This is a genomic window from Skermania sp. ID1734 (genome assembly GCF_007489285.1).
Lineage (GTDB): Bacteria > Actinomycetota > Actinomycetes > Mycobacteriales > Mycobacteriaceae > ID1734.
The window spans coordinates 172,464-227,707 of the sequence record NZ_VLIY01000007.1; the positions used below are offsets into that span (position 1 = coordinate 172,464).

At 64.5% G+C, this 55,244-nt stretch carries 57 protein-coding genes, 2 tRNA genes and 1 pseudogene (1 of these 60 only partly in view); 33 read left to right on the top strand and 27 right to left on the bottom strand.

The features are described from left to right. The first annotated feature begins 187 nt into the window (after positions 1–187). The 6 genes from egtA to FOS14_RS10990 all read left to right on the top strand — a co-directional run bounded on the left by egtA (position 188) and on the right by FOS14_RS10990 (position 7,269). The gene (egtA, locus tag FOS14_RS10965; protein ID WP_143770389.1) at positions 188–1,417 is read left to right on the top strand and encodes an ergothioneine biosynthesis glutamate--cysteine ligase EgtA; all 1,230 of its coding nucleotides are present in this window, start codon (positions 188–190) and stop codon (positions 1,415–1,417) included. Beyond that, complete coding sequence (gene egtB / locus FOS14_RS10970) at positions 1,414–2,724, top strand: ergothioneine biosynthesis protein EgtB (protein WP_143770391.1); 1,311 nt, start codon at positions 1,414–1,416, stop codon at positions 2,722–2,724. The genes egtA and egtB overlap by 4 nt, the downstream gene beginning before the upstream one ends. A 2-nt stretch (positions 2,725–2,726) precedes the next feature. After that, positions 2,727–3,476 (top strand): ergothioneine biosynthesis protein EgtC, encoded by a 750-nt coding sequence (egtC, locus tag FOS14_RS10975; RefSeq protein WP_143770393.1) that lies wholly within the window; start codon positions 2,727–2,729, stop codon positions 3,474–3,476. Between the two features lie 48 nt (positions 3,477–3,524). After that, positions 3,525–4,454 carry an L-histidine N(alpha)-methyltransferase gene (egtD, locus tag FOS14_RS10980; protein WP_143770551.1) on the top strand — a complete coding sequence of 310 codons (930 nt, stop codon included), beginning with the start codon at positions 3,525–3,527 and terminating at the stop codon, positions 4,452–4,454. 115 nt (positions 4,455–4,569) lie between these two features. Continuing rightward, complete coding sequence (locus tag FOS14_RS10985; protein WP_143770394.1) at positions 4,570–6,153, top strand: NAD(P)/FAD-dependent oxidoreductase; 1,584 nt, start codon at positions 4,570–4,572, stop codon at positions 6,151–6,153. Positions 6,154–6,273: 120 nt separating this feature from the next. Next, complete coding sequence (locus FOS14_RS10990) at positions 6,274–7,269, top strand: zinc-binding alcohol dehydrogenase family protein (protein WP_185981730.1); 996 nt, start codon at positions 6,274–6,276, stop codon at positions 7,267–7,269. A 15-nt stretch (positions 7,270–7,284) separates the two neighbouring features. Here FOS14_RS10990 and FOS14_RS10995 read toward each other — a convergent pair whose 3' ends face one another. The 4 genes from FOS14_RS10995 to FOS14_RS24725 are packed head-to-tail and all read right to left on the bottom strand — an operon-like array spanning position 7,285 to position 9,028. Further along, complete coding sequence (locus FOS14_RS10995; protein WP_143770398.1) at positions 7,285–7,713, bottom strand: nuclear transport factor 2 family protein; 429 nt, start codon at positions 7,711–7,713, stop codon at positions 7,285–7,287. A 54-nt stretch (positions 7,714–7,767) separates the two neighbouring features. Continuing rightward, the gene (locus tag FOS14_RS24970) at positions 7,768–7,956 is read right to left on the bottom strand and encodes a response regulator transcription factor (RefSeq protein ID WP_221936694.1); all 189 of its coding nucleotides are present in this window, start codon (positions 7,954–7,956) and stop codon (positions 7,768–7,770) included. Positions 7,957–7,967: 11 nt separating this feature from the next. Continuing rightward, on the bottom strand, positions 7,968–8,870 hold the full coding sequence (locus FOS14_RS11000; protein WP_255450245.1) for an HD-GYP domain-containing protein: 903 nt from the start codon (positions 8,868–8,870) through the stop codon (positions 7,968–7,970). Then, a complete protein-coding gene (locus FOS14_RS24725) occupies positions 8,867–9,028 on the bottom strand; it encodes a hypothetical protein (RefSeq protein WP_185981731.1) in 162 nt (53 codons plus the stop codon). The genes FOS14_RS11000 and FOS14_RS24725 overlap by 4 nt, the downstream gene beginning before the upstream one ends. A 153-nt stretch (positions 9,029–9,181) precedes the next feature. On the opposite strand from FOS14_RS24725, the gene FOS14_RS11005 reads away from it, so the two are divergent. Continuing rightward, positions 9,182–9,499 (top strand): hypothetical protein, encoded by a 318-nt coding sequence (locus FOS14_RS11005; RefSeq protein WP_143770400.1) that lies wholly within the window; start codon positions 9,182–9,184, stop codon positions 9,497–9,499. On the opposite strand, the gene FOS14_RS11010 is transcribed toward FOS14_RS11005, so the two are convergent. From FOS14_RS11010 to FOS14_RS11025, 4 genes are all read right to left on the bottom strand, one after another. Then, positions 9,496–10,131, bottom strand: a complete 636-nt coding sequence (locus tag FOS14_RS11010) for a DUF2461 domain-containing protein (RefSeq protein WP_143770402.1) — start codon at positions 10,129–10,131, stop codon at positions 9,496–9,498. The genes FOS14_RS11005 and FOS14_RS11010 overlap by 4 nt on opposite strands. Further along, the gene (locus FOS14_RS11015) at positions 10,132–11,112 is read right to left on the bottom strand and encodes a ribose-phosphate diphosphokinase (RefSeq protein ID WP_143770403.1); all 981 of its coding nucleotides are present in this window, start codon (positions 11,110–11,112) and stop codon (positions 10,132–10,134) included. After that, entirely contained in the window at positions 11,109–12,602 is a 1,494-nt protein-coding gene (gene glmU / locus FOS14_RS11020) for a bifunctional UDP-N-acetylglucosamine diphosphorylase/glucosamine-1-phosphate N-acetyltransferase GlmU (RefSeq protein WP_143770405.1), read from the bottom strand. The genes FOS14_RS11015 and glmU overlap by 4 nt, the downstream gene beginning before the upstream one ends. A gap of 35 nt (positions 12,603–12,637) precedes the next feature. Further along, a tRNA-Gln gene (locus tag FOS14_RS11025) sits at positions 12,638–12,708 on the bottom strand. 141 nt (positions 12,709–12,849) lie between these two features. Here FOS14_RS11025 and FOS14_RS11030 point away from each other — a divergent pair. The 12 genes from FOS14_RS11030 to FOS14_RS11085 all read left to right on the top strand — a co-directional run bounded on the left by FOS14_RS11030 (position 12,850) and on the right by FOS14_RS11085 (position 25,673). Next, the gene (locus tag FOS14_RS11030; RefSeq protein ID WP_143770553.1) at positions 12,850–13,443 is read left to right on the top strand and encodes a TetR/AcrR family transcriptional regulator; all 594 of its coding nucleotides are present in this window, start codon (positions 12,850–12,852) and stop codon (positions 13,441–13,443) included. A 61-nt stretch (positions 13,444–13,504) separates the two neighbouring features. Further along, entirely contained in the window at positions 13,505–14,149 is a 645-nt protein-coding gene (locus FOS14_RS11035) for a TetR/AcrR family transcriptional regulator (protein ID WP_143770406.1), read from the top strand. An 85-nt stretch (positions 14,150–14,234) separates the two neighbouring features. Then, positions 14,235–17,777, top strand: coding sequence for a transcription-repair coupling factor (gene mfd, locus FOS14_RS11040; protein ID WP_143770555.1), 3,543 nt, complete (start codon positions 14,235–14,237; stop codon positions 17,775–17,777). Continuing rightward, a complete protein-coding gene (locus FOS14_RS11045; RefSeq protein ID WP_143770408.1) occupies positions 17,774–18,655 on the top strand; it encodes a MazG family protein in 882 nt (293 codons plus the stop codon). Before mfd ends, FOS14_RS11045 begins: the two co-directional genes overlap by 4 nt. Beyond that, entirely contained in the window at positions 18,656–19,843 is a 1,188-nt protein-coding gene (lhgO, locus tag FOS14_RS11050; RefSeq protein WP_143770410.1) for an L-2-hydroxyglutarate oxidase, read from the top strand. A 112-nt stretch (positions 19,844–19,955) separates the two neighbouring features. Further along, the gene (locus FOS14_RS11055) at positions 19,956–20,651 is read left to right on the top strand and encodes a lytic transglycosylase domain-containing protein (RefSeq protein WP_143770412.1); all 696 of its coding nucleotides are present in this window, start codon (positions 19,956–19,958) and stop codon (positions 20,649–20,651) included. A 56-nt stretch (positions 20,652–20,707) separates the two neighbouring features. Beyond that, positions 20,708–22,003, top strand: coding sequence for a phosphopyruvate hydratase (gene eno, locus FOS14_RS11060; protein ID WP_143770414.1), 1,296 nt, complete (start codon positions 20,708–20,710; stop codon positions 22,001–22,003). Between the two features lie 21 nt (positions 22,004–22,024). After that, complete coding sequence (locus FOS14_RS11065) at positions 22,025–22,663, top strand: septum formation initiator family protein (RefSeq protein WP_143770416.1); 639 nt, start codon at positions 22,025–22,027, stop codon at positions 22,661–22,663. Continuing rightward, positions 22,660–23,178, top strand: a complete 519-nt coding sequence (locus tag FOS14_RS11070) for a DUF501 domain-containing protein (protein ID WP_255450246.1) — start codon at positions 22,660–22,662, stop codon at positions 23,176–23,178. Before FOS14_RS11065 ends, FOS14_RS11070 begins: the two co-directional genes overlap by 4 nt. Next, entirely contained in the window at positions 23,175–24,119 is a 945-nt protein-coding gene (locus FOS14_RS11075) for a Ppx/GppA phosphatase family protein (RefSeq protein ID WP_143770418.1), read from the top strand. Before FOS14_RS11070 ends, FOS14_RS11075 begins: the two co-directional genes overlap by 4 nt. Before the next feature lie 96 nt (positions 24,120–24,215). Continuing rightward, a complete protein-coding gene (locus FOS14_RS11080) occupies positions 24,216–25,556 on the top strand; it encodes an NAD(P)/FAD-dependent oxidoreductase (protein ID WP_143770420.1) in 1,341 nt (446 codons plus the stop codon). A 43-nt stretch (positions 25,557–25,599) separates the two neighbouring features. Beyond that, positions 25,600–25,673, top strand: a tRNA-Leu gene (locus FOS14_RS11085). Between the two features lie 49 nt (positions 25,674–25,722). Here FOS14_RS11085 and FOS14_RS25490 read toward each other — a convergent pair. From FOS14_RS25490 to FOS14_RS11100, 3 genes are read right to left on the bottom strand one after another with little or no spacing between them, the layout of a single operon-like run. Beyond that, complete coding sequence (locus tag FOS14_RS25490) at positions 25,723–26,067, bottom strand: gamma-glutamylcyclotransferase (RefSeq protein ID WP_370512209.1); 345 nt, start codon at positions 26,065–26,067, stop codon at positions 25,723–25,725. Between the two features lie 14 nt (positions 26,068–26,081). Then, the gene (locus FOS14_RS11095; protein WP_143770425.1) at positions 26,082–26,633 is read right to left on the bottom strand and encodes a hypothetical protein; all 552 of its coding nucleotides are present in this window, start codon (positions 26,631–26,633) and stop codon (positions 26,082–26,084) included. Positions 26,634–26,645: 12 nt separating this feature from the next. Beyond that, positions 26,646–27,449, bottom strand: coding sequence for a hypothetical protein (locus FOS14_RS11100; RefSeq protein ID WP_143770427.1), 804 nt, complete (start codon positions 27,447–27,449; stop codon positions 26,646–26,648). A gap of 549 nt (positions 27,450–27,998) precedes the next feature. On the opposite strand from FOS14_RS11100, the gene FOS14_RS11105 reads away from it, so the two are divergent. The 4 genes from FOS14_RS11105 (at position 27,999) to FOS14_RS11130 (ending at position 31,256) form a co-directional block, all read left to right on the top strand. Then, positions 27,999–28,496, top strand: a complete 498-nt coding sequence (locus FOS14_RS11105) for a hypothetical protein (RefSeq protein WP_143770428.1) — start codon at positions 27,999–28,001, stop codon at positions 28,494–28,496. 1,064 nt (positions 28,497–29,560) lie between these two features. Next, the gene (locus tag FOS14_RS11120) at positions 29,561–29,986 is read left to right on the top strand and encodes a helix-turn-helix transcriptional regulator (RefSeq protein ID WP_143770559.1); all 426 of its coding nucleotides are present in this window, start codon (positions 29,561–29,563) and stop codon (positions 29,984–29,986) included. A 38-nt stretch (positions 29,987–30,024) separates the two neighbouring features. Further along, positions 30,025–30,441: a VOC family protein gene (locus tag FOS14_RS11125; RefSeq protein WP_143770430.1), complete on the top strand. Its 417-nt coding sequence runs from the start codon at positions 30,025–30,027 to the stop codon at positions 30,439–30,441. 89 nt (positions 30,442–30,530) lie between these two features. Further along, on the top strand, positions 30,531–31,256 hold the full coding sequence (locus FOS14_RS11130) for a DUF998 domain-containing protein (RefSeq protein ID WP_143770432.1): 726 nt from the start codon (positions 30,531–30,533) through the stop codon (positions 31,254–31,256). 212 nt (positions 31,257–31,468) lie between these two features. Here the strand turns inward: FOS14_RS11130 and FOS14_RS11135 are convergent, their stop codons facing one another. Next, positions 31,469–31,879 (bottom strand): hypothetical protein, encoded by a 411-nt coding sequence (locus FOS14_RS11135; protein WP_143770433.1) that lies wholly within the window; start codon positions 31,877–31,879, stop codon positions 31,469–31,471. Positions 31,880–32,092: 213 nt separating this feature from the next. On the opposite strand from FOS14_RS11135, the pseudogene FOS14_RS11140 reads away from it, so the two are divergent. After that, positions 32,093–32,655: pseudogene (locus FOS14_RS11140) on the top strand (hemerythrin domain-containing protein). Positions 32,656–32,724: 69 nt separating this feature from the next. Here the strand turns inward: FOS14_RS11140 and FOS14_RS11145 are convergent. Continuing rightward, on the bottom strand, positions 32,725–33,531 hold the full coding sequence (locus tag FOS14_RS11145; RefSeq protein WP_143770435.1) for an MBL fold metallo-hydrolase: 807 nt from the start codon (positions 33,529–33,531) through the stop codon (positions 32,725–32,727). Between the two features lie 138 nt (positions 33,532–33,669). Here FOS14_RS11145 and FOS14_RS11150 point away from each other — a divergent pair, with 138 nt between their 5' ends. Together FOS14_RS11150 and FOS14_RS11155 are read left to right on the top strand one after the other, a co-directional pair. Further along, positions 33,670–34,071, top strand: a complete 402-nt coding sequence (locus FOS14_RS11150; RefSeq protein ID WP_143770437.1) for a hypothetical protein — start codon at positions 33,670–33,672, stop codon at positions 34,069–34,071. A gap of 16 nt (positions 34,072–34,087) precedes the next feature. Continuing rightward, positions 34,088–34,672 (top strand): hemerythrin domain-containing protein, encoded by a 585-nt coding sequence (locus FOS14_RS11155; RefSeq protein WP_143770561.1) that lies wholly within the window; start codon positions 34,088–34,090, stop codon positions 34,670–34,672. A gap of 1 nt (position 34,673) precedes the next feature. Here the strand turns inward: FOS14_RS11155 and FOS14_RS11160 are convergent, their stop codons facing one another. Next, positions 34,674–35,567 carry a manganese catalase family protein gene (locus tag FOS14_RS11160; protein WP_143770439.1) on the bottom strand — a complete coding sequence of 298 codons (894 nt, stop codon included), beginning with the start codon at positions 35,565–35,567 and terminating at the stop codon, positions 34,674–34,676. A gap of 106 nt (positions 35,568–35,673) precedes the next feature. Continuing rightward, the gene (locus FOS14_RS11165) at positions 35,674–36,543 is read right to left on the bottom strand and encodes a triacylglycerol lipase (RefSeq protein ID WP_143770441.1); all 870 of its coding nucleotides are present in this window, start codon (positions 36,541–36,543) and stop codon (positions 35,674–35,676) included. Between the two features lie 51 nt (positions 36,544–36,594). Between FOS14_RS11165 and FOS14_RS11170 the strand changes: the two genes are divergently transcribed. Then, complete coding sequence (locus FOS14_RS11170; RefSeq protein WP_143770443.1) at positions 36,595–37,194, top strand: TetR/AcrR family transcriptional regulator; 600 nt, start codon at positions 36,595–36,597, stop codon at positions 37,192–37,194. Positions 37,195–37,234: 40 nt separating this feature from the next. On the opposite strand, the gene FOS14_RS11175 is transcribed toward FOS14_RS11170, so the two are convergent. Then, positions 37,235–37,531 (bottom strand): cupin domain-containing protein, encoded by a 297-nt coding sequence (locus FOS14_RS11175; RefSeq protein ID WP_255450247.1) that lies wholly within the window; start codon positions 37,529–37,531, stop codon positions 37,235–37,237. A gap of 358 nt (positions 37,532–37,889) precedes the next feature. Here FOS14_RS11175 and FOS14_RS25205 point away from each other — a divergent pair, with 358 nt between their 5' ends. Both FOS14_RS25205 and FOS14_RS11185 read left to right on the top strand, forming a co-directional pair. Next, the gene (locus tag FOS14_RS25205; RefSeq protein ID WP_255450253.1) at positions 37,890–38,180 is read left to right on the top strand and encodes a MarR family winged helix-turn-helix transcriptional regulator; all 291 of its coding nucleotides are present in this window, start codon (positions 37,890–37,892) and stop codon (positions 38,178–38,180) included. Positions 38,181–38,212: 32 nt separating this feature from the next. Further along, the gene (locus FOS14_RS11185) at positions 38,213–38,977 is read left to right on the top strand and encodes an alpha/beta fold hydrolase (protein ID WP_143770449.1); all 765 of its coding nucleotides are present in this window, start codon (positions 38,213–38,215) and stop codon (positions 38,975–38,977) included. On the opposite strand, the gene FOS14_RS11190 is transcribed toward FOS14_RS11185, so the two are convergent. Genes FOS14_RS11190 through FOS14_RS11215 form a run of 6 tightly spaced genes read right to left on the bottom strand, consistent with a single transcriptional unit; the run spans position 38,967 to position 45,764 of the window. Beyond that, positions 38,967–40,109 carry a CaiB/BaiF CoA-transferase family protein gene (locus FOS14_RS11190; RefSeq protein ID WP_143770451.1) on the bottom strand — a complete coding sequence of 381 codons (1,143 nt, stop codon included), beginning with the start codon at positions 40,107–40,109 and terminating at the stop codon, positions 38,967–38,969. The genes FOS14_RS11185 and FOS14_RS11190 overlap by 11 nt on opposite strands. After that, positions 40,106–42,322, bottom strand: coding sequence for an acyl-CoA dehydrogenase (locus FOS14_RS11195; RefSeq protein WP_143770452.1), 2,217 nt, complete (start codon positions 42,320–42,322; stop codon positions 40,106–40,108). The genes FOS14_RS11190 and FOS14_RS11195 overlap by 4 nt, the downstream gene beginning before the upstream one ends. An 11-nt stretch (positions 42,323–42,333) precedes the next feature. Then, complete coding sequence (locus tag FOS14_RS11200) at positions 42,334–43,203, bottom strand: SDR family oxidoreductase (protein ID WP_143770454.1); 870 nt, start codon at positions 43,201–43,203, stop codon at positions 42,334–42,336. A gap of 29 nt (positions 43,204–43,232) precedes the next feature. Further along, complete coding sequence (locus FOS14_RS11205) at positions 43,233–44,102, bottom strand: MaoC/PaaZ C-terminal domain-containing protein (RefSeq protein ID WP_143770455.1); 870 nt, start codon at positions 44,100–44,102, stop codon at positions 43,233–43,235. Next, positions 44,102–44,533: an SRPBCC family protein gene (locus FOS14_RS11210; protein ID WP_143770457.1), complete on the bottom strand. Its 432-nt coding sequence runs from the start codon at positions 44,531–44,533 to the stop codon at positions 44,102–44,104. Before FOS14_RS11210 ends, FOS14_RS11205 begins: the two co-directional genes overlap by 1 nt. A gap of 40 nt (positions 44,534–44,573) precedes the next feature. After that, positions 44,574–45,764, bottom strand: a complete 1,191-nt coding sequence (locus FOS14_RS11215; RefSeq protein WP_143770459.1) for a lipid-transfer protein — start codon at positions 45,762–45,764, stop codon at positions 44,574–44,576. Positions 45,765–45,872: 108 nt separating this feature from the next. Here FOS14_RS11215 and FOS14_RS11220 point away from each other — a divergent pair, with 108 nt between their 5' ends. Beyond that, positions 45,873–46,568 (top strand): TetR/AcrR family transcriptional regulator, encoded by a 696-nt coding sequence (locus tag FOS14_RS11220; protein ID WP_143770461.1) that lies wholly within the window; start codon positions 45,873–45,875, stop codon positions 46,566–46,568. A 148-nt stretch (positions 46,569–46,716) separates the two neighbouring features. Here the strand turns inward: FOS14_RS11220 and FOS14_RS11225 are convergent, their stop codons facing one another. After that, the gene (locus FOS14_RS11225) at positions 46,717–47,307 is read right to left on the bottom strand and encodes a TetR/AcrR family transcriptional regulator (RefSeq protein ID WP_143770463.1); all 591 of its coding nucleotides are present in this window, start codon (positions 47,305–47,307) and stop codon (positions 46,717–46,719) included. Positions 47,308–47,437: 130 nt separating this feature from the next. Between FOS14_RS11225 and FOS14_RS11230 the strand changes: the two genes are divergently transcribed. The 3 genes from FOS14_RS11230 (at position 47,438) to FOS14_RS11240 (ending at position 49,736) form a co-directional block, all read left to right on the top strand. Then, on the top strand, positions 47,438–48,172 hold the full coding sequence (locus FOS14_RS11230) for a hypothetical protein (protein ID WP_143770465.1): 735 nt from the start codon (positions 47,438–47,440) through the stop codon (positions 48,170–48,172). 170 nt (positions 48,173–48,342) lie between these two features. Then, positions 48,343–48,684, top strand: a complete 342-nt coding sequence (locus FOS14_RS11235; protein ID WP_143770467.1) for a hypothetical protein — start codon at positions 48,343–48,345, stop codon at positions 48,682–48,684. A gap of 197 nt (positions 48,685–48,881) precedes the next feature. Beyond that, positions 48,882–49,736, top strand: coding sequence for a hypothetical protein (locus FOS14_RS11240; RefSeq protein ID WP_143770469.1), 855 nt, complete (start codon positions 48,882–48,884; stop codon positions 49,734–49,736). Positions 49,737–50,016: 280 nt separating this feature from the next. Here FOS14_RS11240 and FOS14_RS11245 read toward each other — a convergent pair whose 3' ends face one another. From FOS14_RS11245 to FOS14_RS11260, 4 genes are all read right to left on the bottom strand, one after another. Next, positions 50,017–50,349, bottom strand: a complete 333-nt coding sequence (locus tag FOS14_RS11245) for a hypothetical protein (protein WP_143770471.1) — start codon at positions 50,347–50,349, stop codon at positions 50,017–50,019. Between the two features lie 54 nt (positions 50,350–50,403). Next, a complete protein-coding gene (locus FOS14_RS11250) occupies positions 50,404–52,503 on the bottom strand; it encodes a hypothetical protein (protein ID WP_255450249.1) in 2,100 nt (699 codons plus the stop codon). Continuing rightward, positions 52,490–52,822: a hypothetical protein gene (locus tag FOS14_RS11255; protein WP_143770475.1), complete on the bottom strand. Its 333-nt coding sequence runs from the start codon at positions 52,820–52,822 to the stop codon at positions 52,490–52,492. The genes FOS14_RS11250 and FOS14_RS11255 overlap by 14 nt, the downstream gene beginning before the upstream one ends. Positions 52,823–53,164: 342 nt before the next feature. After that, on the bottom strand, positions 53,165–55,244 hold the 3' portion of the coding sequence (locus FOS14_RS11260; RefSeq protein ID WP_221936696.1) for a tyrosine-type recombinase/integrase. Its footprint extends 314 nt past the window's final position; the window shows 2,080 of its 2,394 coding nt (coding positions 315–2,394); its start codon lies off the right edge, out of view; it ends in the stop codon at positions 53,165–53,167.

The window sequence follows — 55,244 nt, forward strand, 5'->3', positions numbered from 1 at the left end:
GCCGAGGTTATTCTCCCGGCACAGCGTCCCGGCATGTCGGGTTCGCGAATTTGCAGATGCGTCGCGCGGTTAGTGCGCCTAGTGTCGTGGGAACTACTGCTGTCACGGTTCGCGCACATTGGCAGAGCGGAGTTCGGATGAGGACTGCGAAGAATCACCAATACTCCCCGGTCGGGGCCTGACGGCAATGTTGCTGCAAACCAGTGAGCTGACCTCACGCGCGGCCGCCGAGGCGTTCGTCGGCGGCGTGTGTTTCAAGGTGGGCCCACCGGTGCTGGTCGGCGCGGAACTCGAGTGGCTTACCTGCCTGCATCGCCCAGGGACTGCCAACCACGGTGCCCGGCCCGACCTGTCCCTCGTGCGACACGCCCTCGGTCCGTACGCACCGAAATCTCTTTCGCCCAGCTCGCCGGCCTTGCCGCTTCCGGCGGGCAGTGTGATCACTATCGAACCGGGCGGCCAAATCGAACTTTCCAGCCCTCCTGTGGCTTCGGCCGACGAGTTGTGCGGGCTGCTGCGTAGCGACGAAGGCTTCCTGCGCAAACTCCTCGACGCGCATTCGATTCGCTTGACCGGCGCGGCCGCCGACGCCGCACGTCCGCCGCAACGGCAGTTGCAATTGCCCCGCTACGCCGCGATGGAGCAGCGATTCGCCTCGATCGGCTGCTTCGGCACACTGATGATGTGCAACACTGCCGCCACGCAGGTGTCGCTGGATGCCGGAGCGTCCCCGGCGCAGATCGCCCAGCGGTGGCGCGCGCTCTACGCGATCGGTCCGGCGCTGCTGGCCGCGTTCGCTTGTTCGCCAAGGCTTTTCGGCGCACCCGACGGCGTATGGGCGTCGCAACGCATGCGGGCGTGGTTGCAGCTAGATCCCGCGCGAACCAACGTGCCTGTCGACGGCCCGGATCCCGTTGCGCAGTACGCACGGTGGGCGGTGCAGGCGCCACTGCTGTGTGTCCGGCGTCCCGGTGCCGATTGGACGCCGCCACCGGGAGCGACGTTCGGCGACTGGATCGACGGGGCGCTGGACAGCCAACTCGGGCGACGCCCCGACCACGACGATCTCCGGTACCACCTGAGCACGCTGTTCCCACCGATTCGCGCGGCCGGTCACCTCGAGGTGCGCTACATCGACGCTCAGCGTGGTCACGACTGGGCTGTTCCGATCGCCGTCATCGACGCCCTGATGCGCGCACCCGCAGTGGTTCCCGAAGCGCACAGCCTTGCGGCCGGTACCGCGGGACGGTGGTTGGATGCCGCGCGGCTGGGACTCCGCGACGGTGAGCTACGTTCTGCGGCAATCTCGTTACTGGAGCTTGCGGCTGCACACGCCGAACCGGTGCTTGTCACCCCGATAGCGAACGCGGCCCGCCGGTGCCGAGCCGGACGCACGCCGCTGGAGAGTCAGGAATGAGCGAAGACGTACGCGACCGCCTCGCCGCTGCCCTGCAGACCGCCCGCGCGCGGACCACCTTGCTGACCGAGAGCGTGACCGACGCCGAACTCGTTGCGCAACACTCGATTCTGATGAGCCCACTGGTGTGGGATCTGGCCCATATCGGCAATCAGGAAGAGCTGTGGCTGGTGCGCGACGTCGGCGGCCGGGAGCCCGTGCGTGCCGACATCGACCATCTCTACGACGCGTTCAAACACGCCCGCCGAAACCGGCCCGCGCTGCCGCTGCTTTCGCCGACCGAGGCGCGCAGATACGTAGCCACCGTGCGGGAAAAGGCTTTCGACGTCCTCGATCGCAACCCCCTGCACGGCAGCAGGCTCATCGACGAGGGCTTCGCGTTCGCGATGATCGCTCAGCACGAGCAGCAGCACGACGAGACCATGCTGGCCACTCACCAATTACGCACCGGCACGGCGGTTCTGGACGCAGCACCGCCACCGGCCGCAATCACGGGACTGCACGGTGAGGTCATTGTTCCGGCGGGGGAGTTCACCATGGGCACCTCCACCGACCCGTGGGCGCTGGACAATGAACGTCCGGCGCACCCAGTCTTCGTGCCGGCGTTCGCCATCGATCGCGCGCCGGTGACCAACGCCGAGTACGCGGCGTTTATCGACGACGGTGGATACGAGCGGCGCGACTTGTGGAGCGAGCGCGGCTGGTCGCACCGAGTCGAGGCCGATCTTGTTGCGCCGCAGTTCTGGGAACGCGATGCCAACGGTGCGTGGTGGCGCCGCAGCTTCGGGCGACTCGCGCCGATCCGGCCGGACCAACCGGTCATGCACGTGTGCTTCTTCGAGGCGCAAGCTTATGCCCGGTGGGCGGGTAAGCGCCTACCCACCGAGGCGGAGTGGGAGAAGGCAGCCCGGTTCGATCCGGTGACGGGCAGGTCCCGCCGATTTCCCTGGGGCGATGGCGAGCCGACCCACGCCACCGCCAATCTCGGCCAGCGCCACCTCGAACCGGCCGACGTCGGCGCGTACCCGCAAGGGGCGTCGCTGTTGGGCGTGCACCAGTTGATCGGCGACGTGTGGGAATGGACCTCATCGGGTTTCGACGCCTACCCCGGCTTCGAGGTGTTTCCCTACGCGGAGTACTCGCAGGTGTTCTTCGGCGGTGACTACCGCGTCTTGCGCGGTGGATCCTTCGGCACCGATCCGATCGCGTGCCGAGGGACCTTCCGCAACTGGGATCACCCGATTCGGCGCCAGATTTTCGCAGGGTTCCGCTGCGCGCGTTCGCTTTCCGAGGACGAGCTGCGGTAGTGATGTGTCGGCATCTGGGTTACCTCGGACCCGCGGTCGCGGTCAGCGAGCCCGTTCTGCGCGGGGAGCACAGCCTGTACCGGCAATCCTGGGCGCCGCGCGACATGCGCGCAGGCGGGACCATCAACGCCGACGGCTTCGGCGTCGCCTGGTGGCGAACCGACGGCTCGGTGTCGAATTATCGCAACCCCATGCCCATTTGGACCGACCCGGCCGTCGGGGACGTGCTCAGCCAGATCGAGGCGACGGCGGTGGTGGCGGCGGTTCGTTCCGCGACGGTGGGAATGCCCGTGGACCGCGGCGCGTGCGCCCCGTTCACGGCGGGCCGGTGGGCCTTCAGTCACAACGGGGTCGTACCGAACTGGCGAACGACATTGGGACAGTTGGCCACTTCGCTGTCGCCAGCGCACCTGCTGGAATTGGAAGCGCCAACGGATTCAGCTGCGCTGTGGCTGCAGCTGCGTGCCCGATTGACCCAGGAACGACGCGGCTCCGACTGGGTTGCCGGTGAACTCGCCGAATTTGCCGGTTCCGTCGTCGCGGCGGCACCGGATGCGCGGCTCAACATTCTGCTCAGTGATGGCGAGACACTGTGGGCAACAACGTACTACCACTCTCTTTCGCTCCTGTCCGACGATGCCAGCGTGGTGCTGAGCTCCGAGCCCTACGACCGCGACCCCAACTGGCAGCCCGTCGGCGATCGCCGGATCGTCACCGCCGTGCCGGGTCATGTCTGCATCGAAGCTTTTTAGGAGGCCGGATTGTCCGTGACCGTCGAGGTGCATCTCACCGATGACCAGATGACCGCCGCGCTGCGCGACGACGCCATGCGCGGGCTCACCTCGCAGCCGAAATGGCTGCCGCCCAAGTGGTTCTACGACGCTCGCGGCAGTGAACTCTTCGAGAAGATCACCGAATTGCCCGAGTACTATCCGACGCGCACCGAGCGGGAGCTGTTGCGCCGCTACGCTACCGAGGTAGCGGCCGTGTCGCAGGCGGACGTTCTGGTCGAGCTGGGTTCGGGATCGTCGGAGAAGACGCGGCTGTTGCTATCGGCCCTGCGCGATCAGGGCTCGCTGCACATGTACGTGCCCCAGGATGTGTCGGAGTCAGCGTTGACGAGCGCCGCGGCGCAGATCACCGAAGAGTTTCCGGGCCTAGCGGTGCATGGGGTGATCAGCGACTTCACCGACACCCTGCACAACCTGCCACGCGGTAAGCGTCGGATGATCGCGTTTCTCGGCGGTACCATCGGCAACCTGGTGCCCGACGAGCGTGCCGAGTTTCTGGCAGGCGTCCGCGACGTGTTGGGGCCGGGGGAGCAGTTGCTGCTCGGCATCGGGTTGGTCACCGATCCCGCCGTGCTGGTGCCTGCCTACGACGACGCCGCCGGGGTGACCGCGGAGTTCAACCGGAATGTCTTGCATGTGCTCAACTCTCGGCTCGACGGCGATTTTCGGCCGGATCGGTTCAAGCACGTCGCGGTATGGGATGCGGACAACGAATGGATCGAGATGCGACTGGTCGCCAGTGCGGCCATGCGCGCCCACATACGCGCGCTTGACCTCACGGTCGACTTTGCCGCTGGCGAGGAATTGCGCACCGAAATTTCGGCGAAGTTCCGGCTCGATGGCTTCGAAGCGGAACTGAGCGCCAGCGGGTTCGGCGTGGAAAGGGTGTGGACGGATCCGTTGCAGCGGTTCGCGCTGGTGCTGGCCGGGCGCCAGTAGGCGAAGATGCCAGCGGCGATCGGGTCGCCCGCTTGCGCGGCTCGCTGCGGCGCTGTTCAATACTGGTGTAACTAGCGGTACCGGTAAATCAGCGGTCGCCTGAAAGCGGTGTGAAATGAGTGCAGATTCCGCCGGCCGCCACGTCGACGTCCTCATTCTCGGTGCGGGGTTGTCGGGCATCGACGTGGCTGCCCATTTGGTTCGAGAGAAGACGGGACGCAGCTTTACGATTCTCGATCGGCGTGATGCCATCGGCGGGACGTGGGATCTGTTCCGCTATCCGGGGATTCGGTCGGACTCGGACATGTTCACATTCGGGTTCGGCTTCCGCCCGTGGCACGGCACCAAGATTCTGGCCGACGGCCCCCACATCCGGCAGTATCTGCAGGAAACCGCCGACGAGTACGGCATCACCGACCACATTCGCTTTCGCCGGAAGGTGACCGCGGTCAGTTGGTCGAGCGCCGATGAACAATGGACGGTGCGCACCGTCAACGGCGACACCGGCGACGAGGAGATCTACACCAGCAACTTCCTCGCCTGTTGCACCGGCTACTACAACTACGACGAGGGCTTCAAGCCCGCGTTCCCCGGCGAAGAGGACTTCACGGGCCAGATCATCCATCCGCAGCACTGGCCCGCCGATCTCGACTACCGCGGCAAGCGGGTCGTGGTCATTGGCAGTGGCGCCACCGCGATCACCCTGATTCCGGCTATGGCCGACGACGCCGAGCACGTCACCATGCTGCAGCGATCGCCCACCTACATCGTCGGGCTCCCCAGTGATGACCCGATTTCGGCTGGCCTGAAGAAGACGCCGATGCCGCAGTCGGTGATCTACAAGCTCGGCCGCGCTCGCAATATCGCGATCCAGCGCGGGTTCTACGAACTGGCCCGGGCACAGCCGAACGTGGCACGCAAGATGCTGCTGAACGCAGTGCGCATGCATGTCGGACCGGACATCGACATGCGTCACTTCACGCCCACCTACAAGCCGTGGGACCAGCGACTGTGTGTGGTGCCCAACGGCGACCTCTTCAAGGCGGTGCGCAGCGGCAAGGCGTCCATCGTCACCGACCGGATCCTGAAGTTCACCGAGACCGGCATCAAGTTGGAGTCGGGCGAGGAGATCCCGGCCGACATCATCGTCAGCGCTACCGGCCTGAACATTCAGGTGCTCGGCGGGGCTTCGATCGAGGTCGACGGCAAGGAAATCCAGACGCATGACCTGCTGCTGTACAAGGGCGTCATGCTCGACGGCATGCCGAACGCGATGATCGTGCTCGGCTACACCAACGCCTCCTGGACGCTCAAGGCAGACCTGGCGGCAACGTATTTCGCCCGCCTGCTCAACCACATGCGCGACAAGGGCTACACGGTGGCCGTACCGCACAGCGCGCCGGACGACCGAACCGAAGATTCGCTCATGGGCGCATCATTGACGTCCGGATACATCCAGCGCGGCAACGCCGTCATGCCCCGTCAAGGCAGTAGAGCGCCGTGGAAGGCCCCGCACGACTACTACCGGGACATGCCGACCCTGCGGCATGCGCCGATCGAGGACGGAGTACTGGAGTTCTCCGGACCCGGAGCGTCGGGCAATGGGCATGGCCGCAACGGTCAGGGTTTGACGTCCTCGGCGACGAAGCTCATCCGCGGCGCGGCCGGCCGGATTCCGTTTGTGGGGGCCGGCAGGTAGCTCAGCTGCCGCGCGCGACTTTGTCCCGCGACACCCCGTGCGCGGTGTGTTGGGGAGCAAGGTCGCGCGCGGCAACGGCGCCGTAGGGGAGCGCGGCACACTGGGACTATGAGCGATCGAATGCGGGCCTGGCGGGTGGCGACGCCGGCGCCCATCGACGAGATCCCGATCGAACAGCACACGGAGGCCGTCCCGCAACCCGGCGACGGCGAATTGCTGGTGCGGGTGTTGGCGTGCGGCGTCTGCCGCACCGACCTGCACGTGGTCGAGGGCGATCTTCCGGTTCACCGCGCGCATGTGGTGCCTGGTCACGAGATTGTCGGTGAAGTCGTCGACGCCGGTGCGACGGGCCGGTTCGACGTCGGTCAGCGCGTCGGCATACCGTGGCTGCGACATACCTGCGGACAATGCCGATATTGCCTGCGCGGCTCCGAAAACCTTTGCCCGCGGTCCTTTTACACTGGCTGGGACCACGACGGCGGGTATGCCGAGTACGCGACCGTTCCCGCGGACTACGCCCTCGAACTGCCGACGAACTACTCCGACACCGAATTAGCGCCGCTGCTGTGCGCCGGAATCATCGGCTACCGCGCGTTGCTGCGCGCGCAGGTGCCCGCCAACGGGACGCTGGGGATCTACGGGTTCGGTGGCAGCGCACACCTGACGGCGCAGGTGGCCCTCGCGCGCGGGATCCGCGTTCACGTGATGACCCGCGGGTCCGCGGCGCAGGAATTAGCCCGTGAGCTCGGCGCCGCATCGGCCCAAGGTGCAGCCGATCCGCCGCCCGAACCGCTGGACTCCGCCATTCTGTTCGCCCCGGTGGGCGAACTCGTTCCGCCGGCGTTGGAGGCGCTGGACTCGGGCGGAACGCTAGCCGTGGCCGGAATTCACCTGAGCGATATCCCGCCGCTGAACTACCAGCAGCACCTGTTCCTCGAGCGCCAGTTACGCAGCGTCACGTCGAACACCCGCGCCGACGCCGCCGAATTCCTGCGGTTCGCCGGTGAACACCACCTTGACGTGACGAGCCATCCCTATGCACTCGACGCCGCCCCGCAGGCGCTTGCCGACCTTTCCGCGGGCCGATTCAGCGGTGCGGCCGTGCTCGTGCCATAGGTCCCCGAACCCCGGTCACCGACTGCGGTCAGTCAACCGTCCTGGGTCTGCCTGCCACCCCGAGCACACCAGGTCGAGCGAGTCGATTCGATCCGACACCGTGGCGAACACATGCTGTTCGGCGATCCGGGCGGCTGCCGTGTCGCCGGTTGGCTGCATTCGGACTTGCCAGCGCAGGTACAGCCGATCCCCGACCCGGCCGAGCGAGGTGGCGACCAGCTCGAATGAGTCATCGCCACCGAACCAGGTGCGGAACTGCCCGGTCACCGCCTCGGCGCCGCTGACTTCGAATGGCCCGGGAGGCACCAGCGCGCGCAACCGGACGTCGTCGGCCAAACTCTGGTGTAGCGCAGTGAAATCGCGCGCCGTCAACGCGTCCAACAGTTGGCCACCCGCCAACCAGGAGGTCTGTGCGCGGGTAGTGGGCGTCGTGGCTGTAGTCATAGGTATTTTCTACGGCGGCACCGCGTCGCAAACATCTGTCGTTCGCCCGATCTTTTACTCGTCCGCGGCCGGCTCCACGAGGCCGTGGCGCATCGCGAACATCGCCGCTGCCCCTCGGGTGCTAACCCCGATCTTGGTGTAGATGTGCTCGACGTGGCTACCGACGGTTCGCGGGGTGATCGACAACTCGGCGGCGATCTGGCGGTTGGATTGCCCACGCACCACCCGCGCGAGCACCTCCACTTCGCGCCGCGTCAGCCCCGCGACCAGGGCCTGCCGCTTGCGCGAAATATGCCCTGCGGCACCGAGAACCGCCTCGACAGCAGAGGCGTCGAGATGCCGGCGGTGACTTCGTCGCGCAACAGCGTCGCACGCTCCTTGGGTCCGAGCGCACCGCGATGGCAGCGCGCCTCGCCGGCAGCCTGATATACCTCAGCGGCGGCAAGAATCCGGGCGGTCGGTGCGATCATGCCGCCGCCGATCCCGCGCGGATAACCGGAGCCGTCCATGCGTTCGTGAAGCATGCCGGCGATCGAACCGATGGTGCGCAGCAACGGTTGTCGACGCAGCACCCGCTCGGTCAGATACGGCACCGTGCGTACCCGTTCCCACTCGATGTCCGACAGCGGGCCGGGTTTGTTCCACACGCCCGTCGATACGCCGATGACCCCGAGTCGACACACCAGCGCGGCCAGCTCGACAAGTTCGACGTCGTCCCGATCCATTCCCGCCTGCCTTGCGGCCGCTGCTGCCAGCGCTGCCAACGCGCGCGAATGACCAAGAAACAGCGGCGATTTCAAGTCGGCATAGTCGCCGAAGGTGGTCAGCGCCGCGTGTAGCTCTCTTCTGGTCAGCGGCGTTTCCAGCACCGGCGAGCTGGCCAACACGCTGTTCCAGGCGTCGATTCCGTCGATACCGCCAAAGATCTGCTCAGCGTTGTCGCAGCAGCACCGCACGATTCGAGGATCGAACTCGGTGCCGGCGCGCGAGCGCAGCATCTGTAGCGTCGCGTCCAATCCTGAAGTGCGCAAGAATACTTCGGAATCGTCGGCGATGTGCACCACGCGCATGACCGCGCTGATCTGTTCGCCGCGTAATCCGTGCGGAGCGCCCTTGCCGTCCCATCGTTCGAAGGCCTGCGGCAGCGCAGCCGTCACGTCCGCATCGAGTCCGAGCCGATCCGCGATGTCGCCGGTGGTTTGGCAATGGCACAAGGCGGCTGGCCGAGACCAAGGTCGGTAGCCAGCGACAGGGAGGCTACCGACTCGGCGAGGCGCACGCCGGACGACGCGTTCGGGTCAACAACGTCGGGCACTAGTCAATTGTGTGCCAGATTCGGTCGGGAAGAGTTGATCTTGCCTTTCCCGGGTACCCAATTCGTACCTACAATTGACTACTACGGGCAAAACAGGCTTCATGTGGGTGCGGTGCTGATGGTCAGATGTCGACGGCAGGACGGGGGCCGCGAATGGACGACGAACGCGACAGCGCTCAGGAGAGCGAACTCACCAACGCGACCGACGAGACGACCCGAGAAGTGGCCGAGCGGCTGCTTCGGCAGTTCCCGACGGTAAAGATCGATGAGATAGTCGGCGTGGTGCGCCGGGCGATGCTTGACCTGCGCGACGTTCCGGTGACCGCCAAAGCCGAACTGGTCGAACGACTAGCGTGGTGGCGCATCGGCAATCCCGTGCAGATGGCCCGTACGGTCATTTATCCGCGCAGTAGCGATACCAGCGCCGAAAATGGTGGCACGCCCAATAGCGAAGATCAACAACACGGTTAGTGCAGCGCGGCGGTGAGCCAGTCGACCAAGGGGCCGATGGCACGCCAGCACTCCCGTACTTCGGTTGCCGCGCGCGCGGTGCTGAGCCACTCCGGCGCTCCGAACGTCCGGCCCGCGGTGAGCGACTTATGCCGGAGCAACTCGATGCGCTCGTGATCCGGCGCGAATCCCCGGGGCACCGTCTTCAGCTTCTCGCCGCCGATGGAAAAGCCCTGAGCGGCAAGGCTGTCGACGATGCGCACCAACTCGACGCCGCTGTGGGCGGCGTCGACGGCCGCGCGGTAGTGGGCCGTGTGCGCGGGTGAGTCCTGGTGGAATCCGCCGGCAACGAGCAGGCCGGCGGCGCTGACCTGCAGGTAGTAGCCGACTCCCGGCGCGGTGCCGACAAAGGCGCCTTGCGCGGTCTTGTACGGCGACTTGTCCCGCGAGAAACGAACATCCCGATACGGACGAAAGATCTTGGCCGGTCCGAACTCGTCTTCGAGCTCGGCCATCAGCGCGGTGATCGGTCCGCGAACGGCGTTGTCGTAGACGTCCTTATGCGCGGTCCACCAGACCTTGCTGTTGTCGGCCTCCAGATCCTCGTAGAAATCCAAGGCCGCCAATGGGATTCCGGTGAACTCGCCAGACATCTACGCCGATCCGTTGAACAGGCTTGTCACCGAGCCGTTTTCGAACACCTCGCGGATCGTGCGGGCGAGCAGCGGTGCGATCGAGAGCACGGTCAGCGTGGGGAACTTCTTTTCCTCGGTGATCGGCAGCGTGTTGGTGACGATCACTTCCTTGGCGCCGCAGGCAGCGAGGCGTTCGGCCGCCGGGTGGCTGAGTACGCCGTGAGTCGCCGCAATGATGACGTCGGCCGCGCCGGCTTCCTTCAAGATCTTCACCGCACCCGCGATGGTGCCACCGGTGTCGATCATGTCGTCGATCAGGATGCAGGTGTGGCCCGCGACTTCGCCGACCACGCGGTTGGACTTCACCTGGTTGGGCACCAGCGGGTCACGCGTCTTGTGAATGAACGCCAGCGGCGCACCACCGAGGGTGTCGGCCCACTTCTCGGCCACGCGTACCCGGCCGGCGTCGGGGGAAACCACCGCGATGTTTTCCACGCCGTACTTCTCGCGGATGTATTCGGCGAGCTGGCCTTGGGCGTGCATGTGGTCGACGGGCCCGTCGAAGAAGCCCTGAATCTGGTCAGTGTGCAGGTCGACCGTGATAATTCGGTCTGCCCCAGCCGTTTTCAGCAGGTCTGCGATCAGGCGGGCGGAGATGGGCTCGCGGCCGCGGTGCTTCTTGTCTTGGCGCGCATAGGGATAGAACGGCAAGATCGCCGTGATCCGCTTGGCCGAACCGCGCTTGAGCGCGTCGATCATGATGAGCTGCTCCATGATCCATTGGTTCAGCGGCGCGGGGTAGCTCTGCAGCACGAAGGCGTCGCAGCCACGAACCGACTCTTCGAACCGGACAAAGATCTCGCCGTTGGCAAAGTCGCGGGCCGTCTGCGGTGTCACGGCCACGTCGAGTTCTTTGGCGACTTGTTCGGCAAGCTCCGGATGCGCGCGCCCGGAAAACAGCATGAGGCTCTTGGAGTTGTCAACGGAAAACGCGCTCACTGCTTTTCGCCATCCTTTTGTTCTTGGCTGTCCGATTTCTCGCCTGCGTGCCGGTGCAGGGCGGCTTCGGCGGCCGCCGCTGCGGCTGTGCCAGCGCGGTTGCGCTGAACCCAGCCCTCGATATTGCGTTGTGCACCGCCGGAGACGGCGAGTGCGCCGGGTGGCACGCTGCGTCGTAACACGGTTCCGGCCGCAGAGTAGGCGCCGTCGCCCACCGTAATAGGGGCCACGAACATCGTGTCACTCCCGGTGCGTACATGGGAGCCGACGACGGTGCGATGTTTGTTGACGCCGTCGTAGTTGACGAACACGCTCGACGCGCCGATGTTGCTGTGCTCGCCGATTGTCGCGTCACCGACGTAGGTGAGGTGCGGCACCTTCGAGTGCGCGCCGATTTCGGCGTTCTTGCTTTCGACGAACGCGCCCAGTTTTCCGGACTCGCCGACCACCGTGTTGGGGCGCAAATAGGCGAACGGACCGATCGTCGCGTTGGGCCCGATGCTCGACTGCTCGGCGTGACTGCGGATCACCACTGCACCCTCGGCCACGCTGACGTCCCGCAGCGTCGTGTCGGGACCGACGACGGCGTCCTCTTCTATCGTCGTCGAGCCGAGCAGTTGCACGCCGGGCAGCACGGTGACATCGCGAGCGATCTGGACGTCCGCGTCGATCCAGGTGCTCTGCGGGTCGACGATCGTGACCCCAGCGCGCATGTGCCGTTCCAAGATGTAGCGATTCAGCACCCGGCCCGCGTCGGCCAGCTGGACGCGGTCGTTGACACCGGTCACCTTGGCGGGGTCGGCCAGTAGCGCGCCGAACACGGCGCGGCCGGATTGGCGGGCGATCTTCAAAACATCGGTCAGGTAGAGCTCGTGCTGGGCGTTTTCGGTGCTCAGCTGGCCGATTGCGGCGCGCAGGGCCTCGGCGTCGAACGCGTACACACCGGAGTTGACCTCGGTGATGGCCGCTTGCTCCGGGGTGGCGTCGGCGTGTTCGACGATCTCGGCGACCTCGCCGTCGGCGTCCCGCACAATCCGGCCGTAACCGTTCGGATCGTCGGGCACGAAGGTGAGCACCGTCACGGCGGGCCGACCCGGGTAGCTGCGGTGCTCGTCGAGCAGGGCCGAGAGCGTGTGTCCGTCGAGCAACGGTACGTCGGCGGCCGTGACCAGCACGTCGCCGGTGAAATCCGCGGGTAGTACGTCCAGTGCGCATTGCACAGCGTGGCCGGTGCCGAGTTGCTCTTCCTGCACGGCCAGGTCGATCTTGCGACCCAGTTCGTCTGCGATCTGTCCGACGGCCGCGCCCACGTGCTCGCGATCATGGCCGACGACCGCGAGGAGATGCGTCGGCGAAATGGCATCCGCCGCGTATAACGCGTGGGCGAGCATGCTCTTGCCGGCGAGCGGATGCAGCACCTTGGGCGTCTTCGACCGCATCCGTGTGCCCGCGCCAGCAGCGAGAACGACAACGGCGGTCTGCGCTGGCATAAAGCTCCCTCGGGCGTTTACTGCAGGTCGGGCTGCTCCGCCGCCAGGACTCGAACCTAGACTATCTGAACCAAAATCAGAGGTGCTGCCATTACACCACGGCGGATGGCGCCAACGATCCTCGCACGTTGAGGTGTGTGCCGTCGAATAGGGTCAGCATCACCACGAGTGGCATGACATCAGAGGCGGAACCTTAGTGCAACCCAACAACGGCGCGGCGATGCCGGAGCGGGCGCAGCGCACCCGGATGACCGGCACGCAGCGGCGTCAGCAGTTGATCGAGATCGCGCGTTCTGTGTTCGCCGAGCGTGGTTATGACGCGGCGTCCATCGAGGAGATCGCGCAGCGCGCCCAGGTGTCCAAGCCGGTCGTCTACGAGCACTTCGGCGGCAAGGAAGGCCTCTATGCCGTGGTGGTGGACCGGGAGATGTCGACGCTGCTGGAGATGATCAGCGCGCCGCTGACCAGCACCAGGTCGCGGCTTCGGGTCGAGCAGGTGGCGCTGGCGCTGCTCACGTACGTCGAGGAACGCACCGACGGGTTCCGCATTCTGGTGCGCGACCAACGGGTCGCGGCCAGTGAGGGCACCTACTCCAGCCTGCTCAACGAGGCCATCGGCCAGGTCAGTCACATTCTGGCGGGTGACTTCGCCCGCCGCGGGCTCGATCCCGATTTGGCGCCGCTCTACGCGCAGGCGCTGGTCGGCATGGTGTCGACAACGGCCACCTGGTGGCTGGACGAGCGCGCGCCCTCGAAGGAAATCGTGGCGGCGCATCTGGTCAATTTGTGTTGGAACGGGCTGACAAACCTCGAGTCCAATCCGCAGCTGCGGTCGGGTTGACGACGAACTGACCCACCACGGTGTTACGGTGCACAAAAGCTGAGAACGGGGTTAATGAGTCATGGCTAGGCAGGCGCGCGCCGAAATCACCCGTGACGCCGTGCTTGCGGGCGCCGCGGACGTCTTTCTGCGCCTCGGCTATGCCAATGCCAGCCTGAGCGAGATCATCGCCCAGTCGAACGTCACCAAGGGCGCCCTCTACTTTCACTTCGGTTCCAAGGAAGAGCTAGCGCGTGCCGTCGTCGAGCAAGGGATCGAACGCCTCAACGTCGCCTGCAAGGCGTTCTTCGACACCCGCACCCCGGCGCTGGAAGCCTGCATCGGGATCTCGTTCGTGCTGGCCGACCTGACTCGCAACGACCCGATGGTCGCGGCGATGCTGAAGCTGAACCACCAGATCGGTGACTATCGCAACAACGCCGGTGAAAGCACCGTGCTCCCGTGGGGCAAGGCGCATCACATCCTGGCCGAACGCGCGATCGAACAGGGCGATCTGCGGGCCGATCTGGACCCCTCGGTGGTCGGAATGCTCTTGCAGGAGATCAACGCCGGCGTGCACGTCGTGGCCGCGGGCACGGAGTCCATCGATCAGATGGCCGGCCGAATGGAGCGGGCGTGGTACTACCTGCTGCCCTCGCTCGTGCCGGAGGACAAGCTCGCTTACTTCCGGGAGTTCGCGGCGAGGCGTCTGAACCGCTACCAATAGACTTGAGCGGCATACCTTAACTGCCCCTCGAGGAGCTCGCTTGCCATCCACCGCTTCGGTGTCCGACGTCCGCGATAGCGTGCCGATGGCCGGGCTGGCGGCCGTGGCCTGCGCGGACGTTGCGCTGACGCGAGTTGCCGAATTGGTCGGGACGACGGCTGTCGAGCTGGTGGGACCCTCCCCGGTGCGCCCGTTCGTCGCCGCGACTGTCTCGCGATCGGCGCCGGTGCTGCTGGTCACGGCGACCGGGCGTGAGGCCGACGACCTCGCCGCCGAACTGACCGAGATGCTTGGTGACTCGGTGGCCCAGTTCCCGTCCTGGGAGACATTGCCGCACGAGCGGCTGTCGCCCGGCGCAGACACCGTCGGGCAACGACTCAAGGTGCTGCGCCGTCTGGCCCGGCCCGCCGATCGTGATCTCGGCGAGCCGTTGCGAGTGGTCGTGGCCACAGTGCGCTCGCTCATGCAGCCGATGGCCGCAGGGCTGGGCGAGATTGCGCCGATCACCCTGCGGGTGGGCGCCGACGTCGACTTCGACGGTTTGCTCGAGCAACTGGTGGAGTTTGCCTATACCCGTGTCGACATGGTCGGCAAGCGTGGCGAATTTGCCGTGCGCGGCGGGATCCTCGACCTCTTTCCGCCCACGGCCGACCACCCCGTGCGCGTCGAGTTCTGGGGCGACGAGGTCACCGAACTGCGCGCCTTCGCGGTCGCCGATCAGCGCTCGCTACCCGATCAACCCGTCGACCTGGTCATCGCGCCGCCGTGTCGCGAGCTGCTGCTCACCGCCGATGTCCGCGAGCGAGCGGCACAGTTCGCGGCCGATCATCAGTCCGATGCGGCGCTGGTAGAAATGCTGGACAAGCTTTCCGCCGGCGTGCCGGTCGAGGGCATGGAGGCGCTGCTGCCGGTGCTCGTGCCTAGCGAGCTGCAGCTGCTGACCGACGCGTTGCCCGCGGACACGCACGTGCTGCTGTGCGATCCGGAAAAGATCCGCACTCGCGCCGCCGACCTCGTCCGCACCGGCCAGGAGTTTCTCGAAGCGTCGTGGACCGCCGCGGCGATGGGTGGCGATGCCCCGATCGACCTGGGCGCGTCGGCGTACCGACCGCTGGCGGAGGTGCGTTCAGCCGCTCAGCAGCGCGAGCAGCGGTGGTGGACGTTGAGCCCGCTGGCATCCGGCAGCGACTCCGAAGTTGTCCTGCCGGTGCAATCTGCGCCGAGCCCGCGCGGTTCCGACACCGAACTCGCGACACTCTTCGCGTCGCTGCGTGCGCACCTGAGCACCGGTGGCAGCGCGACGATCGTGGTGGCCGGGCACGGCACCCAGCAGCGCGTGCTGGAACGGTTAGGCGAGGCCGATGTGCCCGCGCAGCCGCTTACTCCCGGCTCTCCTCCCACGCCCGGCGCTGCTGGGGTGTTGTGCGGATCGTTGCGCAGCGGAATCGTTTTCCCCGATGCCCGGCTGGTGGTGATCGCCGAGGCGGACCTCACCGGCAACCGGGCGGTCGCCGTCGGCGACGGCCGCCGCCTGCCGGCGCGGCGGCGCAACCAGGTCGACCCCTTGGCCCTGACGGCCGGCGACCTGGTCGTGCACGACCAGCACGGAATCGGTCGGTTCGTGGAAATGGTGGAGCGCACCATCGGCGGGGCACGGCGTGAATATCTGGTCATCGAATACGCCTCCAGCAAGCGTGGCCAGCCGGGCGACCGGCTGTTCGTGCCGATGGAGTCGCTCGATCAGCTGTCCCGCTACGTCGGCGGCGAGATGCCGAGCCTGTCCAAGCTGGGCGGATCCGACTGGGCGAACACGAAACGCAAGGCGCGCAAGGCGGTTCGCGAAATCGCGGGTGAGCTGGTGCAGCTCTACGCCGCCCGGCAGGCCGCTCCCGGTCACGCCTTCGGCCCGGACACGCCGTGGCAGCAGGAGATGGAGGACGCGTTCCCGTTCACCGAGACCGTCGACCAGATGGTGGCCATCTCCGAGGTCAAGTCCGACATGGAAAAGCCGGTCCCGATGGACCGGGTGATCTGCGGTGACGTCGGCTACGGCAAGACCGAGATCGCGGTGCGCGCGGCGTTCAAGGCGGTGCAGGACGGCAAGCAGGTAGCCATCCTCGTGCCGACAACGCTGCTCGCGCAACAACATCTGCAAACCTTCACGGAACGGATGTCGTCGTTCCCGGTGAAGGTGAAAGGCCTGTCTCGGTTCACCGACGCCGCCGAATCCCGGCAGATCATCGAAGGCATGGCCGACGGCACGGTGGACGTGGTTATCGGTACTCACCGCTTGCTGCAGACCGGTGTGCGGTGGAAGGACCTCGGCCTGGTGATCGTCGACGAAGAGCAGCGCTTCGGCGTCGAACACAAGGAACACATCAAGGCGCTGCGCACTCACGTCGACGTTTTGACCATGTCCGCCACCCCGATTCCGCGCACCTTGGAGATGAGCCTCGCGGGTATCCGCGAGATGTCGACCATTCTCACTCCGCCCGAAGAACGTCACCCGGTACTGACCTACGTCGGCGGGTACAACGACAAGCAGGTGGCCGCGGCCATTCGGCGTGAGTTGTTGCGCGACGGCCAGGTGTTCTATGTGCACAATCGGGTCAGCTCGATCGACAAGGCGGCCAAGCGACTTGGCGAACTCGTCCCGGAGGCGCGGATCGCGGTGGCGCACGGGCAGATGAACGAGGCGACGCTGGAAAAGACCGTGCAGGGGTTCTGGCAGCGTGAGTTCGACGTGCTGGTATGCACCACCATCGTCGAGACCGGCCTCGACATATCCAACGCCAACACGCTGATCGTGGAACGCGCTGATGCGCTTGGTCTTTCCCAGCTGCATCAGCTGCGCGGACGCGTCGGCCGCAGCCGTGAACGCGGGTACGCCTACTTCCTGTATCCGCCCGAAAAGCCGCTGACCGAAACGGCTTACGACCGGCTGGCCACCATCGCCCAGAACTCCGACCTGGGCGCCGGTATGGCGGTAGCGATGAAGGACCTCGAAATCCGTGGCGCCGGAAACGTTTTGGGAGCCGAACAGTCCGGTCACGTCGCAGGTGTGGGTTTCGACCTCTACGTTCGGCTGGTCGGGGAGGCCGTGGAGGCCTATCGTGCCGCCGCCGACGGCAAGACCGTCGAAGCGCCCGAAGAGTTCAAGGAAGTTCGCATCGATCTGCCGGTGGACGCCCACATTCCGCCGGATTATGTCGACAGTGACCGATTGCGCCTCGAGGCATACCGCAAGCTCGCTGCGGCGACGGATGATTCGGCGCTGACAGCGGTGGTCGAGGAGCTGACGGACCGCTACGGCACCCCGCCGACCCCCGTCCGGCGGCTGGTCTCCGTCGCCAAGCTGCGGGCCATCTGCCGCGAGTACGGGGTGCAGGAGGTGGCGGTGACCGGGACACAGTTGAAGGTGTCGCCGCTGCACCTGCCCGACTCCAAGCAAGTCCGGCTCAAGCGGATCTACCCGTCGGCCAGCTACCGCGCGGCCACTGGAGTGATCGGGATGCCGCTGCCGCGGACCGGCGGAATCGGGTCCGATCGCGTCCGGGACGAGGAGCTTATGCAATTCGTCGCCGATTTCCTGCATGGCCTGGACGGCAAGGCTAGCGTTCCGCTGTGACCGTCATCCTGCTGGACCCACAGCGTCCCACGATGGTGCCCATCGAGGCGCTGGACCTCCTCGGCGACCCGGTCCAGTTCACCGAGGAGGTGCCCGTCTCCGTGCGGTGGCGGTTGCCTGCGGCCGATAGCGCGAAGGTGCTGGTCAGCACGGATCCGAAGCATCCGGATGTGGTTGCGCGGATCGCCGCCGGCGAGGCGGTGGTGGCCGCGCCCGCGACCCCGGGCGACAACCTGGTCGAGGCGGTCACCGTCATGGACAAGTTGTGGAGCTTCGGCGGCTGGGAGGTCACCCAGACCCACGACAGCCTGCGGCCTTACCTTTTGGAAGAGACCTACGAGTTGCTCGATGCGATCGGGTCCGGTGATCCGGAGCTGGTCAAGGAGGAGCTCGGGGACCTGCTGCTGCAGGTGCTGTTTCATTCCCGGATCGCGCAGGCTTCGGAGCGTCCCTTCACCGTCGATGACGTCGCGGCGACCTTGGTGGCCAAGCTCGTACATCGCAGCCCGCACCTGGCCGAATCCGCCGTCGGGCCCATCGATGTTCGCGCCCAGGAACACGCCTGGGAACGCCGAAAGGCCGCCGAGAAGGCCCGTCGATCCTGCATGGACGGCATCGCCATGGACCAGCCGGCGTTGGCGCTGGCCGAAAAGGTGTTGGCGCGCAGCGCAAAAGCGGGGCTCCCCGATGATCTGGTGCCGACCGCGCTCCTGGCCGTAACACTTGGAGGTCGGGAGAGTGCGGAGGAACGGTTGCGTAAGGCGGTGTTGTCGTTCGTGGACAGCATTCGCGCCACCGAGGATGCAGCCGAATCGGCACGCGGAGCACGTAAACCCTTGACACCGATTCAGTGGCGCCGGTTCTGGGTGGACCGGTAGGTGTACGACTTCTGCGTGGTCGGCGGCGGCATCGTCGGCGTGGCGACGGCACGGCGGTTGCTTGAGGTCCGCCCCGGCGCGAGCCTGGTGCTGCTCGAGAAAGCCGAGGCGCTCGCCGTGCACCAGACCGGACACAACAGCGGCGTCATCCATTCGGGCATCTATTACGAGCCGGGCAGTCTCAAGGCGCGGTTGTGCAAGCTTGGCGCCGAGCAGACCAAGCAGTTCGCCGCCGCCCACGGTATCGATTTCGATGTGCGCGGAAAGCTCCTGGTAGCAACCGATTCCGGCGAGCTGACACGAATGCGGGCACTCGACGAACGGGCGCGGATCAACGGCATCGACGTCGAGACCATCGACGCTGCCGAACTGCGCCGGCGGGAACCGCACGTCGCCGGACTGGGCGCGCTGTACGTGCCGTCAACCGGGATCATCGACTACCGGCAGGTCGTTGACCAACTGGCGGCGCAGGTGCGTAACGCGGGCGGCGAAATTCGATGTGGTGCCGAGGTGTCCTCGATCATCGAAAGCAGTTCCGGAGTAGCGATTTCGGGGGAATCCGGATCCTGGTCGGCGCGGCAGTTGGTCGTCTGCGGAGGGCTGCAGGCGGACCGGCTTGCACGAATCGCGGGGATCCGCAGCGACGTTCGCATCGTTCCGTTCCGTGGTGAGTATTACCAGCTGCCTGCGGATCGCCGAGATCTGGTGCACCACTTGATCTATCCCATTCCGGATCCGGAATTGCCGTTCCTGGGCGTACATCTCAACGCGATGATCGACGGCTCGCTGACCGTCGGACCGAATGCCGTGCTTGGCCTTTCCCGGGAGGGCTACCGCAAGGGCAGTGTGCGCTGGGACGACGTTCGCGACATTTTCGGCTACCGCGGGTTCTACTCGCTTGCCCGCGCCAACGTGCGCACCGGTGCGCGGGAGCTGCGCAATTCGTTGTTCAAGCGCGGCTACCTCGCGCAATGCCGCATGTACTGCCCCGAGCTGACGCTCGCCGATTTGCTGCCGCGCGAGGCGGGGATCCGGGCGCAGGCGGTGCGCCGTGACGGCACCCTCGTGCACGACTTCCTCATCGAGCGGACCGACAGGAGCGTGCACGTGCTCAATGCGCCGTCGCCCGCAGCGACGTCGGCGTTGCCCATTGCCGAGCACATCGTCGACACCTTGCTGGGCGCGTGACCGCCGCGCGCAACCTTGCTGCATTGCACGGGGTTGGACCTGTGCAGCAGCGCAAGGTCACGCGCGGCAGGCGCCGCCCGGCCCGGCGGTCCCGAGCCCTATCCTCGACGGAATGCGGGTACGGAAGGCGGTGTTTCCCGCCGCGGCGGCGATCACTGTCCTGGCGGCGTGCAGTTACCACCCGTCGACCCCCGTCCCAGACCTGATGCCGCCCGGGCTCGGAGCGCCGCTGCCAGCGATCGACCAGCTGCCGCACTGGGCGACGTCGCTGGCCGACACCTTGCGTATGCCGGTACCGGCGCTACAGGCGTACGGCTTCGCGGCCGCGACCCTGGCACGCGACGAGCCGGGCTGTGGCATCGGTTGGACGACCATCGCCGGAATCGGCAGCGTCGAGAGTCGCAACGGCACCTACGACGGCGCGTCGGTGCAACCAAACGGCGATGTCACGCCCCACATTCGCGGTATCGCGTTGGACGGTTCGCCGGGCGTGGCCGACATTCCCGACACCGACGGCGGGGTCATGGACGGCGACTCCAAGCACGACCGCGCGATGGGCCCCCTTCAGTTCATTCCGGAGACCTGGCGGCAGTGGGGCACCGACGCCAACGGCGACGGCGTGGCCGATCCGGACAACATCGACGACGCCGCACTCACCGCCGCCCGCTACCTCTGCGCCCGCGGCGGAGACCTGCGCAGTGCGGACGGATGGCGGTCGGCGCTGCTCGCCTACAACATGTCCACCCGCTACGCCCGGCAGGTCCAGGAACGAGCGAATGCGTACAGCGTCGGAACGTCGCGTTGGTGAGGTCGGTGCTGGGCGCTAGGCTCGCAGGCGCGATCACAGAGTAAGGAGACTCAACCGTGGCCATCATTGAGCAGGTCGGAGCTCGCGAGATTCTCGACTCCCGCGGTAACCCGACGGTCGAGGTCGAGATTGCTCTCGACGACGGCACCCTGACTCGGGCGGCGGTTCCGTCGGGCGCGTCCACCGGCGAACACGAAGCGGTCGAGTTGCGTGACGGCGGCTCCCGCTACGGCGGTAAGGGCGTACAGAAGGCGGTGGAAGGCGTCCTCGAGGAGATCGGCCCCGCGCTGATCGGTATCGACTCGGTGGAGCAGCGCACCGTCGACCAGACGCTGCTGGACCTCGACGGCACCCCCGACAAGTCGCGGCTGGGAGCGAACGCCCTGCTCGGCGCATCGCTGGCCGTCGCCAAGGCCGCCGCCGAGTCGTCGGGCCTGGAGCTGTTCCGTTACCTCGGCGGCCCGAACGCGCACATCCTGCCGGTGCCGATGATGAACATCCTCAACGGCGGCGCGCACGCCGACACCGGTGTTGACGTACAGGAATTCATGGTCGCCCCGATCGGTGCGCCCACCTTCAAGGAGGCGCTGCGCTGGGGCGCGGAGGTTTATCACGCCCTCAAGTCGGTGCTCAAGGAGAAGGGCCTGTCCACCGGCCTGGGCGACGAGGGCGGCTTCGCGCCCGATGTGGCCGGCACGCGGGAGGCGCTGGACCTGATCAGCGTCGCCATCGAGAAGACCGGGCTCAAGCTCGGCACCGAGGTCGCGCTGGCACTCGACGTCGCGGCCACCGAGTTCTACACCGAAGGCAGCGGATACAAGTTCGAGGGCAGCGTGCGGACGGCTGCGGAGCTGGCCGACTTCTACAACGAGCTGCTCGACGCCTACCCGTTGGTGTCCATCGAGGACCCCCTGGGCGAGGACGACTGGGACGGCTGGGTCGCGCTGACCGACCAGATCGGTGACCGGGTACAGCTCGTCGGTGACGACCTGTTTGTCACCAACCCGGAGCGACTCGAGGACGGCATCGTCAAGGGCGCAGCCAACGCGCTGTTGGTCAAGGTGAACCAGATTGGCACGCTGACCGAGACGCTGGACGCCGTCGAGCTGGCCCACCGCAACGGCTACAAGACGATGATGAGCCACCGCAGCGGCGAGACCGAAGACACCACGATTGCCGACCTGGCCGTCGCGGTCGGTAGCGGTCAGATCAAGACCGGCGCGCCGGCGCGCAGCGAGCGGGTGGCCAAGTACAACCAGTTGCTGCGCATCGAGGACACCCTTGGTGATGCGGCGCGGTATGCCGGTGAGGTCGCGTTCCCGCGGTTCAATACCGAGGGTGCGGGTAGCTGAGCAAGACGTTGGAGGTTGCTGATGACTGAGCGCCGCAAGCGCAAACACGGCAACAGTCCCACCGGCCGCGACGCACGGTCGGTGGGCCGGCGTACCGATCGTGCCAAGCGGTCGCCCTCATCGAAGTCGACCCTCGACGGAGCCAAGACCAACCGGCTCGGCTTCATCAGCCGTCGGCGTAAAGGCGGGAAGAAGCCCGAGCGCACTATTCTCGGGCTTTCGACCACCCGTGCGGTGATCCTGGCGATCGTCGTGTGTGCCCTGGCGCTGACCCTCACTGTGCCGCTGCGCACGTACTTTTCGCAGCGCTCGGAGGCGTCGAAGCTAGCTGCTGAACGCTCCGAACTCCAAAGTCAGATCCAACATTTGCGGGACAGGCAGGCGCAGCAACAGGATCCGGCCTACATCGAGGCGGAGGCGCGCCAGCGCCTTCGGCTGGTGATGCCGGGGGAGACGCCCTACCAGGTGCAGCTTCCAGGTGCCTACGAGGCCGAGCAGGCCGCCCTTGCGAAACCCAAACCCAAGGGCGGGCCGTGGTATTCGGATCTATGGAAACAGGTTTCGCGCCCGCAATCCGATCCGGTCACGATACCCGCGCCGGCTCCGGCCCCACCGCCACCGCCTCCGCCACCACCGGCGCCTGCCGGAGCGGGGCAGTGACCGAGCCGGTGGACCCGGCGGATCTGGAAATCATTGCGGCACAACTTGGACGCGAACCCCGCGGCGTGCTCGCGGTGGCCTACCGAACCCCGGATGGTGTGCCGGCCGTGATCAAAACGGCGCCGCGGCTACCGGATGGCACGCCGTTTCCCACCCTCTACTATCTGACCGACCCCCGACTGACCGCCGAGGCGAGTCGACAGGAGTCGGCGGGCGTAATGCGGGACATGACCCGCCGGCTCGCCGAGGACGAGAACCTGGCCGCCGCCTATCGGCGTGCGCATGAGAGTTATCTTGCCGAGCGGGACGAAATAGAGCCGCTAGGTACGGAATTCACCGGCGGCGGGATGCCGGATCGGGTCAAGTGTCTGCACGTGCTGATAGCTCACTCGCTGGCCAAGGGGCCGGGGCTGAATCCGCTGGGCGACGAGTCCGTCGCGCTGGCCGCCCAAGGGCCCTTGCGAGGGACCGCAATTCCCGCGGATTGGCCGCAAATTGCCGGGAGTGCTTCATGACTCGCGTTGCTGCGGTCGACTGTGGCACCAATTCCATTCGCCTGCTGATCGCGGACACAGCGGAGCGGGGTTCCCTCGTTGACGTGCGGCGTGAGATGCGCATCGTGCGGTTGGGTCAGGGCGTGGACGCCACCGGAGCCTTTGTGCCCGAAGCGATTGAGCGCACGCGGGTCGCGCTGCACGAGTACGTCGACATGATGCTGGATGTGGGTGTGCAGGCCGTGCGGATGGTGGCGACCTCGGCGACTCGCGACGCGTCCAATCGGGAGGACTTCTTCGCCATGGCACGCGCGGAACTCGGCCGCGTGGTGCCCGGCGCCGAGGCGGAGGTGATCACCGGGGACGAAGAGGCTCGGCTCAGCTTCGCCGGTGCCGTCGGTGAATTGGACCCTGCCGAGGGACCTTTCGTGGTGGTCGACTTAGGTGGCGGCTCCACCGAATTGGTGCTAGGTGACAGTGACGGTGTGCACGCGGCATTTTCCGCGAACATCGGGTGCGTCCGGTTGACTGAACGCTGCCTGCACTCCGACCCGCCGACCGAGGATGAAATAGCGGCCGCACGGGAGTTCGTCAGTGAGCGGTTGGCTGAAGCGTTTGCGCACGTACCGGTATCGGAAGCGCGCACCTGGGTCGGGGTGGCGGGAACCATGACCACTATTGCCGCGATCGGGCGAAACCTGCCCGAATACGACGCGGAACAAGTGCATTTGTCGCGGTTACCGCTCGACGACGTGTACGACGTGTGCCGGCGGCTGGTATCCATGACGCATGAGCAGCGAGCCGCGCTCGGCCCCATGCATCCTGGGCGTGTCGACGTCATCGGCGGCGGCGCGATCGTCACATCGGTGCTGGCAGCAGAACTTTCCCGGCGGGCAGGTATCGATGCGCTCGTGGTGAGCGAACACGACATTCTGGACGGAATTGCGTTGTCGATCAGCTAGTTCGAGTGGTTTGCGCCACACCCGGCGTTAGGGCGTCGGTGGGCATCCATACGATGGAGCTCACAGATCGAGTTTCGATCACGTGAGGAGGTCGGAATGGACGCACGGCTGCCCAAGCACATCCTGATCGTCGGCGGCGGCACCGTCGGCATGACTGCTGCGTTGCGCCTGCAGAAGAAATTGCGCGCGGGCGAGGCCCGCATCACGGTCGTGGATCCCTTGCCGCACATGACCTACTTGCCCTTTCTTCCCGAAGTGTCTGCCGGGTCCATCGATCCGCGCCACATCGTGGTGCCGCTACGCACGGTGCTGCGCAAGTGCACGGTTATCACCGGCCGGGTCACCAGGGTCGCGCATGACGAGCGTAAGGCCTGGATTACCACACCGGGCGGTGAAATCGAACCGGTCTCGTACGACATCCTGATCGTGACTGCTGGTTCGGTCGCTCGGACGCTGCCGGTTCCAGGTTTGGCCGAGCAGGGCATCATGTTCAAAACCGTCACCGAGGCAACGTATTTGCGCGATCACGTGCTGTCGCGTCTCGACGCGGCATCTGCGACCGACGATCCGGACTTGCGCAAGCGGCTGCTGACATTCGTGGTGATCGGCGGCGGCTATGCGGGGATCGAGGCGCTGGCAGAACTGCAAGACCTGGCGCGTTACGCGTCCCGCTATTACCGCAATATCACTGCCGCGGACATGAATTGGTTGCTCATCGAGGCCACCGGACGGATCATGCCAGAGGTCAGCCCGAAGATGGGCGTCTACACCATCGAGCGCCTCACCGAGCGAGGCATCAAGGTGTACCTCAACACCTTTGCTGAATCGATGGTCGACGGGAACGTCCAGCTGTCCGACGGCAGCACCTTCGGCGCCGACACCATCGTGTGGACGGCGGGTGTCAAGGCGAATCCGATGCTGATGCATACGGACTTGCCGCTGGATCAGCGAGGCCGGTTGCGCTGCAGCGAAACTCTGCAGGTAGTGGGAGTGTCCGGCGCGTTCGGCGCCGGTGACGTGGCGGCGGTGCCCGATCTCTCCCGCATCGACGAAGATCCGACCGCAACCTGCAGCCCGTCGGCCCAGCACGCCGTTCGGCAGGCGAAAGTTTTGGCGGACAACGTTATTGCGCTGCTGCGCGGGAAGAAGATGCGTCAGTACAAGCACGCCTACGCGGGGTCTGTTGCGTCACTTGGCCTTTACCGCGGCGTGGCCGACGTGTACGGCGTGAAGGTCAAGGGTCTGCCGGCATGGTTCATGCATCGCGGATACCACGTGCTGAAGATGCCGACCTTCGCCAGTAAGGCGCGCATCATCGCCGACTGGACCCTTGCGCTGTTCTTCCGCCGCGAGATCGTCGCGCTCGATCAGATCGACCATCCCAAGGCGATCGCCGATTCCGTGCGGGCGCTGGAATCCGCCCGGATCGCCAGTTAGTAGGGTGGGGGCGGCGCTGAGCAACTTGCTCGTTGCCGGTGACGCCCCCATAGCCCAATTGGCAGAGGCAGCGGACTTAAAATCCGCCAAGTGTCGGTTCGAGTCCGACTGGGGGCACGGTGTTTGTCCAGGTGGAGGCATTTATCGCAGCCAGCTTCCTGCCTTACTACCACTCCCCGCTAGCGAGACTTGTGAATCCTGCTGTACTGCCAGGCCAAAGGTAGGTCCAGCACGGAGTGCCCGAGCGGGTCGTGACCGCGACCCGCTCGAACAGCCCTGAACTCGTGCCTTCTATTTCGTCGAGCCGAGTAAGCGCCTCAGTCACGCGATCGGGCCGAAGGGTCACCAGGACGCCTCGGACGATGTTCATCCCGGCGGTGACCGCGGGCCAGCCCCATGGCGTCGCCCACATCTGCCCTTCGATTTCCGCGCTCAAAACCGGCTTCGTCGAATCCACGTAGTACGCAAGGGCAGGCCACCGGCTCTGCCCAGGCTTGAGCGTCCCGTACATGAAAACGCTCTCGATCACTTCGACGCCGACAAGTCAACGGAGCGGCCATTTGCTGCCGCGGCGACACGGAGTCCGTGGCACGCCGCGATGTCCAACTCTTCGGCGGTAATCGTGCTGCCGGGCATCACAGTCACAACCCCGTCGACGAATTCCTCGCAGACGGTGAACACGTCAGCGGCCAGATCACGGTTGATCCGGCCGATGCGCAGGCCCTTGTCACCCGATGCTTGCGCAACTGTGCCCTGGAGTCTCGGTGTGAGGTCCAATGCATGCGGAGCGGTGAGTGCCACGTACCCGAGCACGCCGGCAGCAAGCAGATGCTCTCGTGAAGATGGGTCGATCCGGAAAGCTGGCGCTGGTCGACCGGTGAATTGAATCGGCTGCACGACCCAGCTCGGACGCGACCCTTCCATCAGTAGCAATGTGTGACTCGGGCAGAACCACTTGCCCGATCCCCACGTTGCAGTTCCGTGGTACGAGTCCGCGGTGATCGGTCCGATCATGAGGCTCGCGGTCACTTCTGTTGGCATGTTGTCCTTCTCCCGTCGTTCGGTTAGTGAAGACATCCTCCGATTGGGTTAGGACATCGCGGCCATGAGGTTGACGCGCCACTCCGTCAGCTTTGCTCGTGCCTGCGACAACAGTTGTCTTTCCGGGCCTTCGAGCGCAAGTTTGCTGAGGGCTTCATCGATCAGTGACAGCCGATCCTCGGTCTCGGGCAATGAATATGGGAAGAAGCCGAGTTCATCCATGCCGCATCCACGCGTCGGGCTTTGGCACCGCACGCTTCCGCGGAAAACCCGAACAGTTGTTGGAAGGTCGGCGGTTTCGTCGACGTCGTATCCGAACTCGATGCTCGTTACAACACCGCGATTGATGACGTCTTCGCGGGTCAGTGCATCGATCAATTCGTATACATCGCGCTGGGGGAGGTTCAGCCAGGATGAAAGTTGGCCCAGTTCAACCTCTTCGTCGTTTTCCTCGAGGAAACGCAGGATACGGCTGGCGTCATCGATGCCGTGACGTGGCGACTCTCGCGGTCTAAGGGGCGACACTGACGAGATCGTGCCTCGTAGGGCTCGGCGAGCTCTGCTGATCGCCGCATGTTCACGACCCGTGAGGTGGAGGCGCTCAGGTTTGGCAGGTACGCGTAGCCGAATGCCGGTCCGGTTGGGAGTCATTCGCGTCGAGAGATCGGTTTCTATAAGCCCGCGATCGCGCAGTGTCCGAATATCGCGCCGCCACATTCGAGCCCCGGCCGTTCCCTCGTAAATCCCGGCCATCTGTTCCCGTACCCGGGTAGCGGCAGCCACCACTGCGCCGCGGTCCTGCGCCTCGTTGATGAGCCGCAGAATTGTCAGTAGGCGCTCCGTCGGAGTCATTCGCCTCCTTTTGGAATCGCCTTTCCACACAGAGAATGTGGACATTAGAGTCAATTAGATACACGCTAACCTGCTGCTTCTTGCGACCTGGATCGGAGGGCTAGCCGTGCGAAAGCGATTCATCGCCGCCGTCGCTGCCGTGTCAATCACTGGCGCGGGAGCTGCAGCCGCGATAGCGCTCATCCACTCGACGAACGATCACCCAATCAGCGGCACGGAGGAACGCTCGGTGACGACAAACCATCATCAGGCTCCCGGCGGGTCAGGCAATGACAATCGCGATCCGGAAGAGCCGATTATCGAAGGCCCGCCGCCCCGCACAGCCCACGACTACGTTCAGGACTCCCGCGACCCCCAAACCGTCGATGACGGCCTTAGCGCGCCATCGGGTCCGTCTGTCGGCGGGGATGGATGGACAGTCCACGTTCCTTAACGCTATGCCGCGCACTGGTCGTTGAGCCCGCCCGGCCGCTGGGCTGTACAACGATCCGTTTGAGGTAGCTGCCCGCGGCGGCTACCTTCCGACTCCTTGACGACAGGATTCCCAATATGGTCCAGCGGCGCTACAACCGTCAGGTCATCGTCGATGACCATCTCATCTATCTGATGCAACCCTCGCCGGAATACGACGAAACCGCTTGGCCGCCATCGTCGGAACCGCAGCTGGTCGTGTTTACACCCGGTCAGCTGGTCATCCTGACCGGAATCTCATACGGCCCAGTCGAGATCGAGGTAGCGGTGTTCGACGACGAGCCGCCTCTCAATCTTAGTGACTGGCAAGACATCTGGGAAGGTGACCTTATATCCGATGGCAGCTTGAGGGTCTGTAGCGGCATGAGCGGATACAACCTCATACCCGGTGACGACCGGGAACTCACACCCAACGGGCCATCGCTGGATCGTGTCCGGGTTTTCGCCACGGGGAGGAACACAATGTATGACATGCCGCTGCTGGATGGCGCGCCAGTCGAGCGCTACCTACTTGAAATCTGGCCCGCTCCAGGTGCATCCGAGTTTGTTACCTATCGGCATCACTCGGGCGTATAAAGATGCGCCGCCGGTATCGGCCAGCGCGTGCTGACAAATAGAAGGATTGCGCCGGAATCGACTCCCGCCAGAAAGCTATGATCACCGACCGGAGAATGTATGCGTCGCTTGAGTGGTGAGATATTCGTGGAAGATCATGTGGGTTTTTCAAAACTGCCTGGTCCCACGAAAAACCTGGTCTACGGCTACGAGTCGGCTGACGAAGAGCGCTGAGACGATGAGCTCACTAGGGATTGTCCGAGAGTGGCACGACGAGGACGGATGGGGAGTCATCGACTCCTCCGATACGCCCGGGTTGCTGGACTCACTTCGGTGACGTGGCCGGAAAAGGTTTTCGATCGCTTCGGGCAGGCCAGCAAGTCGAGTTCGACTGGAAAGCGGTGACGAACATGGATGGCTATCTTTTTGTCGCAACAGAGGTCAAACCCGCTGCACCCTAAGGAAATCAGTCGCCGTGTAAGGCTGCTGGTTGGTCATGGACGGCAGCGGCTTGGATTGGCAGAGATGATGGCGATAGTCGGCTCGGTTCGTGAGTGGCACGTCGAGGAGGGCTGGGGCGTAATCGATTCGGACGCGACCCCGGGAGGGTGTTGGGCATCGTTCGCCGCGTTGAAGTCCGACCGGCGTCATCTAGTGGTCGGTGAGAAGGTTGAACTGGAGTGGGAGCGTGCGGAACAGGACGGCTTTCGCTTTCGAGCGCTTCGGACCTGGCCAGCGGGCACGACGCCGGTTGAACCAAACAAGCGCGCGGTTGGCCCAGCATCCGCGGGAATGATGGCTGCGTGGGACATAGATTCTGACGGCAACCCACGGCGAATAGGGAATTGAAGCCCAGCCGTTTCTCATCCACACGCAGTTGCCGATGCGAGCGATCGACAATTCCACTGCGGCATTCGAGCTGCTCGACACCCCGCCGTCGTGAGTTGGAAACAGCCTCGGGGGAGGTGTGCTGCATCGGAACGCGCTCCACCACCACGCGAGCAGTTTCCACCGGCCCGCGGCGGACCTAAGGTGGGTCTGTGGGGCATCCGGTCGAGCGTTACTTGCTGCGCGCGAAGGACTTGATGGACGGGCACTACGCCGAGTCATTGGACATTGGGGCGATGGCCGCGGCCGCGGGGTACAGTCGCGCACACTTCAGCCGTGAGTTCCGTAGGGTCTTTGCCGCCTCGCCGCGGCAGTATCTGATCACTCGACGACTCGAACGTGCGGCGGCATTATTGCGAAACACCGACAGGTCCGTGGCTGCGGTGTGTCATGCGGTCGGGTTGACCAGTGTGGGTTCGTTTACGGCCGCGTTCGGGCGCACTTACGGTATGTCTCCGACGTCCTACCGTGCGCAGTTCCCGCCCGCCGCCGCCCAAGCCGTGGTGCCCGTGTGCATCGTGCGTTTTTACACGACACCGGTGCGCGTGAAAGAGTCCGAGATCTCCGCTGGTGTTGGGCAGGTCAGCACGAATCGAGAAGTGTCCGAGAAGAACTCGCTTTAGCATCGGAGTCGCGTCGAAGAATCTCGAAGGGGTGGGCCATGCTTGCGTTGGTGGGAACCCAGGTGTGGGTGCACGATCAGGACGAGGCGTTGGAGTTCTATACGGGCAAGCTGGGATTGGAGCTGCGCTCGGATGCGACGCTGCCGCAGATGGGTTTTCGGTGGCTCACCGTGGGTGTTCCCGGCCAGGACGTCGAAATCGTGCTGATGGCGGTCCCGGGACCGCCTGTGTTGGACGAGCCGACGGCCACCGAAATCCGCACTCTGGTCGCCAAGGGATTTGCTCAAACCATGTTCCTGGCCACCGAAGACTGTCAGCGCACCTATGAGGAACTCCGCGCACGCGGTGTGGAGTTCACCGAGCCACCGACATCGCGCCCGTACGGGATTGACGCGAGTTTCCGCGACCCCTCGGGCAACTCCTTCCGCCTGACTCAGCGCACAGAGACGCCGTAACGGTTGCAGCACCGCACGATTCGAGAAGACAGCGCCGAACTGGGGTTCATAGGGTTGGCAGATCACGACAAGCCGCCCGAGGAGCGCTGATGAAACTCCCCGCCAGTTCCGAAATGTTTTCTGTCTCAAAGCGACCCGCCCCAGACGGTCGATCGGTCGGAAGCGCTCGGTTGTGGTTGTCGGCCGGCGCGCTGGCTGGCCCGGTGCTGATCGTGTCCTCGCTGGTGCAGGGCAGCGTTCGCAGCGGATTCGACTTCCAACAGCACCCGCCGAGTGCACTGGAACTGGGCGGAGCCGGAGTCGTGCAGCAGGCAACCTTCGTCCTCGCCGGTCTTCTGCTCCTCGCCGGAGCGCGTGGCATGGGCGTCGGTGAGTGCGGCAGGTGGGCGCCCGGGCTCGTGGCGGTGCTCGGCGCGGCGTTGACGGCGGCGGGCCTGTTCACGATGGACCCTGCGTTCGGGTTTCCGCCTGGAACACCACCCGGAGCCGGTGACACCGTATCCTGGCATGCCGCCGTGCATGGCGTGCTGTTTCCGGTCGGCGGCGCGGCCTTGGTCGCAACCGCCGTGGTCATGGGCCAGCGCTACGGCCGGGCGAAACGGCGCAGCATGCAAACGGTTGCCTACGTCGCCGCCGCCGCGAGTTTGGTGCTGTCGATCTGGCCGAATCTTGGCGCGCACCCGGACGGACGCTTCCTGCCCATGTGGCTCGGCGTCGTCATCGGGTACCTGTGGACCTCGCTGATGTTCACGGACCTTGCTCGCGCCGCGGCCGACGAAAGCGATGGGCGCACCGCGGCGGGGGAGCGTGCGTGATGAACAACGGCTTACAGCCGCTCGTTGCGGCCGAATGCCGGCGGTCCTCGCCCTGACCGGCCGTGCCATCGCGGTCTAGACCTGAACCTTGCCTGACGCGGTTCGTCTAGCGTTTTCGTCCCCGCAAGGCGGTCTCACCAGTGCGGTGCCTCGGCCACCGACGTACTGTCGAGAGCCCAAACGGCTATGGCTGCAGATAATTCCGTTCTCGGTCATTCGATGACGGGGAAGAAAGATGTGCCATCTTCTGGGCTGCCGTCGATCTGCCCGCGGTGGATGCCGGGATCCGCAACAACGAGCACGCCGTCATCGTCGCGTTCGAGTGGTGTGTCGGTATAGGTGAAAGAGTCGTCCGCGTCGCCGTCGCTCAAATCGCCGTCAACCGTTGGGTCTGGCTCTTCTTCGGCGAGCCGGTCTTCGAGCGTTTCGCCGACGCGTTGTTCATAGGCTGTGGTACCGAACTTGTCAGCTTCGGCCCAGCCATCGGGTGGATCCACGACGTCGTCGCCGTCGTTGTTGCGCACATCGTCGGAATCCCACGCCTCGCTAGGACTTAGGGTGTCTGCCGGGCCGTCGAAATCTAATTGGCTGGCCACGTCGTTGGTGAAACCATCTGTGCTCATTACGGCCTCCTCAGTAGCTGGACAATCAGTACCCATCCACGCTGGCGATCACGCGTTCGCCGGATAAGCGAGTCGCGAATGTTGCCGGCGACGGTCGGGCCAACGTGGACGTCGCCTGGTGGGCTGACGTCAGCGACGTCCGTTTAATTCGCTCAGGCATGGGCACTCACCGGCGGTACGCGAGCTTGCTTGAAATCCGAAGGGTTAGTTTTGGTGACTGAAACGTTTGCTCACAACACCGACGACGTCGTGGAGTTCCTCAAGGGACAGCACAACTTGATCGAGGACTTGTTCGACGAGGTGTTGCACGCCTCAGAGGCCACAGCACGCGAGAAAGCCTTTATCGAGCTGCGTCAATTGCTCGCCGTGCACGAGACGGCCGAGGAGATGGCTGTCCATCCCCGAGCCCGGAGTGCAATCGAGGACGGGGATTCGATTGTCGACGCCCGACTGGACGAGGAACATCAAGCGAAGGAACAGCTGTCGAGAAGATGGACATCGAATCTTCTGAATTCATCGACACGCTCACCGAGTTCCGGGACGCCGTCTTGGCGCACGCCGAGCAGGAAGAATCTCAAGAGTTCGTTCGGCTGCAGCAACAGCTCGACGCCGATGACCTCAAGCGAATGGCAGCAATCGTGCGAGTTGCCGAGGCCATGGCACCGACGCGGCCGCATCCCGGGGTGGAATCAGCCAAGGCAAACATTGTGGCAGGGCCGTTCGCCTCGATGCTCGACCGCGCTCGCGATCTGATCAAGGAAGCGACGCTCCGCTGATACCCGCGATTTGAGTACGACTGAGGACCCTGTTTCGTCACGCCGATGCCGCGCGAGTCAAAAGACCTGTTACAGGCTGACCGTCTCTCCGCGCCCGATTCGAATGATGCGGTCAACCCAGCCGCGGCGGCGCATGTGCTCTTCGAAATCGCTTAGGGGCGAAGCGAAGACGGTGTAGTCGTCGTAGTGGAGCGGGATGGCTCGTGGCAGGTTCAACAGGTCGACGAGCCCGGCGCCCTGGGCACCGTCCATGGTGACGGTCAGTCCGAACGGAAGCCGGGGTCCAGCCGGTAGCCGGGTGCCCCCGAGATGCAAGAGTCCAGCGTCGATCGCGTCGAATTTGCCTGGAATCTCGGCCAGATCCTCGATCAGTAGCGTGTCGCCGGATACGTAGAGGCGCCGCTGCGGCGGGCCCTCGATCGGTCCGAATTCCAGCATCGACCCCATCACCGGCGGCAACATCCGCCATGTCCATGCCGGAGCGTGCCGGCCGGGCAGTGATGTGACGCGCACCTTGTTGTCGCCCTTGATGACGTCCTCGCTGCCCCAGGTTTGCATTCCTGTGGCGGCTGTAAAACCGCGGCGACGCAGGCGTTTTGCCGCGTGCGGCGTGGTGAGAATCGGCAGTGCATGGTCGAGGTCGCGTTGCGCGGTGCGGTCCCAGTGGTCGCCATGCATGTGCGACAAGGTGATGGCGTCGATTGGTGGCAACTCACTGATGGTGCGCGCCGGTTCCCGCAGTCGCTTCGACACCAGTCCATAGCCCAGATAGGCGTACTGGCCTTGATGCAGGAAGTTGGGATCGGTCAGTAATGTCAACTCGCCGTAAGAGATGAGCGTTGTCGCGTTCCCGATGAACGTCACCGAGATGTCCATCGCCGTCTCCCGTCCGACTCGTCGCCCGCACCGGGGGTTGCCCGTATGAGGGAGGGATAACCACCGTCGGTGGAATACGAGGTGCTCCGGGGCCCGTCGATGCTGGTTTGGGTCTTCCGGAACGGACATTCCGCAATCATGGGTCGAGATCCGAGTTCGCTGTGTCGGTACCAGGGCGTGTTCAACGTGGTGGGTGGACTGTGGCCGCTGGTGAACCGACGCAGCTTCGAGTGGGTGTTCGGGCCCAAGGCCGACGAATGGCTGATGTACACCGTGGGCGGGTTGATGGCCTCACTCGGCTGGGTTCAGCTCGCCGCAGGCGGCACCGCCGAGGGTCATCGGCTGGCTCGGCGAGCCGGCACGGGCGCTGCGTTCACCTTGCTGACGATCGACCTGATCTATGTTCCGGCCGGAAGGATTCGCCCCACCTATCTGCTCGACGCCGCCATGGAAGTTGGTTGGTTGCTCGCCTGGTTCCGCACACCGCAACCGGGTTCGGTTTCGGCGGCAATGTCGCGGGTACGTGGTCGGCGTCGGTAACGAGAGAGGTATGGACGTGGATGCATTGACTTTTCTGCGGCGCGATCACCAGAGCGTGCTGGGCATGTTGGAGGTGCTCGACGGCGCGCCCCGCGGCGACGGTGCCGTCGAAAGCGGCCTGGACACCATGGTGACGAACTTGATCATCGCCGAATCCCAGCATGAGGCGATCGAGGAACAGTTCTTCTGGCCGGCGGTGCGACACTGGCTCGATAACGGTAACGCCATGGCCGACTATGCGGTCGCGCAGGAACAAGCGGGCAAAAAGCTGTTGCAGCGACTCGAAGACGGTAAGCCCGGCGAACCCGACTACCACGACGCGCTCGAAGAGTTCATCACGGCTGCGCGTAAGCACATTGCGTACGAGCAGGACGACGTATGGCCTCGCATGGCGGAGCTGGTCACCGAGGAGGAGCTGGAAAAAATCGGCGCCAAGATGGAAGCAGCGAAAAAGGTCGCGCCCACCCGGCCGCATCCGATGACTCCGCCGAATGCGGTTGTCCAAAAGACGATGGGGCTTGGGGCGTCGACCGTGGATCATGTTCGTGATGCCGTCACCGGCCGGGACGAAAAGAACCCGCCCGACGCCCCGAAGCCGTGAGCTAGGTCGTGGCCGAGTGCTGTTCGTGAGTGAACGGCTTGTCGCTGTCCACACCCGGCTGACCCTGCGGATTACGTTGAGCCCCTTGATTTTCGCGCATTGAGCTGCCCAGCCATTCCTGCGCGGGTGAGTGCACGTAGTTCCACTCCATACCCTGCGGCCACGGTCCCTGGCCCTGGTTCCATGGACCGCGGACGTCACCGTCGCCGTTGGACATATTGAACGCCACGTTCTGGAAACGCTCATCGCCCGCTAGCTGCCCGGGTGGGAAGTTGACCGGCAGTTCGTTCAACGCTGCGGTGAACTGCTGAAAGTGGGCGACTTCGCGGGTCATCAGGAAGGTGAGTGTGTCCTGCACCCCGGGGTCGTCGGTGAACTGCTTTAGGTATTCATAGACGATCTTGGCGCGTGACTCGGCCGCGAGGTTGCTGCGCAGGTCAACCGACGGGTCGCCGTTAGCGTTGACGTAGGCGCCGCTCCACGGAACGCCTTGGGAATTCCCGACATCGGGGCCGCCACCAGTGAGAGCGAAGTGCAACGGGTTTACCGCCACCTGGTGAATGGCCTGCTCGCGCCCGTCCGGGTTGGCGACCGCGGCCATCCAGTCACACCGCTGATTCGCCAGCTTGAGGTCGTCGTTGAGGCCGTCGAGCAGCATCGTGATCATGGAACCGACCATCTCGAGGTGACTGAGTTCCTCGGTGGCGATATCCATGAACAGGTCATACATCTGCGGATTCTTGTGGCGCAGAATGAATGCTTGCGTGAAGTACTGCATCGCCGCCTTCAGTTCACCGTTTGCGCCGCCGAACTGTTCCTGCAACAGCGTCGCGAAGCGGGGATCAGGCTTGTCGACTCGGACCTCGAACTGCAGATCTTTGTTGTGAACGAACATCATCACGTCCTTGATGAAGGGAAAACGGTCAAGTCCCGACCACGTACCCTCCCGCGGTGCGGTCAAACAACGTGCAGCGTTCCGTCCCTCGCCGACTGCTACCGATTCATGGATTGAGCTGCGACACAACCCATTGCGCGGTCTGTGGGCTGGACCGCAGCGAGGAGTGGTCGACGGCTGGGCTATGCGGGAACAGATCCTCGTAAAAGACATTCGTTACGCCGGGCTCGTCGATGAACGAGCAGGTCCCCGGTGGCGTGGCCACAGCGTCGTTCCTTGTCGCCACCACCGCATAGCGGACTCCTGGCTGGGTCAGTTGGCCGTCCATCACCGACCGGTAGACCTCCGATGCGGGCGTCAACTCCAAGGCCGTGCGCATGCTCGGCATCAATGACGAGAGCACCGGTACCAGCCACGGCATAGCCGTTATCGCCTGCACCGGTGTGATCGGCAGCTTCGGAATCCCGTACTGGGCAAGGAATCCCGCGCCATCACAGCCGCGAGCCTCCGGGGCGAGGAATACCGCGTCGTGGACATCGGGCGCTCCGTGGAGCACCTTGAGGAAGTAGTTCGCCGCGAATGTTCCGGCCGAGTGCGCGACGATGTCCACCTTCGCTGCATGCGTGCGGGCCTTGACGTCGGTCACGTACCGGGCGAGTTGCTGCGCCGACTCCACCATGTCCCCGGCCCAGCGCTGCCCATTCACCACACCACCCTGGAACACCAGGGTGCAGGCGCCGGCGTGACGCAGCGCCGTCAGCATCGTCGCCCATTGCTCGCCGGTCTGCGCTGTCGTGCCGTCCGCGCCAGGTAACACGATCACCGGATACGGGCGCGCGTTACTCGGCTGGCAGTCGACCGATTGCTCGATAGCCACCGATCCGTCGGCCGGTAATGCCACGGCGGGCGCAGCGCCGGCGATGAGCGCGCTAGCCACCGCCAATCCGACGCCGAACCTCGCCCACTTCGTCCACATCAATGCGCCACCGCCTTCGATACCATTTAGTATTGGATACCGAAAGGTATCATGCGTAGCGTGACCCGCCAACGCGACGAGACGCGGCGACGCCTGCTCGACGCGGCGTTCACGGTGTTCGCCGCCAAGGGATTTGGGCGCACAAGGATTGACGACATCTGCCGGGCCGCCAATTTCACCAAAGGCGCGTTCTACTCCAACTTCGCTAGCCTCGAAGACCTCTTCTACGCGCTCTACCGCGAGCAGTCCCGCTTCGCCGCCGTGCACACAGTCGACGTTCTGGCCACCGCGGCAGCCGATCCCGACCAGGCCATCCGGCGGTGGGCTGAGCAGCTTCCAATCGATCGCGACTGGCTGCTGATCAATACCGACTTCGTGTTGCACGCGGCCCGGCATCCCGAAGTCGCCGCCCAGTTGGCGCGCGAACGAACCCAATTTCGCCACGAGGTCACCGCGCTGATCGCGGCCTACGTCCGCGAGCATGCGGACCGCCTGCCGCCGACGCTGGCCGAACCCGAAAAATGGGCACGCGCGATCGTCACCGTTTACGACGGTGCGATCCATCAACTTCTACTCGACATGGACGAGTCCACCGTCCGCGAGCACTTCGCCGCAATCGCCTTCGCATTGGCCCGTACCGCGAGTCCATGAGGCGCAGCGCCGTGACTGCTTACGAAGAGTCGCAGGGCGATCAGGCTATCCAGTCCGGAAGGAACTTGTTGCCGACCACGCTTGCGCAGGCTGGGGCGTTGGCATCCGGAGTGTCCGGGACCACCATGCTGCCGGCAGCGGCGCAGACGATGGCTGACATTCCACAATGCGGGTCGGCGAAGATTTGGCGGCGGGTGTCGGCTGGTATGACCATCGTGTCGCCACTGGCGAGGGTCACATCGTCGTCGCCTACATGGATGTGAACGCAGCCGTCCAAAAGAGTCCACACCTGGTCGGTGTCGAAAACGTGGGTAGGACCGACTGCTCCGGGCGTCATGTCTACGCGCCACACTGCATGTTGACTGCCTCCTTGTGTGGGTGAGGCGAGGGTGGTCATGACTGCGTTCGGAGTTTCTGTCCGGCGGGCATCCGCGGCGTGGATAACAGACATTGGTAAGCCTCCCAACGTATTAGACAACAAAGTTGTCTAATATCGTCAACTAGGATGTCTATCTATGTCAATAGAGCGGCCCGGATATGAGTTGCCACTCCTGCTTTTGTTGGGGTTTCGCAACCTGATCGACGGTTTGCACGCGGAGCTGGCTCGATGTGGCCATCCCGATGTCCGGCCGATGTGCGGGTTCGTTTTCCAGGCCATCGGTCACGACGGAACGACCGCTGTCGACCTTGCGCACATGCTCGGCATCTCGAAACAGGCGGCCGGAAAGACGATCGACTCGTTGGAACGGCTTGACTACGTTTTTCGAGAACGTGACAGCAACGATGGTCGCCGGATGCTGGTCCGGTTGACCGACCGTGGGGTGGATTGTCTTGCCGCCTCGGCGCGGATATTCGAGCACTTACGCGGCGAATGGGAGGCCACCCTCGGTGAATCGAATCTGCGCGCGTTGGAAGACGCTTTGCGAATGGTGACCGCAGCAGGCCAGCCTCTGCGACTGGACGTTCCCGGCTGGTTCGCTAACTGAAGCTGGCCCTGCGGAAGCGCTACCGTGACGGCATGACGATCGTCTTCGTACACGGCAATCCCGAATCTGACGCCATCTGGGGTCCGCTGCGATCGGAACTGGGCCGCACCGATACGGTCTGCCTTTCCCCACCCGGCTTCGGTGCTCCACTGCCGGAGGGGTTCGGCGCAACCGTCCTCGAATACTGCGAGTGGCTCATAGGCGAATTGGAGGCAATCGGCGAGCCGGTGGATTTGGTCGGGCACGACTGGGGTGGCGGCCATGTGGTCAATGTGGCGATGCATCGGCCGGACCTGTTGCGCAGCTGGGTCAGTGATGCGGTCGGCGTGTTCGCCCCGGAATACGTATGGCACGACGCCGCACGAATCTGGCAGACACCGGGTGCGGGCGAAGAACTCGTCGACAAGATGATGAAGGCACCGCGGGAGGCGCGGGTCCGGCGCAATGTCGGGCTCGGCATGCCCGTCGACGTGGCTGAGGCGGTCGCCGACGCGCAAGGTGACGAGATGGGCCGCGCCATCCTCGCGCTGTACCGCTCGGCAGCCCAACCGGCTATGGCCGAGCTTGGTAAGGAGCTGGAAAACGCTGCCAGCCGCCCAGGTCTGAACATCGTGGCGACCGAGGACGGCTATGTCGGCGGTGATGGGCGTATCCGTGCCGGTGAACGCGCCGGCGCGCAGATCGCGCGGTTGGAAGGCCTGGGGCATTGGTGGATGCTGCAGGATCCGGCACGGGGTGCGGCCGTACTCGCCGACTTCTTTGCCGCTGCGCCCGGCACATCAAACCTCAGTCGATAGCACCCTCGGCACGCAACTGCGCGATTGCCTCGGTGTCGTAACCGAGCTCGGCGAGGATAGCGTCCGTATCTGCCCCGCTGCTGCTACCGGGTTGTGGCTGCGGCGCCGGAGTGCGGCTGAATCGCGGCGCGGGCGCCGGTTGCCGAATGCCGCCAACATCGACGAACGTGCCGCGAGACTGGTTGTGCGGATGCTCATGTGCTTCCCACGGCGAAAGTACCGGTGACACACAGGCATCCGAGTCGGCGAAGATCTGCGCCCACTCGTCACGCGGTCGGCTGGCGAAGACGTCGGCGATGCGTTTGCGCAGCCCCGGTGCCTGGTCGAGGTCGTACTGGAACGGCAGATCCTCCCCAGCCAAGCCGAGTTTGCTGAGGAACTCGGCGTAAAAATGCGGCTCAACGCAGCCCACGGCGACGTGCCGCCCATCGGCGCAGGTGTAGGTGTCGTAGAACGCCGCGCCACCGTCGAGCATGTTCTCGCCGCGCTCACCCTCCCACAATCCGGCCGCATGCATCCCGTGCACAAACGCGGTGATCAGTGCGGCGCCGTCGACCATCGAGGCGTCGATAACCTGCCCGAGGCCGGATCGTTCGCGTTCGTGCAGCGCGGCGAGCACGCCCATGGCCAGCATCAAACCGCCACCCGCGAAGTCTCCCAACAGGTTCAGCGGCGGCACCGGCCGTTCCCCGGCACGCCCGATGGGATCGAGCGCACCGGCGATGGCGATGTAGTTGATGTCATGACCGGCCCGCGACGCCAGCGGACCATCCTGGCCCCAGCCGGTCATGCGGGCGTAGATCAGCCGGGGGTTCGCCTCTTGACAGTCCTTCGGCCCGATACCGAGCCGCTCGGCCACCCCGGGCCGAAAGCCTTCGACAAAGACGTCGGCGGATTCGGTGAGGTCGAGCACCACGTCGCGGCCGGCCGGCGTCTTGAGATCCACTGCGATGGACCGTCTTCCCCGGTCGAGCACCCCCGACGGCGCCAGCAGGCCCATGCCGCCGTCGCCGCCCCGTTCGACGCGGATCACCTCAGCGCCCAGATCGGCCAGGATCATGCACGCGAACGGGGCCGGAGCGAGGCTGGCGATCTCGACAACTCGCAGGCCCTCCAGCGGACCCGGCATCAGTTGCCCGCCGCCGCGTCGCGGGGGAGACCGAGCATGCGTTCGCCGATCACATTGAGCTGCACTTCAGTGGTGCCGCCGTAGATCGTGGTGGCCCGCCCGGCGATGAGTTGCTCCATCGCCTTGTCGCTGGGCTGACCCGGCACGGCGACGGTGCCGGCGGCGCCGAGCTCGGCGACGACGAACTCCGAAATCGCCTGTCCCAAACCCATACCCAGCAACTTGCCGACGCTCGAGGTAGTGCTCACGTCGATGCCCGAGAGCTGCTTGAGAACCACCCGGGCGCCGATGACGTCCAGCGCTTGGCTTTCCGCGATCAGTTCACCCACACGGGTCCGCGCCCCCGGCGACAGTTCGCGGCCCGTGGCGAACTTCAACAGGTCGGTCTCGGTGGCGTAGGCCTCCATCTTCTGGCTCAGCGCCACCCGCTCGCCGGCGAGCGTGGTGCGTGCGACATGCCAGCCGTCGTTGACCTCACCGACCACGTTCTCGTCCGGGATGAAGACATCGTCGAGGAAGACCTCGTTGAACAGTGCCGAGCCGGTCATCTCGCGCAGCGGCCGGACCGTGATGCCCGGCGATTTCATATCGAGCACAAAGTAGGTGATGCCGTCGTGCTTGGGCTTGGTGGGATCCGTGCGCGCGATGAGCATCGCCCAGTCGGCGAATTGCGCGACCGTGGTCCAGATCTTTTGGCCGGTGATCTTCCAGCCACCGTCGACCTTTTCGGCCTTCGTGGACAACGACGCCAGGTCCGAGCCAGCACCCGGCTCGCTGAACAACTGACACCACACCAGTTCTCCACGCAGCGTCGGGACGGCGAGTTCCTGCTTCTGCCGCTCGCTGCCGTGGGCAACCACAGCCTGCACCGCCCAGGTACCCATCAGCAGTTGCGGCAGCGCGATCCCCGCAGCCTTGATCTCCTGCGCAATCACGATCTGCTCCAAGGGAGAAGCGCTGCGGCCGTACGGCTTGGGCAAGTGCGGCTGTACCCAGCCGCCATCACCGAGCGCGACCAGCTGATCGTCTTCGTCGGTGATTGCCGCGATGGTCGCCAGCTCGGCGCGGACCTGTGCGCGAATCGTCTCCGCTTCGGCGGGCAACTCCAGTTCGAGCGGGCGCCGCACGCCAGACAGGGCCTGATCGGCAACCCGATTGGCCGCCGCCTCGTGACCACCGAGCACGCCGCGAATGGCAAGTGCGCGACGGTAATACAGGTGTGCATCGTGTTCCCAGGTGAATCCGATGCCGCCATGCACCTGAATGCAGTCCTGGGCGACCTTGACCGCAGCGTCCGGAACGATGACCGCGGCGATGTCGGCCGCGAAATCTGCGGTCGCATCACCGTTGTCGAGGGCGGCTGCTGCGTCCCACAACACGGCACGCGCCTGTTCCAGCGCGATGCCCATGTGCGCGCACTTGTGCTTGACGCCCTGGAACTGCCCGATCGGCCGGCCGAACTGCACTCGCGTCTTGGCGTATTCGGCCGCGGTGGACACACACCACGACATCACGCCGAGCGCCTCTGCACCGAGGACGACGGTGGCGATCGAACGCACGCGCTGCTCGCTGAGGCCATCGAGCACGCGGTCACCGCCCACCTCGATTCCCACGGCCTCGACCCGTGCGGAGCCACGCAACACGTCGATGCTGTCCTGCGCAGTAATCGTCAGATCGGCACGATCGATTGCGGCCCAGCGAATGTCATTACCGATACGGATCGGCACGATAATCAGGTCGGCGTGCTGCGCGCCGATCACCGCGTCGGTAGCGCCGCTGATCTGATAGCGGCCCTCGGCCCCCACGGCATTCAGCGGTTCACCGAGTCCGACCGCGCCCGTGCTCGAACCGTCGATCAGGCCGGGCAGCGCCTCGATCCCGACCTTCGAATCGGCAGCCGCGAGCAATGCGGACGCCAGCGCAGTGGGCACGAACGGTCCCGGCGCCACCGACCGGCCGAGCGCCTCGAGGGCGACGGCCAGCGTGAGCAATCCGGCGCCGTGACCGCCCCGCGCCTCCGGCACATGCAAGCCCAGCAAGTCCTGGCCCGCCAACGCATCCCAGAACTGCGGGAACTTCTCCTGCTTCGGCGCGTCGACCGCTTCCCGCACCACCTCGTGCGTGATATTGCGCTCGGCGAAGGCGCGGACCGAGTCAGCAAGCAGGGTGTGCTCTTCGCTGATACCCAAGCCGAGTTCATATGCATTGCGTGCCATGAGTTTTTCTCCTAGCCGAGCTTGGTGGCGATGTCGTCGATGGTCCAGGGTCCGTCGGATTCGATGGTCGAAACGTCGTGCCAACCGGCCAGTTCCGAGATGCCGCCGCCCTGCACCGCGAAGACCTTCCCGGTCAGTGGGCAGTTGGCGCTGGCCAGGTAGGCGACCAGCGGCGAGATGTTGGCGGGACTGAATGCATCGAATTCGCCCTCGGGCACCTCGGCCGCGAAGAGGGCACCCATCCCGGGGGTGGCGAGGGTCAGGCGGGTGCGGGCGATCGGGGCGATCGCATTGACCCGCACGCCGTAGCGGTCGAGTTCCTCCGCCGCGACCAAGGTCAGCGCGGCGATACCCGCCTTGGCCGCACCGTAATTGGCCTGACCCGCATTCGGCATGAACGTGCCCGACGCCGAGGCGGTGTTGATCACCGAGGCAGCCACCGGCACACCGGCTTTGGACTGCTGCTTCCAATAGGCCGCCGCATGGCGCAGGGTGGCCGCATGTCCCTTCAAGTGGACGGCGATCACCGCGTCCCACTGGCTCTCGTCCATCCCGGCAATGAAGGAATCGCGCAGAATTCCAGCGTTGTTCACCAGCACATGCAGATCGCCGAATTCGCTGATGGCCTGGTTGATCAGCGCCGCGGCGCCATCCCAGCTGGCCACGTTGTCGGTGTTGGCCACCGCCTTGCCGCCGGCCGCGAGGATTTCTTCGACCACCTGCTGGGCCGGGCCGGCGTCGGCGCCGGTGCCGTCGTTCGCGCCGCCGAGGTCGTTGACGACGACGCTGGCGCCCTCCTTGGCGAACAACAGCGCGTGTTCACGACCGATGCCGCGTCCGGCGCCGGTGATGACGGCTACCCGGCCATCCAAAGTTCCCATTGTTGCTTTGTCTCCTGAATATTGGTGGATCAGCTGTTGGCGATGACTGCCAGGCCGTCTTTGATGACGAGCTCGTCGCCGACGGTGGTTTCGTAGGCGTATGCCTTCGCACCGTCTACCGCGGCACCGGCAGACCAAAAACGGGTCTCGATATCTTGTTCGGGCAGAACCGGTTTGGCGAAGCGCACGGCGAGCCGCCGCAACCGCTCCACGCGACCGCCGGCGAGTTCTGTCAAGGCGGCCCACGACGTGAAAGCCATTGTGCACAGCCCGTGGTTGATGATTCCGGGCAGCCCCGACATCCGTGCGATCTCGTCGTCGAGGTGAATGGGCATCGGGTCACCCGACGCGGGGGAGTAGCGGAAGGTCTGGTCGGCATCGATGTGTGCCTTCACCACCGCCGCCGGATTCTGCTGGCGCAGCGCCTCGTCGAACCGATGCTCGGGCGCATGCTCACCCTGGCCCGGCCCGGCATCGACCTTGCGGAAAAACGCCGTCAACCACTGCTCATTGACGAGTTCTCCGGCGTCGGTGCGGGTTTCGGCATAGACGACCACCGTGGAGCCGTTGTCGCGGCCGACGTAGCCGACCGGCTTGGCCCGGGCTACCAGCGTGTCGCCCGGATAGATTGGGCGGTGGAAGTGGAAGTCCTGTTCGCCGTGAACGAGTTTCATCAACAACTCCACGGGCGCGACCGACAGCGCGGCGGGCGCCATCGACATGAACACCGGAACCACCGCGAACACCGGCGGGGCGATCTCGCCGCGACGGTGCCGCTCGATCGGATCGTTGGTCGCTTCCGCGTACTGCGCGATCCGCTCGGCGGTGACCTCGAATCGTTCCTCGTCGGTCCATTCACCGAGGCCGGTCGCGTCGAATTCGACTGTGGGAGCGGTCATCAGGCGACGAGTTCGGCAAACTTGGCCAGCGACGATTCGAGGTCGGCCTGCGCGTTCTTTGCCACTGCCTTGCCGATCGGTCCGACGATCATGGCGCCGGTGAAGCTGGCCTCGATGCTCGCCTTCGAACCGTCGTTTTCCGGTTCCACCGCCAGGGCAAGTTCGACGACCACGCCGGCCATGCCGGTGCCGGACATCTTCATCCGGTGCGGGATGTCGAGTTCGTCGATGGTCCACTCGATCTTGTTCGCCATGCCCATGACCGAGACGACCTCGGTGAACTGGGTGCCGACCTTGATCTCGGTGGGGATTTCGCTCTTCCATTTCTGGTGAATGGACAGCCACTCCTCCCAGCGGGCGGCGTCGGCGAGGGTGTCCCAGGTCTTCTGGGGCTCGGAGGGAAGCGAGACGGAAACGGTTACGGATGCCATGGGTTTTCTCCTTCTATTTCGATGCTTGCGGTGGGGGATATCAGCGTTCGGCCGGACGGTAGGCGGTGACGACCACCGCGCCGCCGAGGCCGATGTTGTGTTGCAGCGCAATCTGTGCGCCATCGACCTGGCGCTGGTCGGCGGTGCCGCGCAACTGCCAGGTGAGTTCGCTGGCCTGGGCCAACCCGGTCGCACCGAGCGGGTGTCCCTTCGAGATCAGCCCGCCCGACGGGTTGACCACCCAGCGTCCGCCGTAGGTGGTGTCGTCGTTGTCGACCAGCTTGCCGCCGTCGCCTTCCGGACACAGTCCGAGCGCCTCGTAGGTGAGCAGTTCGTTGGTGGAGAAGCAGTCGTGCAGTTCGATCACGTCGACGTCTTCCGGCGAGATTCCCGACTGCTCATACACTTTCGCTGCCGCCTTGCGAGTCATGTCGGCGCCGACGAGGGTGATTGCGCTCTTATCGTCGAACGTGCTGTTCATGTCGGTGACCATCGCCTGGCCGACGATCTCGACGGCTTGGGAGGCCAGGCCATGCTTGTCGACGAACGCCTCACTGGCCAGGATCACCGCGCCCGAACCGTCGGAGGTGGGCGAGCACTGCAGCTTGGTGAGCGGACCGTAGATGGGCTTGGACGCGAGCACCTCGTCGAGGATGTACTCGTCCTGGAACTGCGCGTACGGGTTGTTGCGGGAGTGCCGGTGGTTCTTGACGCCGATCTTGGCGAATTGCTCGGGGGTGGTGCCGTAGCGCTCCATGTGCTCTTTGCCCGCGGCCCCGAACATGTACGGTGCCGGCGGCATGGCGAATTCCTGGAGTTCGGCCAGTGCCAGCAGGTGCCGCATCATCGGCTGCTCGCGGTCGTCGAACGTCGAACCGAGCGAGCCCTTCTGCATCTTCTCGAAGCCCAAGGCCAGCGTGCAGTCGGCAAGTCCGCCGCGAATTGCCTGTGCGGCAAGGTAAAGCGCGGTCGAGCCGGTGGAGCAGTTGTTGTTGACATTGACCACCGGAATGCCGGTCATGCCTAGTTCGTACACGGCGCGCTGGCCGGAGGTCGACTCCCCGTACACATAGCCGACGTAGGCCTGTTCCACCTTGGGGTAATCGATGCCGGCGTCGGTGAGAGCGTTGGTGCCCGCTTCCCGCGCCATGTCCGGGTAGTCCCACTCCCGCGCTCCCGGCTTCTCGAACTTCGTCATGCCGACGCCGACGACGAACACCCTGTTACCCATGCTGGCTACTCCCTGCGACACGCTCGCGGACTATCTGAGACACGATGACGCGGATAAGTTATCCAGACACGGTGTCCAAGTCAATAGGTTCGCCGTAACATGTCAGGAATGTCGAACACCGCGCCGCGGGGCGGCTCGCAGGTGCTCGACGGCCGGATGAGCCGTTGGGATGCCCACAACGCCGAGCGCCGAGAGCAGATACTCGAGGCCGCGATAGCCGCCATCAACGACGGCGACGACGCGATCGGCGTGAAAGAGATTGCGGTTCGCGCCGGCGTTCCGCGGTCGGTCGTCTACCGCATCTTTGCCGACCGTGACGACCTCGACGAACAACTGCGTGCGCGCATCGTCGAACGGCTGATGGTTCGGCTGGCTCCCACGTTGACACCGGAAGGCGCTGTGCGGGAATCCATTGCGCGGGCGGTGCGCACCTATCTGGATTGGGTGGTCGAGTACCCGAAGCTGCATCAGTTCCTCGGACGAGGTTCGCGCAGCAGGCCGAACCCGGCCTCGCGGGTCGTCACCGGCACCCGCACGGCAATCGCCGTTCAGTTGACCGGGCTGCTGGACGCCGTACTCGAAAAGCACTCCGCACCAACGACGCTCGCAGAACCGCTCGCATTCGGCACTATCGGACTCGTAAACGCGACGGTCAACCGATGGCTCGGCAACCGCAACTCCGTCGTCACTGCCGACCAGCTCGCTGACTTTCTCACCGAATCGGTGTGGGGGCTCATCGAACTGCACGCCCGTGCGTTAGGGGTCGAGTTGACTCCGGCCACGACGATCGCCGAGCTGAGCTGACGCGTAGTTGCTTTGCCGGGAGGTGCCGCCGCGCAACTCAGCCGACAAAACTTGCTCTGACAGACGGGATCCCGTCTGTCAGAGCAACTTTCGTTGGCGCAATTGCGCAGGGCGAACCGCATGGCGCCAGTTTCGACCAGGGCCGGCGTCAGGCGAACGCCCGGATCGTCCGACGCGCAATCTCGGCGATGTACTCGGGATCCACTGCGTCCGTGGTGAATAAGGTGCGCAGGTAGATCGGGCTGGCCGCCATTTCCAGTAGTGCGCGTGGGTCGGTGCCCGACGGGACTTCACCTCTGGTGACTGCTCTTTCGACGATCGCGCCACTGTGGTGGAAGCGTTCCTGCCAGAACCTGGACTGGGCGCCCCGGATGTCGTCGCTGTCTTCGGCACCGGTGAGGGTGCCGTAAAGGACGGCGCGCACTGCACGGTTGCGCAGGGCGCTGGCGATATCGCTGAGCAACCGCTCTAGATCGCCCTGCAGTGACCCGGTATCCGGTGTCGCGACATTGATCTCGGTGAACGTGGCGAGCAGGTCGGCGACGAGCGCGGCCTTGGTGGGCCAGCGTCGGTAGACGGTGGTCTTGTTGACGTGGGCGCGCTTGGCCACGTCGGACAACTGCAGGTTCTCGTAGCCGATCTCCGCGAGCAATTCCAGCGTCGCCGCGTGGGCGGCTGCGACGACGCGTGCCGAGCGTCCGCCAGGGCGGGGTCGAGGCGTTACGTCGGAATCGGTCACAGATTCAGTTTGTCAGGACCCTTGACCGTGGGCGCGGCAAGGGCGTATAAAAGCAACTACAGATGCTTTAATGAGTGGTTCCACCACCACCTCACCTGCGTGCGAACCCAATCGAACTGAGGACATATTCGTGTCGAACGAGAACTTGGCCATCGCTGCCGTGATCAATGGTCGCGCGGTGTCGCGCGACGAGGTGTTCGCGTGGGAGGCCAAGCGTATTCCCAAGGCTGCCCGCAAAATTGGTCTCGCTGTCCCTAGGGGTGATCTTGCCCGGCACAAGGCCGCGTTCACCGACAGCAAGCTCGCGCTGGGCGCCGACGAGATCCGTCGCCGGCTGTCCCGCGACATTCGCGTTTCCGACGTCGTTGCCCGCGCGACGACGCGGCTGTCATTCGGGCGCCGCGCTACGAGCGTGTGCGACCTGCATGTCACCGGCGGGAGCGCCAAGGAGTTCGTCGACTGGTTCACCGACACCGGGCGAGACGACTACGCCCGCAGCATGATAGCCGCGCATCCCGACCACTTTCTCATCGACACCGCCCCGGACGGACGACAGGAAGTAATCGAGACCACGGGCGGTAGCCCGCTGGCCACAAGGTTCTTCGTCGACTACGACGACACTTCGCCGCTGGTGACGCCGCGCGATACGGCGTTTCCCATCGATGCCGCTGGTGTGGCCCGCGCCGACGGTGGTTTGGCCATTGGTGGCGTTCGCCACGAATTCCGTGATGAGCCAAATGGTTTCCATGCCCGCCTGTGCGTCGAGTTCCCGCTGCTGACCGCACCGAACATGATCGCCGCGCACCGTTGGCACCTGGCCTGCGAGTTCAGTAACTGGATCGAGGCGGCGTTCGCCGAGCAGTGACAGCCGTCGGTCAGGCCTCGGCCAAGCGGTGAAAAGCCACCAAAGAGAACGATATTGGGCAATCCGACGATATTGCGCAATTGCCGCGGGCTCGCCGATTGCCCTGCCCGCCGCCGATGCGCCGAGGTAATCTCGGCCGTCCAAGATCAACACTCGCCGACGGGGGACCGATGATTCGTACCGCTACTGCCGCCACGCTGATCGCAGCGTCCGTCGCGATGGGCGGCGCGGGGATAGCCGAAGCTGCGACGCCAGTGGACAACCCGCTCGGTCCTGCACCAGGTTTCCTGGCTGGGACCGCGGCCGGCGCTACCGGCGGTGCGGCCGTGGGTGCCGGCATCGGTACCGCCGTTGGCATCGTGGGCGGGTGCATCGTCGGCGGCGTGATTCTGCCGGTTATCGGGTGCGTGCCTGGAGCTATCGCCGGAGGTGTCGGCGGGGGAATCAGTGGTGCGTCCCTCGGCGGAATCGTCGGCGGTGGGACGGGAGCAGCGATCGGCTACGGCCGCTGAGCCACCCGAGGTCGTTCATCGGCAGTCCCCCCGTTGGTTGCTGTGCGCCGCAGTACCCACATCCCAGCGGTCAAACCGCACCCTCAAATTTTTTTTCCGCGCTATGCCGCTCCCCGAACCTTTGCCTTCTTCACCGGACTAAGCAGGCGACATGGAAACAACTACCAAGATCAACTACGGAGGCCTAGGCTTTGAGTATGTCCGATTCGTCTGAACGTCTGACGACGTTGGCTCGGTCCGCTGCAGCGTTACTGAACGAAACCGGGATGGCGTGGGGTGAATCGGTGGCCACAGGTAACCAATTGACTTTGGAAGGTGCGCTGATTCAGGCCGCGACATCGCTCGGCGACGCGTTCGTCGTTGAGCGCGAGTTCTTTCGTCGTGCGGCGTTGGATACGGCTGAACTCGGGACGCGTGTTCTTCCGGATGCTTTCGTACCCGGCGCTGAACGGGCATATGTCGACTACTTGGCCGGACTCGATATCACCGATGACCATCTGCTCGACCATTTTGGCCCGAAATGGCAGCGCGTACTTGAACTCAACGTTGAAATCACATCGATCCCATTCATCGATTTGTCCAAGCAGGCCCGCCCATTCGCCCCGGTGAAAACCGTCGCGAGAAATACCGCGTGGGCCGCATTGCGCGACCATGCCCAGGCAATCGGCGTTTATAAACTGTGGCTTGATGCTCAAGAACTCGCATCAGTGTATGCCCAGCGATTCCTCAGTGACCCGAAACGTCCGCATCTCTCTGACAATTTGGCCGAAGAAAGTGCTGGCTGGTCATCAGCAGAAACAATTGCTCGAGACGCCCTCGCCTCGGTCTCGCTCCCGGACGCCGTACCCGAACTCGCTGGCGAGCTCGAGCGCCTGCTGGCACCGTGGCTGGCCATTCGTAGTCTCGCAGGCGATGACCTTACTAGGGCCGCAGAAGCACATCACCGCAATTCGGAACTCGCGAGCGGGCCGGCCCCCGACGACTACATACCCGAGATCGATGATTACGACCTGAGTCTCGAAGACCCGGTCATAGACGATGACCTGCCCTGAATCGAAAAGACAGACCGCTAAATCAAACGTCCGTCAGCGATCTCGGACGGCGGATTTGTATCTACTCGTCTCAGAGCCATATCACCATGGACGACCATCATTCGGAACTCGGCCGGTTGATTAGTCCCCAATGATCCTTCCGGGGAAAATATGCCGAGAATTGTCTATTAACTGTCCCGACAGGTGTTCTCCGCCAGCAATTCGCGGCCTGCCATCGGCTGTTAGGCGAGCGAATCTAGCGAGAAGCCCAGCGTTCACCCACATCACGTTGCGGCGGTGATTAGCGTGGTGGATTCTGCGACCCGCTGTTTGGTGAGGGCTCGATTCCGCCATGTGTAACGGGTCCGGATCCGGGCATTGGTCCGAATTCTGGGACGATGCCGCTCTGAGAATCGTGCCGGAAGTCTTCGGGATTTTGTGGTGTGCCATCTTCGATGGTCGGCTCTTCCACGCTCGGGTCGTAGTCCTCGGAAGGCTTGGGGACTGGTTGTTGTGTCATCGACTTTTCGTCCTTAACCGGCGTGTTCACGTCGTCGTGGTGGGTGCAGCCTGCGACGAGGAAGACCGCGATGGCAGATGCGGCCGTCCAGTTGACGAGTGAAGCGGTCTTCATTTGCAGTCTCTTTTGAATTCCGTTAGGCAGTGTGCCTAAAGTTTACCGTTTCGATCATGGGGGCGGGGGAAGCGCTCCTCCGGTTGCGGCCACATAAAACGCGTCGCCTCCGATGACCCGGCCGAATCCGTAAAATCTACCGAGGTAACTGCCGGCAAGACTGTTCTGACCAGCATCGATCATGCAGACGCTGTACCCGGTCGATGCCGTGCTGGTCCCCAGGTCTGGAACGTGGCAATTGGGGTTGAAGGTCCGCCCTGGGCCACCGCTGGCTGCGCCCTCTTTTGTGGATGCGAACGGATATTCGTCGCAGCTACGTCCGGAGACTTGCCTGGGACCGGAAATGCTCGCGGTGCGAGGACATGCCGTCAGCCTGTTGTTGTTTCTCGCGCCGACATCAGATTCGCGGTGAAGGGGACGCGAGAGACTCGCTCCAGGGAGTCCGGATCCTGTGGCGGACTGGATATGTCCCACCGCCTGCGGGAAACGCCCACCGTCGCTATTGCCTCGATAATCTAGGCCGGGAACGAATTTCGGCAGCACACAGCCTTGCACATATCCCTGCCGGTTCTTCATCGTCTTGTCGCACCGCAGGTCACCGTCGATGGTCACATACTCGTAAGGCGACGGGATGAATGGCGCGATATTGCTGAAGTCAAAGCGCAGTTCGGTAGTACGGTAATCAACCGCCCCATCGTCGAGTAGTTGCTCGTTCCAAGTAACCGTGATGGCCATGGTCGTGTTCGGCGATACGGTGGAACCCGACGTGAACCCGCTAACCGAATAGCGTGACTGGTCCGCGGAGCCTTCATAACTGAGCTGATAATTGAGCTTCGGCACGCCGATCTCTTGATACGGCGCCCCGAACTCGAAGCGGTATTCCTGGATGATCTTTCCGCTCCTGTGCGAGGTCAGGACACCTGTCCGCAGATTGAAAGGCAGTTTTCCAACGACCTCCACTGCTTGGGTTACAGGATCTTTACGTCGCACGGTCATGGCGAATGTCGAAAGCGAGCACGCCTGCTTTCTGTTGCCGCGGAGGCGACCATCGTTGGGAATGGTGAAGCACTCGCTGGGCAGGGCGTAGGTGGGCGGATCTGAGCTGGCCAGGTTCGGGTCCTCTGGGTCCACACATGACTGGTTAACACAGGGATCAGACCTCTTGACCACGTTCCCAACAAGTTCCGGTGCCCGAGAAGTGTCCTTGCCGACGTTCGCATCCGCGGCAAAATCGGCGGGCGACGTTGGGGATCCGTCGTCGACAGTCGGGTTGATATCACCATCATCGACGATCGCCGCCGACGGATTGGTTGGCCAACCCAATACGGCGAACTCGAAGTTCTGGCGAACTTCGATCCCGCCCGCCGATGTTTGGTCTGCGATGGGGTATCCGTAACTCCCGCGTTCGTATCCTGACGCTGCCCACCGGTCTAAAATGCCGCCGGAGACAGGATGTGCACCTGTCCACGGTGCCCAGTAGATAACTCCGTGTTCGAAGCGGTTCATACGGCCTTGACCGTCGGGCAGCTTGATCTCGTCACTCATCGGGTAGCCGAGAAACCCTTGCTCCCAGCCGGTTTGACCCCATTTGTCGCGGATCGACCCGGTGACGTAGTAGGCCTCGTTGAGCTTCCAGTAGATGGTGCCACCTTGAAAGACCTGGCGACGCCCGATTGGTGCCACCGGATCTGGGTTGACGATTTCGTCGGTCGTCGGGTAGCCGAGAACACCGGCTTCCCAGCCGTTGCGCTGCCAGCACGCGAAGAAGTGGTTGACCACCGGGTGCGCGCCGCTGGACGCCGACCAGTAAATGGGCCCGTTTTGAAATGTATTTCTCCGCCCAAACCCATCGGGGTTGACCAGCTCATTGCTGGTCGGCCACAGCAGAAAACTGTTCGGTCCGCCGAGCGAGTTGTACTTGTCCTTGATCGCTCCGCACACCTCATATGGCGAGGGCCAGTACACCTGGCATCCGGGCGCAACCATCGGCGACATCATCCCGCTCTGCGGTTGCAGCGCAGCTTCCATGGTTTCGGCCTTGTCGGCGTCAGCCTTGCTGAACCCGCCGGGCACCTTCTCGCGATCCGAGCGCATCTGTCCCGGAACGACTTTCGACTTCGGGTTCTGTGTGGGTGCCCATTTACCACCCGGCACCCCGACTGGATTCGAGGTAGTCGGTGCCGGCATGGCGGTCGTCGGCGAAGGCTCGGTCGTCGTCGATTTCGTCGCAGGCCCGTTTCGTCGAGGTACGGACGGCGGCGGCGTCGACGGGGTTGTGCCGATCGGAGCGGATGGTGTCGTCGAGCTGGATGTGGAATTCGAAGGAGTACTCGCCGGGCTCGGCGCTGTCGTGGTTGTAGTGACCGGCGTCGTCGGGGTCGAAGTGCTCGGTGAATCCGATTCTGGAGCGGCGTAGGCGACTGCCCCGTATCCGCTGGCGATGCCACCGACGAGGGCGGCAATGGCTATCCATCGAGCGGTTCGACGATGTCGCGGCAATCGGAAATTAGCTGTGATCATGATCCCCCGAACCCCCGTAGGCGGTCGTTGCTTAGCAAAGCTCTCTAAAGCCGTTCTTTGCCTATCTTTTGCGAACGCAACGGAACATTACAACCGCATCAGCTATCACTTTGGTAACAGAGGTGTCGGCGTGAAGACTTGACCTTTTGACCAAGGAGAGCGTTTTACAGTGCATGAACCCGCTCGAAGTCACACGCTTCGACCCTTCGAAGTCCACCCCACCTCGAGACCGGTGTGGCCAACCGGTCTCGACAAACTCAGTCGGCGTCGGTGCCCATGAGAAGCAGCTTGGTGCTTACGGACGTGTCGTTGGGAGCCCGAGCGGGGTCAGTCGCCGGCGTTCGGCGCGGTCAAGCGCGGCCAGCTTTGCGGCGGCGGCGTCGAGGCTTATTTGGAGGCCTTGAATTTCGCCGAACCAGCCGTTGGCTCGGGCTTCGTCGATGCGGTCGCGGAGGTTCTGGATGATCGCGCCAAGCCTGGGTCGGGCGCGGGGGTCCACCCGCAACATTGGGCACCGGATGCATGCATGCTCATGATTACAGGGGGTGGCGTAGGGGCGCCCGCAGGCGCCGAGTTCGAGCTTGCGGGTCTGGAAATGCTGCTGGAACTCAGCCCATTCGGCGTCGGTGGGTTCGCGGTATTCCTCGGCTGGGCGCACGGCTCGACGCTTGTCGAGGAAGGCACGGTAGGAGCGGATGAGGTCGTCGTCGAACACCGCGGTATAGCCCTGGGTTGTGACGAGGCGGTGGTGACCGAGGATCTTAGCGGCGATGTGGATCGGCAGCCCGCCGGTAACCATCTCGGTGGCGAACATCCGCCGGAAGTCATGCGCGGTGGCCGTGATGGATTCACCGGCGGCATCGCGGATGCCGGCTCGCCCCCAGGCTTGGGCGAGCAGCTTGTTGACCATTCCGGCGTTGATGACCCACGAGCGGTAGTCGCGAGTGCGTTGGAACAGGTGCGGCAGTGGTGGTCCCCATACCCGTTCGTGCGCGTCATGGCGGGGCACGAGTGAGATCGCGCCGCCGCCGATGGCGCGTAACCGGCTCACGACGCTGGCGAGGACGCCAGCGAGTTCGGGGGTGACGACAAGCAACCTTTCTTCGTTGGTCTTGGAAGGCACAATCTGGAGCAAGGGGATGACCTCGCCGGTATCGGGCAGTCGGTGGCTCACCAGGGCGAGTTGGGTGAGTTCGAGCAGCTCCTCGACGCGGACGCCAGTGTGTCGAAGCGTCTCGATGATCGCCCACGCCCAGAACGCTTCGTCCTCGAGATAGGTGACGTCGACTCGCTCACCGGAGGTGACAACTTCAACGGTGACCGGGTTCTCTGCTGTCCTGCGGACCGGGCCAATTTCTTCGGTGCCGTAGGGAAGTCGCCGGTAGCGGACGCCGTCGTGCAGAAAGATCTCGTCGGGTTCAGCGGACTGTCCGGCGGCCAACAGCTCGGTCTGTTGATGCAGGTGGTCTTCTGCTGAGTCGACCAAGCGCATCAGATGCGGCAGGCGGTCGCGGACACGCTGATGCATCCGTGCCGTCACCCGCCGCTTGTTCTTCATGTAGCCCGCGGTGTCGCTGCGCCGCACCGGGCAGGGCACCGCCCACGGAGCCCACGTCGGATCCTCGAGCGCCCAGGCTGCAATGTCGAGGTAGAACGCTCGAATCGACACGAAGTTGTTCAACGCCGACAGCCTCTCGCGCACGGTGCCGTCGCGGTGCACGACCGCGCTTGCCCGCTGCCGCCAGGCTTCCGCGACGTCCTCGGACAGGTGCAGTGAGTCGATGCCAGGGTTGTGGGCTTCGAGATCGGCCCAGAACGCGGCGAGGATATGCGCCTGGTTGGACAGCGTGCTGTAGTCCAGTGCAGGGCGACGTTTTTCCATGTAGCGCACGATCACGTCGCGAACGGGCTGGCAGTGCAGGTTGTGTGAGTCGACGATTTCTGCGGTCGAGAGCTGTCCGCGGAGCCGCATCGTGTGGAACGGTGCATCCGGAATCTGTGAGATGCCCCGCGCGAGGTCCCAGCCGATGCTGATGCCGCCTCGGGTTTGCCCGCCGGGCCGGCCGGTCGCGTGGCGCAGGTTCATGAAGTCGTCGAAGGTCAGTGCATCGAGGTCACGTCCGCTGTGCAGCACAAGCGTCGTGAGGGTGTTGATCGCCTGGACTCGCTGGAACTTTCGAAGCTCCAACTCGCGGGCTTTCTGCTCGACTTGCGCGAACAAATCCGATCGGAAGGTGGCGCGGGCCTTGGTGTAGAGGTTCTTCGATTGCAGGGTCCGCAGAAACCGGTGGCTGGGCAGGATGAACCGCACCAGCATGAGACATAAGAGTGCGTCGAGGAAGACTACGCGTTTCCTCTCCAACGATCGATGATCG

Bases quoted from the DNA above. Each gene is read 5' to 3' on its own strand.
- egtA (WP_143770389.1), top strand. From the start codon at position 188: ATGTTGCTGCAAACCAGTGAGCTGACCTCACGCGCGGCCGCCGAGGCG.
- egtB (WP_143770391.1), top strand. From the start codon at position 1,414: ATGAGCGAAGACGTACGCGACCGCCTCGCCGCTGCCCTGCAGACCGCC.
- egtC (WP_143770393.1), top strand. From the start codon at position 2,727: ATGTGTCGGCATCTGGGTTACCTCGGACCCGCGGTCGCGGTCAGCGAG.
- egtD (WP_143770551.1), top strand. From the start codon at position 3,525: ATGACCGCCGCGCTGCGCGACGACGCCATGCGCGGGCTCACCTCGCAG.
- FOS14_RS10985 (WP_143770394.1), top strand. From the start codon at position 4,570: ATGAGTGCAGATTCCGCCGGCCGCCACGTCGACGTCCTCATTCTCGGT.
- FOS14_RS10990 (WP_185981730.1), top strand. From the start codon at position 6,274: ATGCGGGCCTGGCGGGTGGCGACGCCGGCGCCCATCGACGAGATCCCG.
- FOS14_RS10995 (WP_143770398.1), bottom strand. From the start codon at position 7,713: ATGACTACAGCCACGACGCCCACTACCCGCGCACAGACCTCCTGGTTG.
- FOS14_RS11005 (WP_143770400.1), top strand. From the start codon at position 9,182: ATGGACGACGAACGCGACAGCGCTCAGGAGAGCGAACTCACCAACGCG.
- FOS14_RS11010 (WP_143770402.1), bottom strand. From the start codon at position 10,131: ATGTCTGGCGAGTTCACCGGAATCCCATTGGCGGCCTTGGATTTCTAC.
- glmU (WP_143770405.1), bottom strand. From the start codon at position 12,602: ATGCCAGCGCAGACCGCCGTTGTCGTTCTCGCTGCTGGCGCGGGCACA.
- FOS14_RS11030 (WP_143770553.1), top strand. From the start codon at position 12,850: ATGACCGGCACGCAGCGGCGTCAGCAGTTGATCGAGATCGCGCGTTCT.
- FOS14_RS11035 (WP_143770406.1), top strand. From the start codon at position 13,505: ATGGCTAGGCAGGCGCGCGCCGAAATCACCCGTGACGCCGTGCTTGCG.
- mfd (WP_143770555.1), top strand. From the start codon at position 14,235: ATGGCCGGGCTGGCGGCCGTGGCCTGCGCGGACGTTGCGCTGACGCGA.
- FOS14_RS11055 (WP_143770412.1), top strand. From the start codon at position 19,956: ATGCGGGTACGGAAGGCGGTGTTTCCCGCCGCGGCGGCGATCACTGTC.
- FOS14_RS11065 (WP_143770416.1), top strand. From the start codon at position 22,025: ATGACTGAGCGCCGCAAGCGCAAACACGGCAACAGTCCCACCGGCCGC.
- FOS14_RS11075 (WP_143770418.1), top strand. From the start codon at position 23,175: ATGACTCGCGTTGCTGCGGTCGACTGTGGCACCAATTCCATTCGCCTG.
- FOS14_RS11080 (WP_143770420.1), top strand. From the start codon at position 24,216: ATGGACGCACGGCTGCCCAAGCACATCCTGATCGTCGGCGGCGGCACC.
- FOS14_RS25490 (WP_370512209.1), bottom strand. From the start codon at position 26,067: ATGTACGGGACGCTCAAGCCTGGGCAGAGCCGGTGGCCTGCCCTTGCG.
- FOS14_RS11095 (WP_143770425.1), bottom strand. From the start codon at position 26,633: ATGTCTTCACTAACCGAACGACGGGAGAAGGACAACATGCCAACAGAA.
- FOS14_RS11100 (WP_143770427.1), bottom strand. From the start codon at position 27,449: ATGACTCCGACGGAGCGCCTACTGACAATTCTGCGGCTCATCAACGAG.
- FOS14_RS11105 (WP_143770428.1), top strand. From the start codon at position 27,999: ATGGTCCAGCGGCGCTACAACCGTCAGGTCATCGTCGATGACCATCTC.
- FOS14_RS11120 (WP_143770559.1), top strand. From the start codon at position 29,561: ATGGACGGGCACTACGCCGAGTCATTGGACATTGGGGCGATGGCCGCG.
- FOS14_RS11125 (WP_143770430.1), top strand. From the start codon at position 30,025: ATGCTTGCGTTGGTGGGAACCCAGGTGTGGGTGCACGATCAGGACGAG.
- FOS14_RS11130 (WP_143770432.1), top strand. From the start codon at position 30,531: ATGAAACTCCCCGCCAGTTCCGAAATGTTTTCTGTCTCAAAGCGACCC.
- FOS14_RS11135 (WP_143770433.1), bottom strand. From the start codon at position 31,879: ATGAGCACAGATGGTTTCACCAACGACGTGGCCAGCCAATTAGATTTC.
- FOS14_RS11145 (WP_143770435.1), bottom strand. From the start codon at position 33,531: ATGGACATCTCGGTGACGTTCATCGGGAACGCGACAACGCTCATCTCT.
- FOS14_RS11150 (WP_143770437.1), top strand. From the start codon at position 33,670: ATGGGTCGAGATCCGAGTTCGCTGTGTCGGTACCAGGGCGTGTTCAAC.
- FOS14_RS11160 (WP_143770439.1), bottom strand. From the start codon at position 35,567: ATGTTCGTTCACAACAAAGATCTGCAGTTCGAGGTCCGAGTCGACAAG.
- FOS14_RS11165 (WP_143770441.1), bottom strand. From the start codon at position 36,543: ATGTGGACGAAGTGGGCGAGGTTCGGCGTCGGATTGGCGGTGGCTAGC.
- FOS14_RS11170 (WP_143770443.1), top strand. From the start codon at position 36,595: ATGCGTAGCGTGACCCGCCAACGCGACGAGACGCGGCGACGCCTGCTC.
- FOS14_RS11175 (WP_255450247.1), bottom strand. From the start codon at position 37,531: ATGACGCCCGGAGCAGTCGGTCCTACCCACGTTTTCGACACCGACCAG.
- FOS14_RS25205 (WP_255450253.1), top strand. From the start codon at position 37,890: ATGCTCGGCATCTCGAAACAGGCGGCCGGAAAGACGATCGACTCGTTG.
- FOS14_RS11185 (WP_143770449.1), top strand. From the start codon at position 38,213: ATGACGATCGTCTTCGTACACGGCAATCCCGAATCTGACGCCATCTGG.
- FOS14_RS11195 (WP_143770452.1), bottom strand. From the start codon at position 42,322: ATGGCACGCAATGCATATGAACTCGGCTTGGGTATCAGCGAAGAGCAC.
- FOS14_RS11200 (WP_143770454.1), bottom strand. From the start codon at position 43,203: ATGGGAACTTTGGATGGCCGGGTAGCCGTCATCACCGGCGCCGGACGC.
- FOS14_RS11205 (WP_143770455.1), bottom strand. From the start codon at position 44,102: ATGACCGCTCCCACAGTCGAATTCGACGCGACCGGCCTCGGTGAATGG.
- FOS14_RS11210 (WP_143770457.1), bottom strand. From the start codon at position 44,533: ATGGCATCCGTAACCGTTTCCGTCTCGCTTCCCTCCGAGCCCCAGAAG.
- FOS14_RS11215 (WP_143770459.1), bottom strand. From the start codon at position 45,764: ATGGGTAACAGGGTGTTCGTCGTCGGCGTCGGCATGACGAAGTTCGAG.
- FOS14_RS11220 (WP_143770461.1), top strand. From the start codon at position 45,873: ATGTCGAACACCGCGCCGCGGGGCGGCTCGCAGGTGCTCGACGGCCGG.
- FOS14_RS11235 (WP_143770467.1), top strand. From the start codon at position 48,343: ATGATTCGTACCGCTACTGCCGCCACGCTGATCGCAGCGTCCGTCGCG.
- FOS14_RS11240 (WP_143770469.1), top strand. From the start codon at position 48,882: ATGTCCGATTCGTCTGAACGTCTGACGACGTTGGCTCGGTCCGCTGCA.
- FOS14_RS11245 (WP_143770471.1), bottom strand. From the start codon at position 50,349: ATGAAGACCGCTTCACTCGTCAACTGGACGGCCGCATCTGCCATCGCG.
- FOS14_RS11255 (WP_143770475.1), bottom strand. From the start codon at position 52,822: ATGGATAGCCATTGCCGCCCTCGTCGGTGGCATCGCCAGCGGATACGG.